This is a genomic window from [Lactobacillus] rogosae, from assembly GCA_900112995.1.
GTDB lineage: Bacteria > Bacillota > Clostridia > Lachnospirales > Lachnospiraceae > Lachnospira > Lachnospira rogosae.
The window spans coordinates 57,672-115,342 of sequence record FONU01000004.1 but is presented as its reverse complement, the minus strand read 5'-3'; the positions used below and the strand labels follow the sequence as shown (position 1 = coordinate 115,342).

At 33.5% G+C, this 57,671-nt stretch carries 49 protein-coding genes and 1 pseudogene (2 of these 50 cut by a window edge); 48 read left to right on the top strand and 2 right to left on the bottom strand.

The window, feature by feature from the left end; translation table 11 throughout:
• From BM157_RS01365 to BM157_RS01215, 30 genes are all read left to right on the top strand, one after another.
• Positions 1-890 carry the 3' portion of a P-loop NTPase family protein gene (locus BM157_RS01365; RefSeq protein WP_090139661.1) on the top strand. The gene continues 172 nt to the left of window position 1, outside the view, so only the last 890 of its 1,062 coding nucleotides appear in the window; its start codon lies beyond the left edge, outside the window; it ends in the stop codon at positions 888-890.
• A gap of 13 nt (positions 891-903) precedes the next feature.
• Positions 904-2,142 carry a CpaF family protein gene (locus BM157_RS01360; protein ID WP_090139659.1) on the top strand — a complete coding sequence of 413 codons (1,239 nt, stop codon included), beginning with the start codon at positions 904-906 and terminating at the stop codon, positions 2,140-2,142.
• An 8-nt stretch (positions 2,143-2,150) separates the two neighbouring features.
• Positions 2,151-3,008, top strand: a complete 858-nt coding sequence (locus tag BM157_RS01355) for a type II secretion system F family protein (RefSeq protein WP_090139656.1) — start codon at positions 2,151-2,153, stop codon at positions 3,006-3,008.
• A gap of 8 nt (positions 3,009-3,016) precedes the next feature.
• Complete coding sequence (locus BM157_RS01350; protein WP_090139654.1) at positions 3,017-3,892, top strand: pilus assembly protein TadC; 876 nt, start codon at positions 3,017-3,019, stop codon at positions 3,890-3,892.
• A gap of 63 nt (positions 3,893-3,955) precedes the next feature.
• Positions 3,956-4,180 (top strand): Flp1 family type IVb pilin, encoded by a 225-nt coding sequence (locus BM157_RS01345; RefSeq protein ID WP_090139653.1) that lies wholly within the window; start codon positions 3,956-3,958, stop codon positions 4,178-4,180.
• Positions 4,181-4,260: 80 nt separating this feature from the next.
• Positions 4,261-4,923, top strand: a complete 663-nt coding sequence (locus BM157_RS01340) for a TadE/TadG family type IV pilus assembly protein (RefSeq protein ID WP_090139651.1) — start codon at positions 4,261-4,263, stop codon at positions 4,921-4,923.
• A gap of 13 nt (positions 4,924-4,936) precedes the next feature.
• Complete coding sequence (locus tag BM157_RS01335) at positions 4,937-8,638, top strand: DUF5702 domain-containing protein (protein WP_090139649.1); 3,702 nt, start codon at positions 4,937-4,939, stop codon at positions 8,636-8,638.
• A gap of 31 nt (positions 8,639-8,669) precedes the next feature.
• On the top strand, positions 8,670-9,305 hold the full coding sequence (locus BM157_RS01330) for a hypothetical protein (protein ID WP_090139646.1): 636 nt from the start codon (positions 8,670-8,672) through the stop codon (positions 9,303-9,305).
• Between the two features lie 30 nt (positions 9,306-9,335).
• Entirely contained in the window at positions 9,336-10,682 is a 1,347-nt protein-coding gene (locus BM157_RS01325; RefSeq protein ID WP_318255723.1) for a hypothetical protein, read from the top strand.
• The gene (locus tag BM157_RS01320) at positions 10,682-11,350 is read left to right on the top strand and encodes a prepilin peptidase (protein ID WP_090139642.1); all 669 of its coding nucleotides are present in this window, start codon (positions 10,682-10,684) and stop codon (positions 11,348-11,350) included. Before BM157_RS01325 ends, BM157_RS01320 begins: the two co-directional genes overlap by 1 nt.
• Positions 11,351-11,363: 13 nt before the next feature.
• Positions 11,364-12,677 (top strand): WG repeat-containing protein, encoded by a 1,314-nt coding sequence (locus BM157_RS01315; RefSeq protein ID WP_090139640.1) that lies wholly within the window; start codon positions 11,364-11,366, stop codon positions 12,675-12,677.
• Between the two features lie 3 nt (positions 12,678-12,680).
• Complete coding sequence (locus BM157_RS01310; protein ID WP_090139637.1) at positions 12,681-14,474, top strand: DUF6382 domain-containing protein; 1,794 nt, start codon at positions 12,681-12,683, stop codon at positions 14,472-14,474.
• Between the two features lie 68 nt (positions 14,475-14,542).
• A complete protein-coding gene (locus BM157_RS01305; protein WP_090139635.1) occupies positions 14,543-15,316 on the top strand; it encodes a PP2C family protein-serine/threonine phosphatase in 774 nt (257 codons plus the stop codon).
• Between the two features lie 16 nt (positions 15,317-15,332).
• The gene (locus BM157_RS01300) at positions 15,333-17,015 is read left to right on the top strand and encodes a serine/threonine protein kinase (protein ID WP_090139633.1); all 1,683 of its coding nucleotides are present in this window, start codon (positions 15,333-15,335) and stop codon (positions 17,013-17,015) included.
• 3 nt (positions 17,016-17,018) lie between these two features.
• Positions 17,019-17,492, top strand: a complete 474-nt coding sequence (locus BM157_RS01295) for a hypothetical protein (RefSeq protein ID WP_090139631.1) — start codon at positions 17,019-17,021, stop codon at positions 17,490-17,492.
• Positions 17,493-17,502: 10 nt separating this feature from the next.
• Positions 17,503-24,825, top strand: coding sequence for a membrane protein insertase YidC (locus BM157_RS01290; RefSeq protein ID WP_090139629.1), 7,323 nt, complete (start codon positions 17,503-17,505; stop codon positions 24,823-24,825).
• A gap of 13 nt (positions 24,826-24,838) precedes the next feature.
• Positions 24,839-25,378, top strand: coding sequence for a DUF4234 domain-containing protein (locus BM157_RS01285; protein ID WP_318255721.1), 540 nt, complete (start codon positions 24,839-24,841; stop codon positions 25,376-25,378).
• A gap of 156 nt (positions 25,379-25,534) precedes the next feature.
• Positions 25,535-25,999 carry a hypothetical protein gene (locus BM157_RS01280; protein WP_090139627.1) on the top strand — a complete coding sequence of 155 codons (465 nt, stop codon included), beginning with the start codon at positions 25,535-25,537 and terminating at the stop codon, positions 25,997-25,999.
• A gap of 212 nt (positions 26,000-26,211) precedes the next feature.
• Complete coding sequence (locus BM157_RS12875) at positions 26,212-26,460, top strand: hypothetical protein (protein ID WP_318255720.1); 249 nt, start codon at positions 26,212-26,214, stop codon at positions 26,458-26,460.
• Positions 26,461-27,100: 640 nt separating this feature from the next.
• Positions 27,101-27,379: a hypothetical protein gene (locus BM157_RS01270; protein ID WP_318255719.1), complete on the top strand. Its 279-nt coding sequence runs from the start codon at positions 27,101-27,103 to the stop codon at positions 27,377-27,379.
• A gap of 288 nt (positions 27,380-27,667) precedes the next feature.
• Positions 27,668-27,970, top strand: a complete 303-nt coding sequence (locus BM157_RS01265) for an ArsR/SmtB family transcription factor (protein WP_082437091.1) — start codon at positions 27,668-27,670, stop codon at positions 27,968-27,970.
• Positions 27,971-28,027: 57 nt separating this feature from the next.
• On the top strand, positions 28,028-28,582 hold the full coding sequence (locus tag BM157_RS01260) for a DUF5714 domain-containing protein (protein WP_090139625.1): 555 nt from the start codon (positions 28,028-28,030) through the stop codon (positions 28,580-28,582).
• Complete coding sequence (locus tag BM157_RS01255; RefSeq protein WP_090139623.1) at positions 28,575-28,985, top strand: arsenate reductase ArsC; 411 nt, start codon at positions 28,575-28,577, stop codon at positions 28,983-28,985. The genes BM157_RS01260 and BM157_RS01255 overlap by 8 nt, the downstream gene beginning before the upstream one ends.
• A gap of 243 nt (positions 28,986-29,228) precedes the next feature.
• Entirely contained in the window at positions 29,229-29,606 is a 378-nt protein-coding gene (locus BM157_RS01250; RefSeq protein WP_090139621.1) for a PAS domain-containing protein, read from the top strand.
• 688 nt (positions 29,607-30,294) lie between these two features.
• Complete coding sequence (locus BM157_RS01240) at positions 30,295-30,864, top strand: TetR/AcrR family transcriptional regulator (protein ID WP_022503028.1); 570 nt, start codon at positions 30,295-30,297, stop codon at positions 30,862-30,864.
• Positions 30,865-30,886: 22 nt separating this feature from the next.
• Entirely contained in the window at positions 30,887-32,473 is a 1,587-nt protein-coding gene (locus BM157_RS01235; protein WP_090139619.1) for a DUF6937 domain-containing protein, read from the top strand.
• Between the two features lie 71 nt (positions 32,474-32,544).
• Entirely contained in the window at positions 32,545-33,912 is a 1,368-nt protein-coding gene (locus BM157_RS01230; RefSeq protein ID WP_090139616.1) for a glycoside-pentoside-hexuronide (GPH):cation symporter, read from the top strand.
• Positions 33,912-36,305: an alpha-galactosidase gene (locus tag BM157_RS01225; protein WP_090139614.1), complete on the top strand. Its 2,394-nt coding sequence runs from the start codon at positions 33,912-33,914 to the stop codon at positions 36,303-36,305. Before BM157_RS01230 ends, BM157_RS01225 begins: the two co-directional genes overlap by 1 nt.
• Positions 36,292-37,614: a galactokinase gene (locus BM157_RS01220; protein ID WP_090139611.1), complete on the top strand. Its 1,323-nt coding sequence runs from the start codon at positions 36,292-36,294 to the stop codon at positions 37,612-37,614. The genes BM157_RS01225 and BM157_RS01220 overlap by 14 nt, the downstream gene beginning before the upstream one ends.
• A 35-nt stretch (positions 37,615-37,649) precedes the next feature.
• Positions 37,650-39,206, top strand: coding sequence for a UDP-glucose--hexose-1-phosphate uridylyltransferase (locus tag BM157_RS01215; protein ID WP_090139714.1), 1,557 nt, complete (start codon positions 37,650-37,652; stop codon positions 39,204-39,206).
• Positions 39,207-39,378: 172 nt separating this feature from the next.
• Here BM157_RS01215 and BM157_RS01210 read toward each other — a convergent pair whose 3' ends face one another.
• Positions 39,379-40,149 carry a hypothetical protein gene (locus BM157_RS01210; protein WP_090139609.1) on the bottom strand — a complete coding sequence of 257 codons (771 nt, stop codon included), beginning with the start codon at positions 40,147-40,149 and terminating at the stop codon, positions 39,379-39,381.
• 380 nt (positions 40,150-40,529) lie between these two features.
• On the opposite strand from BM157_RS01210, the gene BM157_RS01205 reads away from it, so the two are divergent.
• The 4 genes from BM157_RS01205 (at position 40,530) to BM157_RS01190 (ending at position 44,936) form a co-directional block, all read left to right on the top strand.
• Positions 40,530-41,423: a zinc dependent phospholipase C family protein gene (locus tag BM157_RS01205; RefSeq protein ID WP_090139607.1), complete on the top strand. Its 894-nt coding sequence runs from the start codon at positions 40,530-40,532 to the stop codon at positions 41,421-41,423.
• Positions 41,413-42,741 carry an MFS transporter gene (locus BM157_RS01200; RefSeq protein WP_090139605.1) on the top strand — a complete coding sequence of 443 codons (1,329 nt, stop codon included), beginning with the start codon at positions 41,413-41,415 and terminating at the stop codon, positions 42,739-42,741. The genes BM157_RS01205 and BM157_RS01200 overlap by 11 nt, the downstream gene beginning before the upstream one ends.
• Before the next feature lie 176 nt (positions 42,742-42,917).
• Positions 42,918-43,544: a methylated-DNA--[protein]-cysteine S-methyltransferase gene (locus tag BM157_RS01195; protein WP_055175758.1), complete on the top strand. Its 627-nt coding sequence runs from the start codon at positions 42,918-42,920 to the stop codon at positions 43,542-43,544.
• Positions 43,545-43,751: 207 nt separating this feature from the next.
• Complete coding sequence (locus BM157_RS01190; protein ID WP_090139602.1) at positions 43,752-44,936, top strand: pyridoxal phosphate-dependent aminotransferase; 1,185 nt, start codon at positions 43,752-43,754, stop codon at positions 44,934-44,936.
• Here the strand turns inward: BM157_RS01190 and BM157_RS01185 are convergent, their stop codons facing one another.
• Positions 44,937-45,815, bottom strand: coding sequence for a YitT family protein (locus BM157_RS01185; RefSeq protein ID WP_022503018.1), 879 nt, complete (start codon positions 45,813-45,815; stop codon positions 44,937-44,939). It lies immediately after the preceding gene.
• Between the two features lie 265 nt (positions 45,816-46,080).
• Between BM157_RS01185 and metF the strand changes: the two genes are divergently transcribed.
• The 14 genes and pseudogenes from metF to BM157_RS01115 all read left to right on the top strand — a co-directional run.
• Positions 46,081-46,947 carry a methylenetetrahydrofolate reductase [NAD(P)H] gene (metF, locus tag BM157_RS01180; protein ID WP_022503017.1) on the top strand — a complete coding sequence of 289 codons (867 nt, stop codon included), beginning with the start codon at positions 46,081-46,083 and terminating at the stop codon, positions 46,945-46,947.
• A gap of 1 nt (position 46,948) precedes the next feature.
• Entirely contained in the window at positions 46,949-47,584 is a 636-nt protein-coding gene (locus tag BM157_RS01175; RefSeq protein ID WP_090139601.1) for an MBL fold metallo-hydrolase, read from the top strand.
• A gap of 133 nt (positions 47,585-47,717) precedes the next feature.
• Positions 47,718-48,476, top strand: a complete 759-nt coding sequence (locus tag BM157_RS01170) for an SDR family NAD(P)-dependent oxidoreductase (protein WP_090139599.1) — start codon at positions 47,718-47,720, stop codon at positions 48,474-48,476.
• Positions 48,477-48,866: 390 nt separating this feature from the next.
• Complete coding sequence (locus tag BM157_RS01165; protein WP_055306377.1) at positions 48,867-49,733, top strand: deoxyribonuclease IV; 867 nt, start codon at positions 48,867-48,869, stop codon at positions 49,731-49,733.
• A 73-nt stretch (positions 49,734-49,806) separates the two neighbouring features.
• Positions 49,807-50,022, top strand: a complete 216-nt coding sequence (locus BM157_RS01160) for a hypothetical protein (RefSeq protein ID WP_022503013.1) — start codon at positions 49,807-49,809, stop codon at positions 50,020-50,022.
• A gap of 6 nt (positions 50,023-50,028) precedes the next feature.
• The gene (locus tag BM157_RS01155; protein ID WP_022503012.1) at positions 50,029-50,442 is read left to right on the top strand and encodes a hypothetical protein; all 414 of its coding nucleotides are present in this window, start codon (positions 50,029-50,031) and stop codon (positions 50,440-50,442) included.
• A gap of 13 nt (positions 50,443-50,455) precedes the next feature.
• Positions 50,456-51,301: pseudogene (locus BM157_RS01150) on the top strand (DNA/RNA non-specific endonuclease); the annotation flags it as partial.
• A 154-nt stretch (positions 51,302-51,455) separates the two neighbouring features.
• On the top strand, positions 51,456-52,142 hold the full coding sequence (locus BM157_RS01145) for a hypothetical protein (protein ID WP_055306378.1): 687 nt from the start codon (positions 51,456-51,458) through the stop codon (positions 52,140-52,142).
• A gap of 5 nt (positions 52,143-52,147) precedes the next feature.
• Entirely contained in the window at positions 52,148-52,897 is a 750-nt protein-coding gene (locus tag BM157_RS01140) for a SipW-dependent-type signal peptide-containing protein (protein ID WP_090139597.1), read from the top strand.
• A 121-nt stretch (positions 52,898-53,018) separates the two neighbouring features.
• Complete coding sequence (locus BM157_RS01135) at positions 53,019-53,621, top strand: TasA family protein (protein WP_022503008.1); 603 nt, start codon at positions 53,019-53,021, stop codon at positions 53,619-53,621.
• 129 nt (positions 53,622-53,750) lie between these two features.
• Positions 53,751-54,344 (top strand): hypothetical protein, encoded by a 594-nt coding sequence (locus BM157_RS01130; RefSeq protein WP_055306380.1) that lies wholly within the window; start codon positions 53,751-53,753, stop codon positions 54,342-54,344.
• Between the two features lie 8 nt (positions 54,345-54,352).
• Positions 54,353-55,021, top strand: coding sequence for an LPXTG cell wall anchor domain-containing protein (locus tag BM157_RS01125; protein ID WP_055306381.1), 669 nt, complete (start codon positions 54,353-54,355; stop codon positions 55,019-55,021).
• Between the two features lie 2 nt (positions 55,022-55,023).
• On the top strand, positions 55,024-56,178 hold the full coding sequence (locus BM157_RS01120) for an AfsR/SARP family transcriptional regulator (protein ID WP_055306382.1): 1,155 nt from the start codon (positions 55,024-55,026) through the stop codon (positions 56,176-56,178).
• A gap of 25 nt (positions 56,179-56,203) precedes the next feature.
• On the top strand, positions 56,204-57,671 hold the start of the coding sequence (locus BM157_RS01115) for a SpaA isopeptide-forming pilin-related protein (RefSeq protein ID WP_055306383.1). Its footprint extends 1,508 nt past the window's final position; the window shows 1,468 of its 2,976 coding nt (coding positions 1-1,468); the start codon lies at positions 56,204-56,206; the stop codon falls past the right edge of the window.

Here is a 57,671-nt window from a genome sequence, read left to right as displayed (position 1 = left end):
AATATGAGATTGATTTTGACAAAATTCCAAAAAGATGTGGGTTTGCATATCTTACAGATTCAATGGGAGCAGATTCGATAAATAATCAGCGTGCAATATGTAAATTTCAGAGAGTAGATCTTATATATAAGCAGATTTTGAGTATTTATTCTGAAAATGCAGGTAATATTTCAGGTTTAGGTATAAGTGATGATACGTGTAGAGTTGTAGCATTTACATCACCATGTGGGGGGACTGGAAGTTCTACAATGGCGGCTTCATATGCAGTCTATTGTGCTAAAAAAGGGAAAAAGGTCTTATATTTGAATCTTGAAAAATTTGGTTCATCAGATTTGTTCTTTAGTGCGGAAGGTCAATTTGATATGAGCGATGTGATTTTTGCATTAAAAAGTAAAAAGACAAATCTATCTATTAAACTTGAAAGTTGTGTAAAACAAGATGTTACAGGAGTCTATTTTTATTCACAAACCAAAAATTCATTAGATATGCTTGAACTTCAATTAGAAGAGAAAACAAGACTTGTTTCTGAGATAAAACTATCAGGGATATATGATGTTGTAATAGTTGATACAGACTTTGGATTTGATATTGACAATTTGAAATTCTTAAAGCTTGCTGAAAATATTGTATGGACAGGAGATGGTTCAGAAATTTCAAATATGAAAATTAACCGTGCATATAGTGCATTAATGTTGAAGGAAGAAAATGAAGAAGAACCATTATCAAGCCGTATAGTTCTTATATATAACAAGTTTAGTAATAAATCAGGCAGAGCAGTAAGTGGTGTTGATATTACGAATATAGGTGGTGCACCAAGATATGAACACGCATCAACAAAGCAAGTTGTTGAACAGTTATGCAATATAAATATGTTTGAGAAGCTTGATTAAGGTGGTGAAGTAATTGGATTTTAAGCAAGAACAGCAATTTGTTACAAGTATTAAGAGATATGTATCAGAAAATCTTTCTTTAAGTCAGATTAATGATGAAGAACTTGAGGAGAAGATTGAGGAGATTGTGCTTGAAAGAATAGGAACAGAATATTGTTCAATTCAACAGAGAGTTTCAATTGTGCAACAGGTATATAGCTCAATAAGAGGATTTGGATTATTAGATTCAATAATTAGTGATGACACAATTACTGAAGTTATGATAAATGGACCTGATAATGTATTTATAGAACAGAATGGACGGCTTTTTAAAATGGATAAACATTTTGAAAGCCAGAGGAAGTTAGAAGATGTTATTCAGCGTATAGTCGGACTTGCAGGTAGAGAAGTTAATCAGGCTAATCCAATATGTGATACCAGATTACCAGATGGTTCACGTGTAAATGTTGTTCTTCCTCCTATAGCGTTATGTGGTCCAACACTTACTATACGTAAATTTTCTAAGACACCAATGACTATAGAAAAGCTTATACAGTATGGTTCAATAACGCAGGAGATTGCGGATAAGCTGGAAATATTAGTAAGAGCCAAATATAACATTTTCATAAGTGGAGGTACGGGCTCAGGAAAAACAACATTTCTAAATGCCTTATCTAATTACATTCCGAAAGATGAACGTGTTATTACAATTGAGGACTCAGCAGAACTTCAGATAACAGGAGTAGATAACCTTGTAAGTCTTGAAACAAGAAATGCCAATACATCAGGTGCAGGACAGATTACAATTCGAGATTTGATTAAGTCATCACTGCGAATGAGACCGGAAAGAATTATAGTTGGAGAGGTTCGAGGCGGAGAAGCTCTTGATATGTTACAGGCTATGAATACAGGACATGATGGTTCATTGTCAACAGGACATGCGAATTCAACACAGGATATGTTAAGCAGACTTGAAACAATGGTTCTTCAAGGAGCAGAAGGTCTTCCACTTGAGGCTATAAAACAGCAGATTGCATCAGCAGTTGATATTATAATTCATCTTTCAAGACTTCGTGATAAATCGCGAAAGACAATGGAAATCACAGAAGTTGTTGGAGTAGAGAATGGTCAGATTATTCTTAATCCATTATATAAGTTTGAAGAAGATGCAAACAGTACGCTTGAAAAAGTTTCGGGAAGCCTTAAGAGAACTGACAATAAGATGATTAATGATTTTAAGTTAAAGCTGGCTGGTATAAGAACAGAGATATGAGGTGAAGTATGATAGGAAAAAAGAAAAAGAAAGAGCAGGAACCACAGTATTATATGTCAGCAACTAATATTCCAACATATAATTATCGTGTATACAATATGAAGCTAATTGAGAAAATACTTTATTTCATTTTTGCATTTGTTGTGGGTGCGGCAGTAGGATATTTATTCTATGGAGGAATTGGCAAAGATGAATTTAATCAGCCGACCAGATTAACGTGGATATTAAATATTATGATTCCATCAATTGTAGGTGTTATTGCAGGTAAATTATTTATACCAGTAAGAACTAAAGCTTTAATTGAGAAACAACAAAAAGAAATAAGTCATCAATTTAGAGATATGCTGGATTCATTAACAACGTCTCTTGGTTCAGGAAAAAATATAAATGATTCATTTATAAGTGTATATGGTGATTTAAAAATTCAATATGATTCGGATGCATTTATTTTAAAAGAACTGGAAGTAATTATGGCTGGAATACATAACAATGTTGCTATTGAAGATGTACTTGATGATTTTGGAAACAGAAGTGATAACGAGGATATAAAAAGTTTTGCAAATGTATTCAGAATTAGTTACAGAAAAGGCGGTAATATCAAAGATATTATAAGAAATACACAGGAAATCCTATCAGATAAGATGGATATTGCAGAAGATATAGAAACGCTTGTTGCGTCTAACAAGACAGAACAAAATATTATGGTTGTAATGCCAATTATTCTGGTGGGAGCTATTAAATTAATGAGTCCGGAATTTGCAGCTAATTTTGTAACACCAGCAGGACTTGTATCAACGACAATAGGATTAATTACATTTATTGTGGCTTATTTCGTAGGCAAACAGATACTTGATATCAAGATTTAGGAGGGCAAATGTTAGAATTATCAATACTTGATTTTGTATTCATAATATTTGGAGCTGTTGCCTTGATAATATGGATGATTTTATTTATTAAAGGTAATAAATATAATTCTATGTTTGAGGTGTTATCTGAGAATGAATTTAGATTAAAGGATATATATGGTATGGGATATGCAGTTCTTGAAATGATTGGATATAATTACAAATCTAAAAAAGACAGAAAATTAAGACAGGAGCTGGATGTATTATATGGAGAAAAATATTCAGAGTATTATTTAAGAGTTATTCATTCACAACAGATAACGATAGCATTATTAATTTTTGTAATATCGTTTGCATTGTATGGACTCACATCCGAAGTACTAGCGTGCATTATTGGTTTTGCGATGGCAGGACTTATGTATTACTATTTCGGAACAATGACATCAAAGAAAATATTAAAGCGTTCTGATGAGTTATTACACGACTTTTCGGAAGTTGTTTCAAAGCTTGCATTATTAACTAATGCAGGAATGATACTTAGAGAAGCATGGGAAGATACGGCATATACGGGTTCATCTACTATATATATTGAAATGCAAAATGCTTTAGTTGAAATGAATAATGGCGTTTCAGAAGTAGATGCTCTTTATAACTTTGGTTCTAGATGTATGATACCAGAGATTAAAAAATTCACCTCGACAATTATACAGGGTGTTACAAAAGGTAACAGCGAACTTACAATGATGCTTCAACAACAGAGCAAAGAAGTGTGGTCATTAAAGAAGCAGATTGTAAGAAGAGAAGGTGAGAAAGCGGCAGCAAAGCTGCTTATTCCTATTTGCATTATGTTTATTGGAATTCTTATTATGATTATGGTTCCAATATTTGCAAATCTGGGAGTATAACAGAGGCTTTATTAAAACTTATACATAGAGCAAAAAGATAACTTTATAAAGGAGGAATTAAAAATGATGCTTAATACTATGTTAATGTATGCAAACATTGCAAGATTGAAGGTAAAAGATTTCTTTAAGGATGAAAGTGGTGCAGTAGATATTGTAGCAATTGTGGTGCTTATGGGAATTGTTGTAATTGTTGCTTTAGTATTTAAGACACAATTGAATGATCTTATTAAACACTTATTTAAAACGCTTGAAGGTACTGCGGATAATGCTATTAAGTCAGGAGAATAAAAAATAAATTTTTGTGATGAAACTGAAAGGATTTTTCTGAGTAGGTTTCATTAATTAAGTGTTTAAAGAGGGTGATAAAGATGGTAGAAAAATTAAAACAACAATTGAATAAAAGTGAAAATGGTGAAGTAATAGTCGAAGCTACAATTATATTTCCTATCATGTTTATTGTTCTTTTTTTCCTTATCTATATGGGAAATGCTTTTTATCTTAAGGCAAAAGTGGAATCACTTGTTAAGCAGGAGGCTATAATAGGGGCTAATTATTGTGCAGACCCTATGCTTGAGACAATAAAAAATACAGGAAGTGTACCAAGTCTTGATGAATTAGAAACAGAACCATATAGATATATATTTGGAGGTATGGATTCTATAGAATTAAAAGTTTCACAGAACATTCAAAAAGAACTGGGCACAAATACTATAGGATTTTTTAAAAATATGAAACCTCAGATTAATACATCGGGAGATAAGATAGCTAAGTTTAATAATTATATAGTTTATTCAACATTTTCAGTGGACGTTGATTATAAAATTAAGTTTCCAATAAGGCTTTTAGGAGAAAGTAAAGCAACTATACTTCATATAACATCAAGAGCAGAAGTGCCTGTGAATGATACGGCAGAGTTTATACGTAATACAGATATGGTTATAGATTATGCAGAAGAAACTAAAGTTGGAAATTTTATAAAATCAGCATTTAGTAAGGTTAATGATTTCATATCTTCATTTGCAAAAAAGTAGGGTGGTGAATTAAGTGATTAAATTTTTTTCAAAAACAAAAGGTGTTGTATCAGTATTTCTTGTAATAATACTTGTTCCGATGATGGTGATATCAGCATTATTTGTTGATGCGAGCAGAGTACAGCTTGCTGGCAGCGTTGCAGCATCAGCAGGAGATTTGACATTAAACACTGCTTTGACAGATTATGATTCATTGCTTAAAGATATGTATGGATTGTTTGCAACAGCGCAGGATACAGATGATTTGTATGAAAAATTAGAAGATTATTATAAGACATGTATTACTTCTGCAGGGGTCAGTTCAACTGATGCAGATTCATATGTTAATCAGATAATGTCACAATTAGGTCTTGTAGCGGATAACAAGAATACTAATGATATTCTTAATATGGAAGTTACTGATTTTACAGTAAGTAAAAGAAGCGATACATCGCTTGCTAATGCTTCTATATTAAAAGATCAAGTTGTTAACTTTATGAAATATAGAGCTCCAATTAACACAGGATTAGGATTTTTATCATCACTTAATAGTTTTACCACACTTAGCAAACAGACAGAGCTTGTTGATAAGAGAACGGAATACTATAAAGAACAGCAGACTGTTATGGAAGCGGCACAAAGTGCATGGAAATATATAAATGAATACAATAAAAGTGGATTTGTAAGTGATGGTGATTATTTTTCAAATATGAAAAATAATTTTGATGAATATGAAAATGAGTATAAAAATTTAGCTAAAAAGGTTATAAAAGATTTATATGATACACAATCATATAGTGGATTTACAAATTATTCATATTATATAGGTGAAGAAAATATAAAAATTAATGATGAAGAAAAAGAAGTTGCTGTATTTTATACCAATAGTGATAAGACATCAAAGCTTGATACATATGATAAACTGTCTGATTATTCGAATGAAAAAAAGGCAACGGCAGAAAATATAAAAGGCAGATTGGTAGATTATTATAATTCTTATAATGATTTGAAAAAAGCAGAAAATAATCTGCCAGAATATAATGGAAATACATACGGTTTACAGTTCCTTGTGCAGATAAATAGAAAAAATCTGTATGAAAATTGGGTTTTTGCTATGAAAACACTGTATGAGAAGTATAGCAAGCTAAAAAATGCTTACGAAAATGCGGCAACAAATGCTTCTGGTAAGAGTGTAACAGAAGATTATTATACAATATGTGATGAAAATAGTGCACATCAACTTTCGTACTATTATGAAAAATATATGAATCAGTTTGATGCATTATCAGGTGTATTTAATACTACAATATCACAATATAATAGTACATTACAGGGATATGCAAATAATGCAGATACTAATACTGAAGCAACAGCTAATAGGGTTACAGAACTTTATAATCAGATAAATGGCTACAGGGCAACAATACAAAATGCTAAAAATAATATAGAGTTAGCAATACCTTATTTGAATGATGTTAAAAATAAAATTAAATCAGATGGGTCTTTAAAACAAAAGGAATCAGATTGGAAATCCTCTGCAAGTTCATCTGAATTAAAAAATACAACTATGGCAAAGCAAGATTTGGCTGAAATTAATAATTTATCTTCATATTTAAAAGAAAGTGATGTTGATAATCTTATTAATAGATTAAATAATATTGGCTCACATCTTGGAGATATGTTGAATGAAATAGATAGTTATACATTTTTTAATACGCCGATTGGAGAGATAAGTGATTATTCTACATTTACATATATATTAAGTCAGAATATAGGTGATGATAATTTAAAAAATGTTTCAACAGATAGTACTGATTTGGAAAATCAAGCAAACAGCTGGTGTAATGAACGGTTTAATATTGGCTCTTCAGTTGACGTGTCATGGGAAAATCAGTCGGGAACGCAGGCAAATCTTATTAAAGATAAATTAGAATTTTATTCATATTTGTATACACACTTTAATGTTGGTGAAGTTTCAACATCTACAGAAGAAAAAGAAGAAAATACATCAAGTGATAGTGGAAAAGCCTTATATAATAGTATAAAAGATAAAGCTAAAAGTGATGCAGAATCAAAGGCCACTATACCTGATGCTAAGAGTGGCAATCAAATAAGTGAGCAATCTGATTTGCCGTCAAGTGGTTCAGGAGGAAGCGAAACAGCTTCAGCATCTGTAACAGCTGGAGATAATGCAGCTAAAGATACAAGTAAAAGTCTTAGTTCAATATTTTCAGGACTTGCAGAAAAAATAGTGGATATGGCAACAGAGTTAAGAGATAATCTTTATTTTTCTGAATATGTTATGGGAATGTTTAGTTACGACACTATAGAGAAGGAGAATGAAAAACAACATCCAGGAACTACGGTTACATCAATAACTAACACATCTATTAATAGTGATAATAATTTTGCATATGGTTCGGAAATAGAATATGTAATATATGGTGGAAGTAACAGTGAGAATTTAATAAAAGCATATGGTTCAATATATGGTATTAGGTTAGGATTTAACCTTATATATGCATTTACATCTTCTGAGATAAGAGAAACAGCATTTGCAATGGCAACTCCTATATCTGCGGCAACGTTGGGAGTTATTCCTGCTCCGCTTATACAGGCAGGAATAATAATTGGTCTTGCTTGTTGTGAATCAGGTCTTGATTTGTCAAATTTAAGAGAAGGTGAAAAAGTTCCTTTATTTAAAAATAAAGAAACATGGCAATTATCGGTTAGCGGATTAATAAATTACGCCAAAGGGAAAGTAACAGAGATTGTAAAAGAAACTGGTACAAAAATAATTGATGAGAGTCAGAAAAAATTGTCAGAATTTCTTGATATGACAGATGAGGAATTAAGTAAAGATATTAATGCAAAGCAGGAAGAAATATCAGGTTATTTGGGAAATGCTTATGATACTTTGATTGAAAGGCATGCCAATACAGCTATTCAGAAATTAACGACTCTTGCAAATAATGCAATAGAGGAATATGCGGTAAATCAATCAATAGATAAGGTTAATTATGTATCAACAGCACTTGATAATTGGATTGATGAAGAAGGAAATGGTGTAGATAAGTCAACAGATATTTCATATATAGTAAAAAAACAGGCTGTTGATTATATAAAGCAAAATTATATTGAGACAGTAATAACAGCTATAGAAGATGCTGGAAAAGATGCACAAGGAAATGTAGAAGACATAGCTGCGGAACTTAATGGCGTTTTAAGTAAGGTAAGAATACATATAACAGAAGAAATAAATAAGGCGGGTTCAAAGGTATCAGAATATAAAACACAAATGATAGAAGAGGTTAAAAATTCAATGAGTGAAGGTGCTGATAAACTTAAAGAAACTCTTAATTCAAAGATTGATGGCATATTTGGAAATTCTAACGCTGGTGTTAATCTAAGTAAAGATAATGATAATACAGGAGTTACGTCCCTTCTTTCATTTGCATATAGTGATTATCTTAGATTATTTTTGATTATTGGTCTTTATACAAATCAAGAAGGAGTTATTTTAAGAACAGCAGATGTTATTCAGGTAAATATGGCAAAGCAGCCTAATCGAAGTGGATTTAAGATGTCGAAGGCCTCAATGTATGTTGAATTATCGGCTACAATACAGGTAAAACCTACATTGTTAGCGCTTCCTTTATTTGCAGATGTACAGGGGAATCCAAAAGACAATACTAATTGGTATACAATTCAGTATAAAAACATTAAAGGATATTAAATATGTAGAAATTGTGGTTAAAGGAGAAAAAATGAAAAAATTTATAGTGATTAGTTTAAGTTTAATTGTGACAATGTCTTTGATTGCTTGTGGCTATAGTATTGAAAACAATGAACAAAATAAGGTAAGTACTACGGAATTAAGTGGTGAAAATGAAAACGACACAATAAAAAACGTAACTCAAGCAGTTGGAGAATTGACAAAAATTTATCAAGTTCCGGCAGAGAAAATATATATTAATGTTCCAGATTATCAAGAAATTGAAAGTGGATTTTCAAAGTTATATGTAATTGGACGACAAATTAATATTGCAATTACAGCCGATGATACAATAAAAGTAACAACGTTAGAGCAGGCACAAGAGGGAGTATTCAAAGATTATATAAAAAATATGCAAAATTATGCCACAATTGATGAGCTAAAAGTTGAAAAAGATTCCAAACTTACTGTCAATGGTACGGAAATGTATAAGTTTGAGGGAAAACTTGCGTGTCATGCAGAGACAGGTAATTATGAGCTTTATACAATAGGTTATTCGTTTATTATGGATGGAATTCCATGCAGTATTGAAGGAACAGTTTTAGATAAGTCACAGCCAGACGATATGATAAATCAGGTCAGGAATACTGTTAACGCAATGGCACAGACAGTAAGGAATACTAAGTAATTATTTGAATTTTAGGAAGGAGAGATGGATATGAAAATGCGGACAAGTGAAGAAAATGGTGTTGTTACTGTAGAAGCAACCATCTCTCTCACAGCGTTTATGTTTGCAATTATAACAATACTAACAATAGTTAATATAGCTTTAGTTCAGGCAAAGGTAGCTATTGCTATCAACACAACAGCCAGAGAATTATCACAGTATAGTTATCTATATTCATTAACTGGATTTAACAAGAGTGAAGCTGAGCTTGCAGAGGCAGGAAAAAATGACACACAGAGTATCAGTACAATTATGACAAATGTAGATACAGTGTTTAATGAAATTCAAAATCTTGGTAATACGGGTAAGCAGGAGTATACGAATATAGATGATATTACTAATGCTATGGACTCAGCAATGGAAAGTATTAATAATATGCAGACAGCTGGTGGAAATATAGAAGATGCTATAAAGGATATAGCAGATGATCCCAAGAAAATTATTTATGGTATGTCTAAACTTGTAGCAAGTAAGGGACTTGATTTTGCAAAGTCAAGATTAATTGCAGCTCCTTTATCAAAAGCAATGTGTAAAAAACATCTTGTAAATTCTAAAGGTGGTAATGTTGAGGACAGCTTAAAAGAATTAGGTGTAGTAAAGAAAGCAGATAAGAATACATATTTGGATAGTCTTGATTTTTCTAATTCAACAATATTTCCAAGCGGTTCCAATGAGATAACAGTTGATGTTTCATATGATGTTAAGGTTATAGCTCTTTTACCAATAAAGCAAACATTTCATTTTCATCAAAAAGCAGTAACACATGGCTGGCTTACGGGTGAATCAGCATATCAAAGCCGTAAGGATAATGTAGTTGTTAATAATACATTATGGACAGAGGCAACAGTTACAGAAAGAGCTAATTATATCCGTAATATGGCTATCAAAGATTTACAAGATGAAGGTTATAAAAAGACAGCTGGTTTAACTGATGTTCAGATGTATAGTACGGATAAAAAGGAGTTTGTAATGATTTCATCAATGAATCCATTATATTCAGAAGATGGTGAAGATGTAAAAAGTGTTGATGATTTAAGTACAGAAGCGATAAAAATGTCTATTGAGCGTTTATGTGGAAAAATGAAGAGCACAACAGATGGTTTAAAGACAGTGGAAACAAAAACAACCAAAGATGGAGTAACAACAAAGACGTCAAATGATTGTTCAGGGGCATCGAATAAAGTTATTTTAGTTATTCCTGAAGATACAGGGCTAAAAGAAAAAATGGAAGAAATTATAAAATTATCGGATACCAAAGGCGTATCTATTGAACTTGTACAAAGTTATGGAAATGGTGCAAGCAAAACCACAAATAATAATAGTCAGGAGGAAGAGTAATGAAAATAGTTATTGAATTATTTGTGACATTATTAATCCTTATAGTTGGCTATGTAGGAACATGTCAGTATTTAAAAGGTGATAGTCTTAAAAATATTAATAAAGATTGTTTAAGATTTGGACGTAATAGAATTATTTATTTGTGTGTTGGAGCAATAATTAATATTGGTGTAATAGTTTTATTTAATACTATATATGTTGATACGTTGTTTTTAGAACAAATGAAGATGCTTATACTTATAAGTTTTATATACCCAATGGCAGTTGTTGATTATAAAGAACATCGAATACCTAATCAGTTATTAATTATAGCATTATTTATAAGAATAATACTTTATGTATTTGAATTTATAAATTCAAAAGATGATGTAATTGTTACAATTAAGTCTGATTTGGCAGGAGCAATTATAATAGGGGGATTTTTTTTAATAATCTTATTAATATTCAAAAACAGTATAGGTATGGGAGATATAAAATTATTTGCATTGATGGGATTGTATCAGGGATTATTTGGAGTTTTTAATTCAGTATTTTTTTCTTTGATAGTGTCATTTTTTATATCAATAATATTATTAATACTAAAAAGAAAGAATAGAAAAGATGTAATACCATTTGGACCAAGTATATATGCTGGTACTGTTGTAGGTATATTTTTAACAGGATTATAGAAAGGCGTAAGTTATGAAGAATTATAGAAAATTAGTGCCAATAGTTATGATTGTAGTAATGGTTCTTTCTTGGTATAGGCTTATTTCAAACAAACTAAGTGTAGATAGGGAATATAATAAATATCTAACTGAAGCAAGAAATTATGCAGATATTAATGTAACTAAGTATGCGGTAGAAAATTATAGTAAGGCACTTAGTGTAAAATCTTCAGCTGACATATATGAAGAGGTGGCTGATTATTACTCAAGACAAGAAAATAGTTATGATGCATGGCTTGCATGGTGTGAAACATTTATTGAACAATATCCTAGAAATTCTAAGTCTTATGATTGTATATTACAAAATTATATGTCTGTTAATGATTATTCTAATTGTTATTCTATTTTAGATATAGCAGATAAACGTAATATATCATCAGATTATATTGATTCATTAAAAAGTGAAATTGAATACAAGTACAGACTTGATTTGAACTCCTATGATGAAGTATCGGTTTATAGTAATAATTTTTGTGCAGTGAGAGCTAATGACAACTGGGGATATGTTGATAGATATGGAAATAGCAAGATACAAAAGAAATATAAAAGTGCAGATGCTTTTTCAGGTGCTGCTTGTGCGGCTGTAATTGATAAAAATGGTGATGCATATTTTATAGATAAAACAGATGAAAAAGTTAGGGCAACGAATGAAAAATATAAGCAATTTGGAATACTTATAAATGGAATAATGACGGCACGAAATGAAAATGGGAAATATTCATATCTTGATGAAGATTTTGAAAAATTATTTGGTGATTATGATAATGCAACTGCAATAAATGGAGATATAGGGGCAGTAAAGACAGGTTCTGCATGGAAGATTATTAATAAAGATGGAAAGCAGGTTGGCTCTACAGAATATGAAGATATTATTATTGATGAAAAAAATATTGTTTGTAGAAATGACAGATTGTTTGTCAAGACGGGAAATGGCTACATAATGGTTGATACTTCCGGAAAACAAATTGGTTCAGATGTATATGAAGATGCAAAGTTATTTAGCGATGATACATATGCGGCTGTTAAGCAGAATGGTAAATGGTTTTTTATAGATAAAGAAGGAAAGAAACATTCGGATAATACATATAATGATGCACGTTCATATATGAATGGAATGGCAGCGGTTCTTATTGATGGAAAATGGGGATTTGTTGATTCAAATGAGGAGATAAAGATAGAACCACAATATTATGGTGCAAAAGATTTTAACGAAAAAGGCAGTTGTTTTGTAAAAGTTGGCGATAAATGGCAGCTGCTTAAATTATATAGATTAAACAGGGAGGACTAAGTTATGGAATTTACATACGAAAATCAAGGAGCAAGTACATATTTAGTATATGAGGTAAAAGAATCGGATGTTGTAGATTCATTAAGTCTTGGTATGCTTACGAATAACAAAATTCAAGGTTTGGCACAGACATTATTTACTCAGATGAATGAAACGAGATATATAAAATATAATGTTTCATCAAAAATATCAGTAAGACAATTTTTTAATGGACCAGTTAATAAGAAAAGACTTCTTGGAGTGTTTAGTGGAATTGTTGATGGTTTATTATCAGCAGAAGATTATATGATTGATTCTAACGCAATTGTACTTGATTTAGATTATATTTTCGCAGATGTATCTACGTGTGAAGCGATGTTAATATGTCTTCCTATAAGTAATCTTGAAAGAGAAAGAACGGATTTGGGTGTATTTTTCAAAAATATAATGGTGAATACACAATTTGATTCTACAGAAAATTCTGATCACGTTGCAAAGATTTTCAATTTCCTTAATACTTCTCCAGCATTTTCACTTACAGATTTTAAGATGCTGCTTGAAGAAATCAGAAATGATGGAAATGTAACTGAGATGTTGTCAAATGTTAAGAATGAATCTATTAATAATCAGCAGAATATGGCTCAGAATAATATTAATAACCGAAGTGTTCAGCCACAGCAGGTACCTGTACAGCAGGCACAGTCAATTCCAGTGCAACAGCAGCAAAGAACAATTCAAGTACAGTCAAAACCGCAAAGTCAGCAGGCTCAGCAGTTTCAGCAGCCTGTAAGACCTATGCCTAATAATAGACAGATGAATATACCAAATGGTAATATGCCTAATCAGCCAATTAATCGTTCGTCACAGCAGTTCCAGACAAATCAGCAGTCAGGGACACAAAAGGAAATGAGTTTATTTTATCTTTTACAGCATTATAGTGCAGAAAATGCAGCTATATATAAAGCACAAAAAGCAGCTAAAAAGGCAAATGCTCAGAATAATATGGCTTCAGGGAATATGGGGATGCCAGAGGCTGGAAATAAGCATAAAAGAGATAAAAATCCCAAAATGCCAAAAGGACAGCCACAGTCTGGTAATTTTAATGTTCCAGGAATGCCAGAAGGCAATGGAATGAGAGTTCCATCTATGCAAGGAGGAAATGTCAGATCACCTATGCCAGGTATGAATGGGCAGCAGAATTTTGCAATACCGGGACAGCAGAATATGTCAATGGTTCAAAACAGGGTTAAGCAACAGAATGTTACTCAGCCACAGCAGTCTGTTCAAAATGAATATGCAGCCACAGAAGAACAGGTTGGTAATGTAAGAGCTGATTATAATAATCCATCACAGAATAAAGCACAGGAATATAATCAATCGTTTGTACAGACACAACAGCATAATCAGGAACAGCCACCTATGCAGGGACAGCAGATGAATTTTGGAGAAACTACCAATCTTGATATGTTAAGAAATGGCGGAACAACTGTTTTAAATCCAAGTATGAGAAACCCACAGATGATTTCACCTAACTTAATAAGGATGAAAAACAATGAGAAAATTATGATCAATAAGCCTGTATTTAGAATTGGAAAAGAAAAAAGTTATGTTGATTATTTTGTAAGTGACAATACAGCAGTAAGTAGAAGTCATGCAAATATTATAACAAGAGATTCTAAATATTATGTAATGGATACTAATTCGACTAACCATACATATGTCAATGGAAAAATGATACAGAGTAATATAGAAGTTGAAATAGAAAATGGCGATAAAATTCGTTTTGGAAATGAAGACTTTGAATTTAGAATGTTTTAATTATGGTTAATAGTAATAATTATTTAGGCTATATTAACATAATTATATGCAAAGGGAGGTAATAAATAGTGGATTTTATTATTTCTGCAACAACCGATATAGGAAATACAAAAAATACTAATCAGGATAGTTATAATGCCAGAGTTATTAGAACACAGTCAGAAAAAATGGCATTTGCAGTGTTATGTGATGGTATGGGTGGATTATCTAAAGGAGAAGTTGCAAGTGCTTCAGTTGTTAAAGCATTTTGTAACTGGGTTGATATGAAACTGCCAATATTGTGTGAAAATGGTTTGGAAGATGCAGATATTCAGAAAGATTGGTGTGGCATAGCAATAGATTTTAATGAAAAAATTAAAAATTATGGAAAAAAATGCGGATTAACATCAGGTGTTGGAACAACGGTTACAGCCATTTTAATAACAGAAAAGAAGTATTACATAATAAATGTAGGTGATACCCGTGCGTATGAAATAATGGATAAAGTGTCAGTTCTTACTAAAGATCAGACAGTTGTTTCAAGAGAAGTAGAACTCGGGAATCTGACAGAAGAACAGGCAAAATATGATGCCAGAAGAAGTGTTCTTTTACAGTGTATTGGAGCATCTGATTACATATATCCAGATATATTTATTGGAAATACCAAAAAGGATGCCGTGTATATGTTATGTAGTGATGGTTTTAGGCACGAGATAAGTAATGATGAAATATATAATTATTTAAATCCGTCAGTTATGCTTGATAAAGATATTATGAAGAAGAATATGGATACGCTTGTGGAGATAAATAAGCAAAGGCAGGAACGAGATAATATTACAGTTGTATCTATAAGAACATATTAGATAAAGGAGAAAAAAGATGCTTGAAGTAGGTTCACTTGTTGATGGCAAATATAAGATCCTTAGTAAGGTTGGACAAGGCGGTATGAGTGTTGTCTGGATGGCGATTAATGAAAAAGCTAACAAAACATGGGCTGTAAAAGAAGTGCGAAAAGATGGTGTTTTGGAATTTGAAGCCGTTAAGCAGGGACTTGTCGCTGAAACAGATATTCTTAAAAAGCTTAATCATAAAAACCTTCCTAGTATTATTGACGTTATAGATAATGAAGATTCATTCATTATAATTATGGATTATATAGAAGGTAATTCTCTTAATAAGGCTTTAGAAGAGTATGGAGCACAGCCACAGGAATATGTTATTGAATGGGCAAAACAGCTTTGTGATGTACTGGGATATTTACATTCCAGACAGCCGGCAATCATATATAGGGATATGAAACCAGCAAATATAATGTTAAAGCCAGATGGAAATGTAACACTTATTGATTTTGGTACAGCAAGAGAATTTAAGGAAAAGAACCTTGCGGATACAACATGCTTAGGTACAGTGGGGTATGCGGCACCGGAACAGTTTGGTGGAATGGGACAGACTGATGCAAGAACAGATATATATTGTCTCGGAGCTACATTGTTTCATCTGGTTACAGGCTGCAATCCAAGTGAACCACCATATGAAATGAAGCCAATAAGACAGATTAATCCTGAATTATCAAGTGGCTTGGAAAGAATTATTCTTAAATGTACACAGAGAAATCCAGATGACAGATATCAGTCAGCAGCGGAGCTTATGTATGCATTAGATCATTATAAAGTTATTGATGATGAATATAAAAAGAAGCAAAAAATAAAACTTAGTGGATTTATAGCTGCATTGAGTTTAAGTGTAATATTTGCTGTAAGTGGACTAAGCTTTAATATTGTTGCACATAAAAAGGCATCCGAAGAATATCAAAGAGTATTGCAAAATGCAGAGGATACATCTAATTATAATGAAAAAATAAAATTGTATCAGGATTGTATAGCAATACCAAATCAAGGCGGAAACAAAGAAGCTTATCTTGGATTAATAAGAGCGTTTCGTGATAATGATCATAATTTTACTGATAGCGAAGCTAATACATTAGACAAGCTGATATCGAATAATAGGGATGAATTAATAAAGAATCCTAAGGATTATGCGGATATATGTTATGAAACTGGAAAGTTATATTGGTATTACTATCAGGAAAATGCTAATAAACTTACCTCAGCTATAAATGCCAAAAACTGGTTTGGAAAAGTTAAAGAATATGCTCCAGATGGATATGAGAACAGAGGGACGGCAGAAGTTTATTATGCAGTGGGAGACTTTTATTCGACAATAACAGAATTACAAAAAACAGGTGAGGATAGAGGGATATATCAAGATTTCTTCAATAATCTTTCATTGCTTATGGAATCTGTTGGTAAAAATGACAATGAAACAGAAATCGTCCGTTTAGAGATGCTTGAATTAGCAAGAAGTTCTATACAACAATATGCTACCAAATTTAAAAGAGATGGAGTTGAAAAGCAGGACATAGATGCAATGCTTTCAGATATTGAATCAATTGCAAGTAAGATGGAAACTGATTTGACTTTAAAAAATAACATTTTAAATCTTTTGAACGATACGAAATTATCAGTTGCAATTGATTATGGAACTGGAAATGGAGGTAACTGATATATGTCAATAGAAAGATTACAAAGTATGTCGACAATATTTTATATAATTGCAGTTGTTTTGCTGTTTATAGCAATTGCTTTATTTTTCCTTTTGGATATAAGAAGGATAATTGGAGATTTAACTGGAATTACAGCACGTAAAGCAATAGAAGATATTAGAAGACAAAATGAAAATACAGGAGAAAAAAATTATAAGTCAAGTCCTGTTAATGTTGCAAGAGGAAGGCTTACAGATAAAATATCACCATCTGGTAAATTAATAAAAAGCACAGGTGGAATAGGAATTTCTCCACAGACAGAAAAATTCAATACATCAGAACTTAGTCCTGATACAGGAAATACGGAAGTGCTTAATACAGGAATGAATGAAACGACAGTATTATCACATTCAACTAATGAAACAACAGTATTAAATAAAGAATTTTGTATTGAATTTGAAATTGGATATGCAGAGAGTAAAGAAATTATAGAATAGGAGAAAAATTATGAAAGGCAAAAGAAAGCTTATAGAACGTATTAATGCATGGTTTCTTGTAATATTAATGGTTATTTCAATTATTCCATTTAATGTATTTAGAATACGAGCTAAAGCAGATTCACAGACTAATGGTTATTCTATTACAGTCAAGGACGAAGCTGGTGCATTAATTGATGGCGTTAATATTGAATATTTAATAAAAGCTGGAAGTGAAAATAAGTCGGGTAATGTTGTGACAATTAATGGTATTGCGTTAATTGCAGACATAACCTCCGATTTAATTGCGAATGCAGCAACAGACGGAACGACAGTAACTATGGATATTACAGCTACGAAAGATGGATATGTTAAACATACAAGTACTAATATACAGGTAGTCAATGACGTTGATAATATTGATGTTGAAATACATAAGAAAGCAATTGATGACACATTTGCTTTTACTTTATCAACAGCTGAGATAAAATATGGTGAGGATTTTACTAACACAGCTGCGAGTTCAAAAACAGACCGTGCTGGTACTGTAACATATAGTGTTGAGTCAGGTGATGAGTGTATAAGTGTAGATAATGATGGTGCTATAACTACACTGAAAGCAGGAAGTGCAACTATTAAAGCTGTATTGCCTGAGGACGAGAACTATCAGGAATCACAGGCAACATATACTTTAACTATAAATAAAGCAGATGATTCCAATTTTGAATTTAGTGATCCTGCTCCAGGGTATATTATATATTCAGAAAATGGAACATATGTTAATAAGGTATCTGGTGGTTATGGAAAAGGTGACATAACATATGAGATTGCCAGCGGAGATGATTATGCAACTGTAGATAATGATGGAACATTACATTTATTAAAAGCAGGAAGTGTTGTTGTTGAAGCAAAAAGGGCTGCTGATGATAAATATAAAGAAGTCAAAGCACAATATACAATTGAAATCAAAAAAGCATCTCAGAAAATGCTTCAGTTTGAAATAGAGACACCAGAAGATGCAGCTATAACAGATGGAACATTTAGTAACGAAGCGTCAGGTGGTAATGGTACAGGACAAATTATATATGAGATTACAACAGGTTCAGAGTATGCTTCTATAGAAGATAATACATCACCAGTTATAACATTAAAGAAAATTGGAACGATAGTAGTAAAAGCAACAAAATTAGGAGATGAAAGATATGAAGACTCTTCTCCAATAACTTATACACTTACTATTAAGAAGGCTCAACAGGAAGCACTAGAATTTTTAACAACTAATCCAGAAATTACATATTCAGAGAATTGGACTTATACTGTTGAAGCATCAGGTGGAAGTACTAGTTCTGCAATTGCATATTATATAGTTGATAACGGAAATAGAGTTACAGAGAATGATATTGCAAGTATTGACACAGCAACAGGTATTGTTAAATCTAAGGGATATAAAACAGGAATAATTACAGTAGAAGCGGTTAAAGGGGCAGATGATATATATGAGGAAGCTTCAATAGCCTGCAGTATTACAATAAAAAAAGCAAATCAAACAGAAGTTAAGTTTAATAAAAACACTGATAAAGTTACATATGGTGAAAATAATAATGAATACAACAATGTAGCTATAGGAGGACAATCAACAAGTGATATTAAGTATAGTGTAAAAGAAGTTAGTAATACACAATCAGGGGTTCCTTGTGCAGCCGTAGATGTGGATACAGGAAAAGTAACTATTAAGGGTTCTGGTACAATTACTGTAGTGGCTGTAAGAAATGGTGATGATTGTTATCTTGATTCCAATAAGGCATATTATACATTAACAATAGATAAAGCAGAACAGAAAGGCTTTAAATTTGATAATAATATGCCACAATCAATCAAATATAATGAGAATAATAATGAATATACATTAGCAACAACGGGTGGTAATGGAGATGGAGAAGTAAAATATTCAATTGTAAGTGGTGATGCTATAACAATTGATGGTAATAAGATTAAAGTAAAAAAAGCAGGAAAAGTAACTATTCGAGCAGAAAAGGCATCTTCTGATGGTTATAAAGCTGCTATTGATGAATTAACAATTGATATAAGTCCAGCAGAACAGTCAATTAAATTTAATGATACCAATACACAAAAAGTAATATATGGTAATAATTTTTCTAATGCAGCAGTCCCAGTAGAAAATATAAGTGTACCGGACAAAAAAGGATATGCAGTGGATACTGTTATAACTTATAAAGTTATAGAGGGTGCTAATATAGCAGAAGTTGATAATAATGGTAAACTTAAATTTAAAGATAATAGTATAGGTACGGTGACTGTAGAAGCTGTTAAGGCAGGTAATAATTGTTACGCAGCTGCACAGGCAACTTATACTATACAAGTAGAATATCTTGAAACACCTTCACAGCCATATACAATATCAGGAGAAAAGTCATCTGATAATATATGGTATAGAGGTGATGTTACTATTATTCCAGCAGCAGGTTATAAAGTTAGTTATTCTAATAATTTAACTAATAATATATGGGAAGACAGCTTGAAAATAACTGAAGATGGTTCACATACTAAAAAAATTTATTTAAAGAATGAATTAGGAATAACAGGAACTATAAATATATCATCAGACGAAATCAAGATTGATAAAACAAAACCACAAAATCTTACTATAAGTTATTCAAAATCAGTACATGATATTTTGTTACAGGGAATAACATTCGGATTTTATAAAGCACCAGTAAAAGTTACGATAGAAGCAGAGGATTTGACATCAGGAATAAAGTCATTTGCATATTCTTATAAAGTAGATAATGGTGTAAGTGGTGTAAATGCCGGAAAGAGTGATGTTGTAATAGCACAGGGAGATAATGCTTTTAAGTCAGATGGTAATAAAGCTCAGGCAGTTTTTGAAATACCAGCTCAGTTTAGAGGAAAAGTCAACTTTACTGCAACGGATTGTGCTGATAATAAAAGTGACATCTGTATTGATAATGATAAAACAATAGTTGTAGATGAAATAACAAAAGGAGTTAGCGTATCTTATGATAATAATGATGTGAAAAATTCATCTTATTATAAAGCAGATAGGACAGCAACAATCAGTATAGATGAAGATAACTTTTTTGTAGAGAGCCTTGAAAAATTAACTGATGCATCAAGACCAGATGAGATTATATCAGAACATTTAAATATAACTGTTACCAGTATAAATGATGAAGGTGTAACTACTTCAAAAAAGTATCAGAATAAGGACGATTTTAAAGAGTGGTTTAACAAAGGAAGCGATGGTATATGGAGAGCATCTATTGAATTTACAGAAGAAGGCGATTATACATTAAATATTCAATACTCAGATTTTTCAGGAAATGAAGCAAAACCATATACAAATAAATTTACGATAGATAAAACTGCACCACAGGTTAGCATAGAATTAGATAAAGAAGATGCTATAAATGGAGAGTATTACTATAGAAAAGCAAAGGCGGACATAGTAATTAAAGAGCATAATTTTGACCCTTCAGATATAAATGTAAACTGTGTTACTAAAGATGCAGATGATAAATCTGTTAATGTCAAAGATTATCAGAAATTATTAAGAGAAGGTAATTGGGAGCAACAGGGCAATACTTATACACTTAGAAATGTAGAATTTGATACAGATGCTATGTATTCATTAAAGATAGATTATAAAGATATGGCAGGAAATTCACAGCAAAAAGAGGCTGAGACAGAATTTTGTATTGATAAGGAAAAACCAGAAAATCTTACAATAAGCTATTCAAAGTCAAAGAAAGATGTAATTTTGCAGTTAATTACATTTGGATATTATAAAGCACCTGTAACCGTTACAATTGCAGCAGATGATAAGACATCAGGAATAAAATCATTTAAATATTCTTATGAAGTAGAAGAAGGGGCAAGTACTGTAAATACTGGTAAAAAAGATATTGTAATATCTGAAGGTGACAAGAATTTTAAATCTGATAAAAGTAAAGCTCAGGCAGTTTTTGAAATTCCAGCCCAATTTAGAGGAAAAGTCAGCTTTACAGCAACTGATAAAGCAGAGAATGTAAGTGAAGTTTTTAAAGATACTAAAACAACAGTGGTAGATGATATTAAACCAGAGATAAATATTACGATAGATGGAAAGAATAAAAGCAACCAATATGAAGAGTATTATAAAGATTATCCTGTTACAGCCAATATTCAAATAAAAGAAGCAAATTTTGACAAGGATTCTGATGACTTGAAAATAAAAGTTACAACAGAGTTAAATGATGGAACATTAACCGAAAAGACATACAAGGATAAGGATTTAACAACAGGATTTTCATATAATGATAAAGATGATATCTGGGTAGGCAGTATAGAGTTAAATAATGAATATGAAAGTAAAGATGCCAAGTATATAGTTAGTGTTGAGTATACTGATTACTCAGGTAATGCTGCGGATAAAGTAACGAAGCAATTTATTGTGGATAAAACAGACCCAGTTGTAAAGGTAGATTACTCTAATAATGATGTACGAAATGATAAATACTTCAATGCTGATAGAACAGCTAGAATAACAATTATAGAGCACAACTTTAATTCAAATGATGTAGAGTTAAAAGTAACAAATAACAAAGCTGTTGATAATGTTGCAGATTTTGCTTCATACTTAAAGAATCCTTCAAGCTGGACAAATAATGGAGATATTCATGAGGCAGAAATTCCATTTACAGTTGAGGCATATTATACATTTGATATTTCATATACAGATATGTCAGGTAGAAAAAACACCTATGTTGATTATGGCAATTCTAAGGCTGTTAGCGAATTTGTAATCGATAAAACAGCACCAGTCAATTCTGATATTACGATAGATAGTACTTCGGTTCTGGCTATAAACGGAATAGCATTTGAAAGATTTTATCGTAACGATATTACTTTAAAATTTACAACAGATGCTGATATTAGTGGTATTAAATCAATTAAATACCAGAAAATTAATCAATTAGCAGATTATGATGTGAACGGAATATGGAATAATTATGATTCACAAAATGGTGTTTTAATAAAACCTAGTGAAAAATTTGTAATATATTTCAGAGTAGAAGATATGTCTGGTAACGTATCAATTGTCAATTCAACAGGTATAGTTGTTGATGACAAAGCACCAAGTGGTGAAAGTGCAGCACCACAGATAGATATATTGCCTGATGGAGCTAATAAGAATGGTCTTCATAATAGTAATGTAAATGTTGCAATGAAAGTTATTGATCCTAAATATTCAGGTAATAATCAAGATGTTAATGGATATTATTCAGGTATTAATAAAATAACTTATAGAATATATACCAGAGACACAGATGCGGTCGAAACAGGAACGTTGCTGGATATAGCTTCAGATAATGTTGCAGGTGCAATATATGATAATGATAAACTTATAAGTTCTTGGAATGGTAATATTGTTATTGACTCACAGAAATTTAATTCTAATAATGTAATATTAGAATTAACAGCATTTGATAATGCTGGTAATGAACGAGTTACTAATAATGAAATGATAGGTCAGTATATAAAAATAGACACAACTTCTCCAATAATAGATGTATCTTATGATAACAATATTGCAGATAACAATGTATATTTTAAAGAAAGCCGAACAGCAAGAATTCAGATAACAGAGCGTAATTTTAATGCAGATGATGTTAATATAAACATTGTAAATACAGATGGTGTAATTCCGTCAATTTCAGGATGGGAACAGAACTCAGGCAGTGGAAATATGGATGATACTACTTGGATAACATATGTTACATATGATGCTGATGGAGATTATAGTTTTGATATTAATTATAGTGATATGGCAGACAATGCAAATCAATCAGTAAATTATGCAGAAGAAACTATTGCAGCTAATGAATTCACAATAGATAAGACTTTACCGGTAATAGAAGTTAATTATGATAATAATGACGCTTCTAATGATAATTATTATAAATCGGACAGAGTAGCAACTATTACGATAACAGAACATAATTTTCAGGCAGATAGAGTTAATGTTAATATAACTGCAATGGATGATGGAAATGCGGTTTCGACGCCAGATATAAGTGGCTGGTCTTCAGATGGAGATAGAAATACAGCTACAATTAATTATAATAGTGATGCATATTATACATTTAGTGTTAGTACTAATGATATGGCGGGAAATATAAGTGAAGAATTTGCTGAACAGAACTTCTATATTGATAAGACACTTCCTGAGCTATCAATAACAGGAATTGATAATAATACAGCTAATAGTGGAACTGTAATACCAGTAGTTTCATATTCAGATACTAACTATGATGAGTCAATGGTTTCAATTACGCTTACAGGTGCTAACCGCAAGAGCGTGGAATTAGATGGAGCTTATTCAGATCAACATAATGGACGAGTATTTACATTTAACAATTTTGATAACAATAAAACCATAGATGATATTTATACACTGGATGCAAGTATAACTGATAAAGCAGGTAATACTTCTACACAGATAATAGTATTTTCTGTAAATAGATTTGGTTCAACATATGAGCTGTCTACAGAGACAGAATTTCTTAATGGAAAATATGTTAAGCAGGCGGAAGACATTATTATATCGGAAGTTAACGTTGATAGGTTAAATAATATTAGACTTATATTATATAAGAATGATGAGACAATTAATCTTAAGGAAAATGTTGATTATCAGATAAATATAACAGGTGGAAATGGTGAATGGTATCATTATACATACGTTATTTTTGCAAAGAATTTTACAGACAATGGAGTATATAGATTAACTATTCAGTCAGATGATGAAACTGGCCGTACACAGAAAACTGACCAGGATACCAAGAATGTGGAGATTCAATTTGGTATTGACGATGAAGCTCCAATAATTAATGTAAAAAATCTTGATAGCAGATCAACATATGCAGTTGAGGATAAGGATGTTGAGTTAACAGTAAGAGATAATTTAAAACTTAGTAAAGTTATTGTTGAATTGGATGGTAATGAATATAGAGTATGGTCAGATGATGAACTTGATCAAATTGTCAAAGATGGAGGTAACTTTACATTTAATATTAATGGAGATTCAACATCAGCCCATAATCTGCTTGTATATGCTGTAGATGCAGCTGGCAATGGTGAAAAAGCAATGGGTTCAGATGCACCATCGAATATTGTTAATATATCAGATTTTTATGTTACTACTAATAAATGGGTACAATATTTTAATAATAAGCCATTATTCTATGGAAGTATTATTGGAGTAGTGGTACTTGCTGGATTGGCAGTAACATCAATAACTTTGAAGAAAAGAAAATTAACAAAAGAGTCATAAGATGGAGGAAAATATGATTGAGTGTCTTAATTGCCATACAGTATGTGATGATAATGCTGAAATATGTAATGTATGTGGTATGAAATTAAATACAAGCATACAGTATGAGCAGAATAATAGTGAAGCTGGACAGGGGTATGATAACCAGTATGCACCTAAATTACAGCTTCCAAGTAATAGAAATATTGTAAAATACATAATTTTCAGTATTCTTACATTAGGAATTTATTCTATTGTAATAGAAAGCCAGATATCGGGTGAAATGAATATAGTAGCCAGTCGTGCCGATGGAAAGAGGACAATACCATTTTTAGGAATGCTGCAGATTTCGGCAATTACTTTAGGAATATATGGATTGGTTTGGAATCATTCATTTGCTAATAGAATAGGTGCTGAATTGAAAAGAAGAGGATACGATTATCAATTTGGTGCTAAGGATTTTTGGCTTTGGAATGTTTTAGGAGCTTTTATAATTGTGGGTCCATTCATATATTGTTATAAGAAATTGAATGCAATGAATATGATAAATGCAAGTTATAATATATATGGATAATAAATTATAAAGTATTAAGATAAGTAAGGGGTTATCGTGTAAAACGTTGTTGATATAATATGTAAATTATAATATTTATATATTATAGAGATTAAACTTAGCACGACAGCCCCTTTACTTTTTCGTATTTGATTATAAAATCAGACAGGGGGATTTATGATTGTATCTGTAGACAAGAAAACTTTAAAATTAATATTAGTAATATGTATATTAGCAGTAAGTGTATGTGCAGTAACAGGTATAAATGAGTTGATTAAAACTGCCGATTATATGCAGGCAGATGGAATACTTTTATCAATTGACAGATATGTTGATACGGGATTAAATAATTATTCTGGTACACAAGTTATAAGATATAAAAAATATAGTTATATAGTGAATGATAAAGAATATATATGCCAATATAGAACATATCTTTTATTTAAATCTAAAATAGGTAGTCATAAAAAAATCTATTATTTAAGTTCAGACCCTCGAAAAGTAAGAGATGAATTTAAAATAAAAACATCAATAGCAGGAGGCATATTTTTTACTTTTTTTGGTGTTATGATGTTGTTATTTATACGAAAATCTAATGAAGAAACAATGGATTATCAAAAACAACCCAAAATAAAAATATAAAGTAAGAGGATATTAATAATGAGAGAAAAAGAATGAGAAAAGCTCTTAAGGATAAAGACAACTGGACGTGATGACACAAGGTCAGATACATTCAGGTATCCATATGAACCAACCTCATACGATGTATTGGAAAGACTGGCTAATACAGGATTTATAGGCAAAAATAATACGTTGTTAGATTATGGCTGTGGAAAAGGCAGAGTAAGCATTTTATGGCATATCAGACAAAATATCATTCTATTGAGATATTCAAGAGCGTGCTGGCAAATATTATAGACAGCTATTATGAGGCTCAAAGGGAAATGCTTATTATGTGTTATTATCCGTCAGATGAGTATCTTATGTGCCTGTCACAGGAATATAATGTGACATTTGTTGAAGAGATTGATTGCAGTGATGTATCGGACGGAGAGGCTGCGAGGGAGAAGATAGTTGTATATAGAGTTGGGGAGGGAGAATAAGAGATAAATATTATTTTGAGTTTTTAGAAATAGTTTTAGAAATAGTTGTTTTATTCAATATATTATTAGGAATAGTTATAAATTGATTTAATTTAAGTTAAATCTGAATTTTAACAACTGAAATATTTAAGTTGTTGGAGTTTGAATTTAAGTTATTTTGATAAAAATTTAAGTTAGTTGGTTGGAATTTAAGTTTATTTGCTTATATTTAAGTTGCTTAATTAATTAGCTTGGCTATGAAGATAAAATTGTATTAAATTAATGAATACAATTTAAGTTTTTTGCATATAAATGAAATGAATGTTAAGATTTATATAAAGAATTGTAAGCGTTAACATATAGTTACAAAAGCTAGTAATTATCTATGTTTCACGCACATTAAAATTTTATAACATAATAACAATTGAATATTAAGTGTGAAGATACTAGAGGTAATTATAGCCTTTAGTATCTTTTTTTATTTGGAAGAAGAAATGATTATGACAGCTAATGATGTAATGAAGCAACATAAGAAGTATGTGTGTCTTAATTATGAAATGAGATGCCAGCTCGAAAAATGCTAAAAGCAGGAATTTCTAAAACTGAAATTTCTCAAGAATTAGATATATCTGTACATACAATTAATTATGAGGTATGACCTATGACAGCAATTAGAAGAGAAGATATTGAATTATTGGAAAGAGTACCAGAAGATAAGCTGGCTTATGTTGTTCAGATTTTAAGTAGTATTGATGGTTTGATAAGTATATCAGACAGACGAACAAAGAAAATAAATTTAGACCAGTTTGTTATGCCTACAACAGAGCGTAGCAGAAATGCAGATGAATATAAGAGATTTTTTATAATGTGTATAGAAAAGAATATACACGTTGTTACTTCTGCTATAACAGTAGAAGAATATCTGGTATATTCTGAATAATGGAGAATAATATATCTTCTGATTTATTGTAAATCTTATGTAATAAGTCTTTGAAGCGATTCGGCTTCTGAATCTCAATATCTATATGTATCAACGCCTCTTTATAATATTGTAAGCTAATAATCTCATATGCACAATAAATAAAGTGAAAGATACCTCGATTATTTTTGTCACATAAGGACAATTATGTATTGAAAAGGTAGAGCTTTATTTCACGAAATACATTGACATCCATCTATGTATATGCTAATTTTATACATAGATAATTATCAATACGAGGTGAATGAAATGAGATTAGCGGATGTTTCTTTAATATGCAAGGCACTTGGAGATTCAAACAGGCTGGAAATAGTGCAGATGTTGTCAAATGGAGAAAAATGCGGATGCAGGCTTTTGGAAAGATTTAGTATTACTCAGCCTACATTATCTCATCATATGAAAATACTGGTGGAGTGTGGGTTGGTTAATGACCGGAAAGAAGGCAAATGGCACCATTATTCCTTGAATTGTGAAACTTTAATAGAATTCAAAGATTCTATTGGCAGTTTGACGTGTGAGTCATGCTGTGACAAAAAAGATAGCTGTTGTTAGAGGGGGAATCCTGTTAATACTTGTAAAGATTGTAAATAAGACGAAAGGAAGTTTTCTATGACAGTAAGAGAAAAAGCAGAACTGATTGTAAAAGATATAAAGAAAGAACAGGGAACAAATCCGGTTGTCATTTTTAAACAGATAGCAAAGAAGGAATATGTCAGTATTCATGGACCGGAACACCATATATTAGATGGTGCAAGTTTGCTTGTAGCCTACAAAAACGCAGGAGGAGAGATAGACTTAGAACAGGCATTGGACAGGCTGATGGCAGAGGGACTTCGGATGCCGGGGGCAATGTGCGGTTTATGGGGAATATGCGGAGCAATCACATCTATAGGTGCTGCACTTGCAATCATCGACGGAACAGGTCCGCTTTCAATGGATGGAACATGGGGAAATCATATGCAGTTTACCTCGAAAGCAATTGGAGAATTAGGAACCATAAACGGACCAAGATGCTGCAAGAGAGATGCAATGATAGCATTTAAGAATGGTATTGATTATGTGAATACTCATTATGGAGTAACATTGCAATACGAACAAATGCAATGTGGATTCACAGATTTTAATGAGCAATGTATAAAGGAGAGGTGTCCATTTTATGAGTAATGTAAAAGTAGCTTTTATTTGTGTTCATAATTCATGTAGAAGTCAGATTGCTGAGGCTTTTGGAAGACATCTGGCATCAGATGTGTTTCAAAGTTATTCGGCGGGTACAGAAACAAAACTACAGATTAATCAGGATGCTGTCCGTATTATGAAGGAATTATATAATATAGATATGGAAGCAGAAGAACAGTTCAGTAAGCTGGTTAGTGATATTCCAGATCCGGATATTGCAATATCAATGGGATGTAATGTAGGGTGTCCATTTATAGGCAGACCATTTGATGATAATTGGGGACTTGAAGATCCAACTGGAAAAAGTGATGAGGAATTTAAGATAGTCATTGAACAAATAAAGCATGATATTTTGGAGTTAAAAAGTAGATTGAAACATAATGGAATTTAATAAACTTTTGTTTGTCTGATTGAGAAAATTAATAACAAATTTACTCATCACTTTAACCATAACAGGTTATCAGTAACCAGATTATTAAATAAAATGATATGAGATAAAATTAAGTAATGGAAATAGATAATAATTATTGATTACTATATATGAATATGCATATTATGTACGCACACAATTGTACTGCTTGATTAATATCACTTACGATATCAGAAAAATTATATTTTATAAGGAGGATTATTTATGTCAGAGATTAATATAAGTTATTTTAAAAGTATCATAGATCAGGATAGAGCCGCAGTCGTTATATGCAATCTTAATCATGAAATAATATATATGAATCCTGCTGCGGTTGTTAATTATGGAAAGCGTGGCGGAGACAAGCTGATTGGCAGAAGCCTGCTGGAATGTCATAATAAGGAATCACAGGAAAAAATAAGACAGGTGACAGAATGGTTTGCACAGGACGAAAGCCATAATATTGTGTATACATTTCATAATGAGAAGCAGAATAAAGATGTATATATGGTGGCGCTTAGAGATAGTGGCAAGCTGATTGGATACTATGAGAAGCATGAATATCGAGATAGAGAAACAATGAAAATATACGATTTATGGTGAGTTCCAACTAATGAGGAAGTAATAAAAAATATTGTAGACTGCTTTCTGTGCAAAACCAATGTTCATGTCAGATATCAGAGATACCTTGATGACTGCTATTGGCCAGATGCAGGCAGATACGTGCTCTGAATGATCCGGTACTGGCTGGAATCAACATTTTTGCCATGACTGCAAATGCATTTGATGAGGACAGAAAAAAGCACTGGAATGCGGTATGGATGGATTCTTAACCAAACCAATTGTTATTGAGGAATTGATCAGTACATTACAGAAAAAAACTGGATTAGTTAAGAAAAAATAAAGTGATGCTAAGAAAACGTACGGTGATAATTGGCAGAATAATGCGGGTGAGGCAGATCATATTGATCCGTTAGCTAATTTTGTTAAATGTCATAAGCGTAATCCATTTATATCAAAAGAAGATTTAAAAGATATAGGAAATAGAGATGATAATATTCAGATATTTTCAATTATATGCGTTATTGTGTTAAAAATATATCGGCCTATATTGCAAAATATACAATAAATTGTACAAAACTACTAAAAATATTCGAAATAATTATATGGAAATAGCAATTGTACCCAATAAATTAATGTGATACAATCAAGGAAACTAAAACAGAAGAAATAGTTTCCTTGATTTTTTGTTTTATAAGCGTCACTGATACACAACATTAAAAGGAGCATTATGAATAATAAAGAGAAGATTTTACAGGCAACGATACAGGCATTTAATCAAAAAGGCCTTAAATTTACAATGGACGATATTGCATCTATTCTTGCAATGAGTAAGAAGACAATATATACAATTTTTAAAGATAAGAACACTCTGTTTATGGAGATGGTAGATTATCTGTTTGACACGATTAAAGAGAGCGAATCAGAGATAATTGAAGATAATACATTATCAACAATTGAGAAGATAAGACGTATTCTTGGAGTTATGCCTGAGAGTTATAAAGATATTGATTTAAGACAGTTATATATGTTAAAGGACAAATTCCCGGAGATATACAGACACGTTGAAGAACGTCTGGAGAATGGATGGGAGACAACGATTAAGCTTTTGGAACAGGGGATTGAGGAAGAAGTGATAAGACCGGTTAATGTATTGATGTTTAAGATGATGATGGAGGCATCAATAGAACAATTTTTCCAAAGAGACATTCTTATAAGGGCAGGAATGACATATACACAGGGACTTGATGAGATTGTGGGAATATTATTAGATGGCGTGGCAGTTAAGGAAAGTCATTGAAAATAAAAAGGAGGAATATATAATGCAGGACAAATCAAAGGTTATATTTAACAATGAAATTGATAGAAAGGCATATAGAAAAGCTATTAATTCCAAAAAAAAATACGCAAGAAAATATGGTGATGACAGCAATGCCGACTATAAGGTGACAATAAAGAAGAACAAATACATAGGTGATATGCTTGGCGTGTATGATGTGAGGGTTGCAGATAAGCCTGCAAGCGTATCTAACGGTAATAAAGAAGAATTTGATACTGATAAAGGTATTATAGTTGGCAATATAAGAATGGGTTTTGGACATTACAGAATATCAATGGCGATTGCTTCAGCAGCTAATGCACTTGGATATGTTCCTTACTGGATGGATCTTAATTCTTACGATAATACAACCTGTACTAAAGTTATAAGGGCACAGAACGACCTGTATTCGCTTGGTTCAAGGTTATCACAAAAGAGCAGGCTGTTTAACAGACTGGTGTGGGAACCAATGAATTACGAGGGTTTCAGGAAGCTTTCCTATAACGCTTCAGACCAGAAGAATGCAGAGCTTATGGCACCTGTATATAAGAATGTTCCTAAGAATATTCCGGTTATTGCAACTCATGTATGGCCGGCACAGGCGGCAGTACACGCAGGTATGAAAAATGTTGTTAATGCAATACCGGATAACTGGCCAATGGCATTGCATTTGTCAGAAGGAAGTATTCATACAGTCCAGACACATTATGCTTATCAGGGTTACAGGATACTTAATGGAATGTCCGGCATTAAGGTGTTAAATGAAATGCCAGCAGATAGTCTTGTATACACAGGACATTATATCGACCACGAGCTTGTAACTAATATTGAGGCTGACTGCAATGCAAGAATAGCAAGAAAACAGAACGGAAAGCCTATGAGATTTCTGCTTACAATTGGTGGTGCAGGTGCACAGAAAGAGATATTTGCCCATATAATTAAATACCTTATTCCTTATATTAAGAAGAATAAGGCAGTGTTATACGTTAATGTTGGTGATTATAAAAATGTATGGGACGAACTTATAAGAGATATCCCACAGATGAGAGAACTGGCAACTGAGCATTTTGACAACTGGAAAGATACGAAGGCATTTGCCACGAAGGCATTATCAGCCAGCCAGATAAACAATTCTGATGTAGTGACAGATAACAATAGAGATGATAATTCTAAGAATATTACAGCAGATAATTCAAGTGAAGACACATCTGATAATATAACAGGTATCCACGGCTTTTATCATAAGAATATATTTGAGGCAGTGTATTGTACTAACCTTTTGATGAGAAGTGCAGATGTGCTTGTTACCAAACCAAGTGAATTAGCATTCTATCCAGTGCCAAAGTTATTTATAAAGCGAGTTGGCGGACACGAACAGTGGGGTGCAGTCCATTCAGCAGAGATAGGTGACGGAACACTTGAGTGCAGGGATATACCTCATACTTTACAGATGATAAAGCTGTTTATGGAAGATGATACATACATTATAGATATGTGTAAGAACATAAAGAAGAATAAACAGATGGGTATATATAATGGTGCATATGAGGCTGTCAAATTAGCAGTGAATATGAAGAAATCAGACATTTAATACGGCGTGCAGTAATCAGACACTTAAAAAATATGAAGAAATCGGACATATAGAAAGAAAAGAGGTAGCGTATGGGGCTTAATAAGAAAGAAATGGCATCTTATGGCATAGGTGCAGTTGGCAAAGATATGGTTTATATGTTTTGTGCAAGTTATATTCTGTATTATTATCAGGATATACTTGGGGTTAGTGCGATAGCAACGGGGATTATACTTCTTGCGGCACGAGTATTTGACGCATTTAACGACCCTATAATGGGTGTAGTTGTTGCAAAGACAAGAACCAGATGGGGAAAGTTCAGACCATGGCTGTTTATTGGAACATTGCTTAATGCTGTTGTATTGTTTCTGATGTTTTCTGCACCACCAACACTTGATGGCGGCGGACTTGTTGCTTATGCCGCAGTAACTTACGTTTTGTGGGGCGTTACTTACACAATGATGGATATTCCTTATTGGTCAATGATACCAGCATTTACAGAGGGCGGCAAGGAAAGAGAGAATATGTCAACTATGGCACGTTCCTGTGCAGGTGTAGGTTCAGCACTTGTTACAATTATTACAATGCAGTGTGTATATATGCTTGGAAAGGGCAATGAATATGCAGGTTTTAAATGGTTTGCACTTATAATATCAATACTGTTCTTTGCTGCAATACTTATTACCTGCCTTAATATTAGGGAAAAATCAACAGTTGATGTTGAAACAGTATCAGTAAAGCAGATGTTCAAGGCACTTTTCCAGAATGATCAGGCTGTTACAGTAGTTATAACAATTGTTCTTATTAATACATCTGTGTACATAACTTCTAACCTTGTCATATATTTCTTTAAATATGATTTTGGCGGTGCAGACTGGTACAACGGCTATACACTATTTAATACATTTGGTGGTGCAATACAGATATTATCAATGATGGTATTGTTTCCGCTTCTTAGAAAGTTTTTGAACACAATAAAGATATTTTATGTAAGCTTTGTTATGGCTATTGCTGGTTATATAGTTTTATTTATTCTTATATTCACATCAATGTCGAGTGTGTTTATTTTATTTATTCCAGCATTTTTCATATTTGCAGCAAATGGAATGTTATTAGTCTTAACGACTATATTTCTGGCGAATACGGTTGACTATGGCGAATTTAAGAATAAGCGAAGAGATGAGAGCGTTATATTTTCAATGCAGACATTTGTTGTAAAGCTTGCTTCAGGTATAGCCGCATTAGTTGTGTCAATATGCCTTTCAGTATGCAGGTTAAGCAGTAATACAGATGTGGTGACAGATGCTGTGGCTGGTGGTTCGGTAGTAGGACTTAGAATGACAATGACAGTAATTCCGGTAATAGGTCTGCTTATTGCAGTATTTTACTTCCACAGAAAGTACATTTTAACAGAGCAGAAAATGGAAGAGATATCGGAAAGAATTAAGGAGAGCCATTAATGATAACGATTAATAATAATATGTATGTGCTTGATACTGACAATACATCTTATGCGTTTGCCGTGCTTGGAAGCGGGCAGTTGGAGCATTTGTATTATGGAAGAAAGTTACACGCCAATGAGGCTGTGATGACAGAGAAGCATACATTTATTCCGGGTAATACTAATGTATACAATAAAGATTATTCGTCTTATTCGCTGGAAGATGTGTGCCTTGAAATGTCATCATTGGGAAAAGGCGATATAAGAGAGCCTTTTATCGAAGTCACATATCCTAATGGAAGCAGTACAACGGATATGGTGTTTGACAGGGCAGAGATTATACAGGGCAAGGAAGAATACGATACGCTTCCGGGGTCTTATGATGATAATGGAGAGGTTGAACAGCTCGTCATCTATCTTAAGGACAGGAATTATAATCTCACATTGGAGCTTCATTATTATGTATATGAAAAATGTGACATTATAACAAGAAGTGCCAAGCTTGTTAATTCAGGAAATGAGAGCGTAAGGCTTGAAAGATTAATGAGTATGCAGCTTGATTTAAACGAGAGTGATTATGAATTGTCTTTTTTTAATGGTGCGTGGGCAAGGGAGATGAATAGAAGCAGAATACCCATTCGTGCCGGTAAGTATGTAAATGAGTCGGTCACAGGAACATCATCAAACAGAGCTAATCCTTTTTTTATGATAGGAAGAAGTTCAACGACAGAAGATTATGGTGAATGTTATGGATTTAATCTTATATACAGCGGCAATCATTATGAAGCGGCACAGGTTAATTCATATGGTAAATTAAGGCTTGTATCGGGAATTAATCCAGCTACATTTTCTTATATTATTGAAGCAGGAAAATGCTTTGAAGCTCCAGAGGCAGTGCTTACCTATTCATACAAAGGCTATAACAGGATGAGTCATAATATGCACGAGTTTGTAAGAAAGCATATTGTGCGTGGAAGCTGGCGTGACAAGGAAAGACCAGTTCTTATTAATAGCTGGGAAGCGGCATATTTTAATATTAATGAAAGAAAGCTTGTGAAGCTTGCAAAGGCGGCTAAGGATACAGGTGTTGAACTGTTCGTTATGGATGATGGCTGGTTTGGCGAGAGAAATGACGACACAAGTTCATTAGGCGACTGGACACCGAATAGCAGAAAGCTTCCAAATGGAATAGCTGGCATTGCGGATAAGATAAAAGAATCCGGGCTTAAATTTGGAATATGGGTTGAGCCTGAGATGGTGAGTGTGAACAGCAGATTATATGAGGCACACCCTGAATGGGTAATTGAAATACCAGATGTAGAACATTCAGAGGGACGTAACCAGAGAATTCTTGATTTAACCTATGAAGCTGTTCAGGACTATATAATTGAGGAGATGAGTGAGGTGTTCTCATCAGCAGATATATCTTATGTAAAATGGGATATGAACAGAATATTCAGCGATTATTATTCTAAAAATCTGCCACCTGACAGGCAGAAGGAAGTATCGCATAGATATGTGAGCGGCTTGTACAGATGTATGAAGGAACTTACTAATAGATTTCCTGATATATTATTTGAGGGCTGTGCGGCAGGCGGCAACAGATTTGATCTGGGAATATTATGCTATTTTCCGCAGATATGGGCAAGTGATAACACAGATGCGCTTTGCAGGGCACAGATTCAGTATAATTACAGCTACGGTTATCCATTATCGTGTATTTCAGCCCATGTATCGGCAAGTCCTAATCATCAGACATTAAGAAATATGCCGTTAGAGAGCAGATTTGCAGTTGCAGCATTTGGGCTTCTTGGCTATGAATGTAATATGTGTGATATGAATAAAGAGGAATTAAATGCTGTGAAATGTCAGATTGAACTGTACAAGAAGTTAAGAAATGTATTCTTTACTGGTACATTTTACAGAACAGAAAGCTTTGAAGAAGAAAATGCAGGTAATGCCAGTGTATTAAATAATGGTAAAGGCAATATGGCAGAATGGACAGTAGTATCAACGGATAAGAAGAAAGCTGTCGGATTAATTATGCAAAAACACGTTATACCTAACACACAGTATGCCTGTTACAGGGCTAAAGGTCTTGATGAAGCTAAGAAATACCATTTTTACAACAGAAAGCTTCAATATGACATTAAAGAATTCGGTGAGCTTGTTAATATGGTATCGCCAATACATATCAAGCAGGGTTCTATGTTACAGGATATACTGTCAAAGCTTAAGAAAATGGATGGTGAAACAGAAGATTACATAGCTTATGGAGATACACTTATGTATTCGGGTGTCAAGTTAAAGCAGGCATTCAGTGCAACAGGCTATAATGAGAATGTCCGATTTTTTCAAGATTTTGCAGCAAGATTATACTTTATGGAAGAGGTAGAAGATGATAAGCAGTGACATAATTAGTTCGGGCGGTATTGATAATATATTAAAGGATCTATATATTGATGAAAGCCAGCTTGAATACCAGAGGAAAAGATATATTAATGCTCTGAACCGCTTCACACAGTTATATGGTGAAGGAGATGTGCTTATATTCAGTGCACCGGGAAGAAGTGAGATTGGCGGTAACCACACAGACCACCAGAATGGAAAAGTTCTTGCGGCTTCTATTAATCTGGATATTATCGCAGTGGTAAGACCAGTGAATTCCAAGGAGAGTGTGTCAGAGGAAGGCAGTTTATCTGGGCATAGTGGTGTTAATGCCGGAATTATAAGAATTGTGTCGGACGATTATCCAATGCTAGAAGTGTCATTATCAGATACGGATATTAATAAGGATGAATATTCAACCACTAAGGCACTTGTTAAAGGTGTGATTGCCGGCTTTAAGAAAAAAGGTTTCAAGACAGGAGCATTTGATGCGTTTATAACAAGTGATGTGCCTATGGGAGCAGGACTTTCATCATCTGCGGCATTTGAAACACTTATAGGAACAATACAGTCACATATATATAATGCTGGAAAAATATCAGCAGAAGATATTGCAGTTATCGGACAGATGGCAGAGAATGAGTATTTTGGCAAGCCTTGTGGACTTATGGATCAGATGGCATGTTCGGTTGGCAATATGGTCTATATTGATTTTAATAATAAGGAAAATCCAGTTGTTAATAAGCTTGATGTGGATATTAAAAAATTCGGATACAGCCTGTGCATAACTGACACTAAAGGTTCACATAAGGATTTGACAGATGATTATGCAGATATCCGCCGTGAGATGAATGCAGTTGCAAGTTACTTCGGACAGGAGGTTCTTCGTGGCATTACATTAAAGGATATACTTGATAATTTTAAAGAGCTACAGGAGAAGTTCGGTGACAGGAGCATACTAAGAGCAGTTCATTTTATAGAGGAAAATGAGAGAGTAGAAAATGAAGTAAATGCTCTTATATCTGGAAATATTGATGAATTCTTAAGGCTGGTATCAAAGTCTGGTGATTCATCTTACAAATATCTTCAAAATATATATTCAACCAAAGATACTGCCAATCAGGGCGTTTCACTTGGACTTATGATGAGTGAAATATTCTTAGGTGATAATGGTGCATGCAGAGTTCACGGAGGTGGCTTCGCAGGAACAATACTTGCAATTGTCAAGGATACTGCTATAGATGAATACAGAAGAAATATGGATAAAATATTTGGTGATGGTGCAAGTATGATATTACAAATCAGACATTGCGGAGGTGTCAGAATAATATGAGAAATTTAGAAGATATGAAGAAATCAGACAATATAATGAGTAGTGATGCCAAGGAAGGTACGGAAAATATTCCAGATATAGACAAGGTTATATCAGAGCTTGTCAATTATGCTTCAGAGAATGAACTGATAGAAGCTGATGATAAGATATTTATAGTAAACAGGTTGCTGGATATTTTTGAAAAAAACGGACTTGCAGAAGATAGTGAGATAATTAAGAATTCAGGTGTGCAGGAGCTGAATAACACAAGACCAATAGCAGATATCCTGTCGGACTGCCTTAAAATAGCAGTTGATAATGGACTTATAGAAGATACGCAGCTTAACAGGGATTTGTTTGATACAAAGGTAATGGGTGCTGTCACACCAATGCCTTCAGTTGTAAGAAAGCATTTTAAGGAGCTTTATAATAATAATCCAAAGCTTGCGACAGACTATTTCTATGAACTTAATAAAGCCTGCAATTATATAAGGTGTGACAGGATTGAGAAAGACCAGAAATGGAAGTACAATTCAGAATATGGAATTATAGATATAACGATTAATCTGTCAAAGCCAGAGAAAGACCCTAAGGATATAATAAAACAAGGAAAGTTTGCAGCAAGCGGATATCCTAAATGCCTTTTGTGTAAGGAAAATGAGGGATATGCGGGAAATCTATCACATCCTGCAAGGCAGAATCTAAGAGTTATACCGCTTGAATTAAGTGGTGAGAAATACTATATGCAATATTCACCCTATGTATATTATAACGAGCATTGCATAGTGTTTAATGATAAGCATATTCCTATGAAGATTAATAAAAGCACATTTAAAAAGCTTATTGAATTCACAGATATGTTTCCGCATTATACATTAGGTTCTAATGCGGATTTACCAATTGTAGGAGGTTCTATATTAAGTCACGACCATTTTCAGGGCGGTGCTTATGAATTTCCTATGGCAAGAGCAGAATATGTGTATACATTCAAGCTGGATAGATTCAGTGATGTTAATGCAGGAATTCTTAACTGGCCTATGTCAGTAATAAGGCTTAGCAGTAATAATAAAGACAGCCTTGTTAATGCCTGTGATTATATATTAGATAAATGGAAGAATTACACTGATGAAAAAGCATTTATATATTGCAATACAGATGGTGAACAGCATAATACGATAACTCCGATATGCAGGCAGAAAGGTGATAATTATGAGATGGATCTGGTATTAAGAAACAATATTACTACAAATGAGTGTCCATGGGGAGTGTATCATCCATCAGCAAATCTTCATCATATAAAGAAAGAGAATATTGGTCTTATTGAGGTTATGGGAATGGCTATACTTCCAGCAAGACTTGATAAGGAAATGGGCATTTTAAAAAACGCTCTGTTAAATAATGAAGATGTCCGCTTAATCAGTGAAATTGAAAAGCACGCACAATGGGTTGATAGCTGGAAAGACAATTATAATATAACTAAAGATAATATTGATGAGATAATCAGATTGGAAATTGGCAAGGTATTTGTGCAGGTGCTTGAATGTGCCGGTGTATACAAGACAGACGATAATGGAAGAGAGGCATTTGTAAGATTTATAAAATATTGTCAATAATATTTACTTTCTTTGATTGATTAATGTAATGGGTAGATTTTAAAAATTCTGAATCAGAATTCATAGATAGTAAATTTATATTTTAATGATTTTATAAAAGTGGTGGTCAATAATAACCCGACCACCACAGATAATCAAAATTAACATAAGTTACCAGACAAATTCTAAAATGTTATGAATTATTCTTGATAGCATTAACAGCTTCTTCTTTAGAAAGTTTATAGTTTTTCATAAGCTTATAAATTGTATCTTCATCGGAAAGATTAACTTCTTTACATAATTTAATAAAAACTTTAATGCCATTGGAGCGTTCCTTGATTTTGCCCTCTGCAAGTCCTAACTGTCGTCCTTCTTCTTTGACTACTTCAAGATGACCTTCCTCATCATACTCATAAATACTCACAGTAATCACTTCCTCTCTGTGATTTCTAAAAAATTCCGACAATACATTCTCAGCGATACATTCATCTACAGCCTCTGTAACAGCAGTGCGGATATCAATTTTTTCAATATCGGTCTTTATACGCACCTTATTAACAAATGTCATATAGTCCTTAAGTGTCTCACATTTAGAAAGAAATTCAGAGCTATATGTATACATATTTGTCCTGTTGAAATTATTATTATCCTTTGAATTCCTGCCAGAACCATTACTATACTTTGAATTAATAGTACGAGCCTTATTACCAGCATAATTATCAGTATTGATATTGATAACTCTTACAGTAAGTTCAAGCTCAGGATTGTCGACATTTTTCTCATACATATCTGATAGTCGGAGAGTGCTTTCCGCCTCAAGTGGCTGTTGTCCTGAATTAATATCATCAATAGTATGCTGACTTGTATTCGTTGTTGATGACTTTATGTCGGTTCCTGCATTTATAGTGCTGTCTGCTGAATGTCCAGCCTGCCTTGTATTGTCTGTAATATTAGTATTTTCCATAAGTTCTCCAATCTGTGGTAATGATGCCTGACAGCATAGCAGTTATATAAAATAATGACATAGCATTTAAACAGATGTTTGTTGTGATACTGTCATATACATTATCTGACAATATTGGAGAAATAAAAAATATATATCTTTATTACATTCTATCATTGGGAAAATGTTATGACAAGAAGAAAAATGCTGTTAATCCACCGTAATTATATTTTGTGCAAATATTTTATGGGCTTTTATTATACCTGAAATATATATTAATTTACATCAATTTTATCAATTTATACTACAATATTTACAGTCCTGTAATAAACTTCAATGACATAAAGAACAGATATAAAAATGTTCTATAACATATTTTAATTGAAAAATGGGAGGAAAATATGCCATCAACATATGCACATTATAGAATGGGGCAGCAGGTACGTTCTATGCTTGACGGTAATGAGAAAAAGATAGTTGAGAAATATCCTCAATTATATCTTATTGGATTACATGGACCAGATATTTTGTTTTATTATAAGCCATTAAAGTCTAATTCAATTAACAGTATTGGGTATGAATTGCACAAACATTCAGGTAAGGAATTTTTTGAAAGAGCAAGAAAAGTAATATCAGAAAAGAAAGACAGAGAGCCATATCTGGCTTACACATACGGTGTTCTTAATCATTTTGCACTTGATGTAAGCAGTCATGGTTATATTGAACAAAAAATAAATGAAAGCGGAATATCGCATGCAGAGATAGAAGTTGAGTTTGACAGGGAACTTATGGTTATGGATAAGAAAAATCCAATTACACAGTCATTAGTAAGACACATTATTCCATCAGAGGAGAATGCAAAGGTAATAAGTGAATTTTATCCAGGTACAACTATGCAGGACGTGAAAAAGGCACTTGAGGGAATGATTTCATATAATAATCTGCTTGTTGCACCATTGCGCATAAAACGCTGGTTTATATATCTTTTACTTAAGGTATCTGGTAATTATAAGGAAATGCACGGCTTGATTGTGAATTATCATAAGAATAAGGAGTGTAATGACAGCACAGTAAAATTGTTATCATTATACAGGCACGCTAAGAATACAGCATATCAGTCAATTATTAAATTTGACGGATTTTTAAATAATAATGATGAACTAGATACTGCATTTAATTATAGCTTTGGTTCAGTGCTTATAGAAGGCTGTGAAGATAATAAGAAGCAATTCATATCAGATAATAATCAGAATATGGAAAGCTTCATAAAGAAAGAGGTGCAGTATGAGGGGTAAAAGCAATAACAGATTTAAGCTTACAGCTAAAGAAAAAGGCTGGATATTATATGACGTTGGTAATTCGGCATTTGTACTTATGGTATCAACTATATTACCAATATATTTTAATTATCTTGCTGAAAATGCTGGGATATCTGATGTTGATTATCTGGCATATTGGGGATATGCAGCATCTATAGTTACACTTATTGTAGCTGTATTAGGTCCTGTGCTTGGAACATTGGCAGATACCAAAGGCTTTAAAAAACCTATCTTTACAGGCTGTGTTGTAGCTGGCTGCCTGTCATGTATTGCAATGGGAGTGACTAGCTGGTGGATATCATTTCTTGTTGTATTTATTATTGCTAAGGTATGTTTTTCATCAAGTCTTGTATTTTATGATTCGATGTTGTCAGATGTTACAACTGATGAAAGAATGGATATTGTATCATCAAATGGATACGCTTATGGATATGCAGGAAGCTGTATTCCGTTTCTTATAAGTCTTATATTAGTGCTGGGATATAATAAACTGGGTATTTCATTAAATGCAGCAATGTTGATATCATTTGTCATTGTAGCAGTATGGTGGTTCTTAATGACAGTTCCGCTTATAAAACATTATAAGCAGATTAACTATGTTGAAAGAAAGCCACACGCAGTAAAGGAAAGCTTTGTAAGAATAAAAGATACACTCTGTGGAGTTGTAAAGCAGAAGAAAATATTCTTGTTCCTTGTAGCATTTTTCTTCTATATTGACGGCGTGTATACAATAATAGATATGGCGACAGCTTATGGTTCAGCACTTGGACTTAATTCAACGGGGCTGCTTCTGGCACTTCTTGTTACACAGCTTGTAGCATTTCCATTTGCTATTATATTTGGAAGGCTTGCCTCAAAATACAGCACAGGACGTCTTATAACTGCCTGCATAATAGCGTACATAGGAATTACAGTATTTGCAGTATTTATGAAAAGCCAGTGGCAGTTCTGGGTATTAGCTATATTTGTTGGTATGTTTCAGGGCGGCATACAGGCGTTGTCACGTTCTTATTTTGCAAAGATAATACCGGCTGAAAGGTCAGGAGAATATTTCGGACTTATGGATATATGCGGAAAAGGAGCTTCATTTTTGGGAACACTAGTTGTAGGTGCGGCTTCTCAGATATTTGGAAGCATTAATATCGGTGTGTCTATGATAGTGTTATTGTTTACGGCAGGGCTTGTGTTATTTATAATGACAGATAAGCTTGACAGCAAAGAGGCAGATTTGGATACAGAAAAGGGTATGATTGCCAATAACAGCTTTGCAGAAGGTAAGGCAGTTAATAATTAACAGTTAAATATATCAAATAATGCATTACTGTTTACAGTGAGTATGTTAAAAGTTATACTGTGGTTATAGGGTTAAATATTTAATCTGATAGCACAGATACTATTAATAATATGAACTGTAAACAGTTTTTTTAATTAACAACAGATACATTGATTAAATAAAGAGGGAGGAAAGTTATGCAGAGCAGAAAAGAAGCACTGGACTATGGCTTGGCATTTCCTGATACATATGTAGAAACACCTTTTCGCGATACTAACTGGCAGTTAGTGAGGGTTAAATGCAGCAAGAAGGCTTTTTTATGGATATATGAGAAAGACGGATACGTTAATCTGAATGTGAAGGCAGATAAAGAATGGAGAGATTACTGGAGAAGTGCTTTCAAATCGGTAATTCCCGGATGGCACCAGAACAAGGAGAACTGGAACACAATAATTCTCGATGGTTCAGTGCCAGATGATGCTATTAAGACAATGATTAAGGAAAGCTACGAGCTTGTTACTGATAATCCAACAAAAAGGATATATGAAGCGGTAAAGAAAATACCTAAGGGCTGTGTTGCGACCTATGGACAGATAGCGGAGCTTGCTGGTAATAAAGGAATGGCAAGAGCAGTAGGTAATGCACTTCATAGAAATCCTGACCCAGATAATATACCATGTTACAGGGTTGTTAATTCCAAGGGAGAACTGTCGGGTGCATTTGCATTTGGCGGTGCAGGACAACAGGAGGAGCTGCTTAAGGCAGACGGGATTGAAGTAGTTAATGGGAAAGTTGACCTTAAAGTGTATAGTATGAAATTCTAAACAATATGTCAGATTATATGCAGAAGCACAGAAGTAATTATACATTATTGATATAAAAAATAGTGTATAACTGCACAATAATGCACACAATCTAGGTAATATACTATTAACATATGATAAAAGTATGTTATACTGATAAGGCAGTACAATATATGTTTGTTACTGTGGAAAGATTAAATATCCGGTAATTGGAAGAAAGAGCAGATTATGAAAGAATTAAGCGAGAGAACGAAAGATTTTACAGATTCTGTTATAAGAAGAATGACAAGAATAGCCAATAAATATGGTGCAGTGAATTTATCACAGGGCTTTCCAGATTTTAACCCACCTAAGCAGATAACAGACAGACTGTCAGAGGTTGCAAGTGAAGGACCTCATCAGTATGCTTTGACTTGGGGAGCTAAGAATTTCAGAGATGCAATAGCTGCCAAATATGAACATTTTTCAGGAATTAAGGTTGACCCTGAATCAGAGATTGTAGTTACATGTGGAAGTACAGAGGCTATGATGGCGACAATGTTAAGCATTACCAATCCTAAGGATAAGGTAGTAATCTTCTCACCATTTTACGAGAATTATGGTGCAGATACTATTCTTTCAGGAGCAGAACCGATATATGTTCCACTTGTTCCACCAGATTTTACATTTAGCATTGAGCAGTTAGAAAATGCTTTTAAACAGGGAGCGAAAGCACTTATCCTGTGCAATCCGTCAAATCCTTGTGGAAAGGTATTTACATTCGAGGAATTAACTGCAATAGCAGATGTCGTAAAGAAATATGATGCCTATGTTGTGACAGATGAAGTGTATGAGCATATTGTGTACGCACCTAACAAACATATATATATGCAGGCACTTGACGGAATGAGAGAAAGAACTATCGTATGTAATTCATTGTCAAAGACATATTCTATTACAGGCTGGAGACTTGGATATGTAATTGCTAATCCTGAAATAATCGACAGGGTTAAGAAGGTACACGATTTTCTTACAGTAGGTGCGGCCGCACCACTTATGGAAGCCGCAACAGTTGGATTGAAATTCGATGACAAGTATTATGATGAACTTGCGGCACATTATGCACATATGAAAGAGGTATTTGTCGGCGGGTTAGAAAAGCTTGGTTTAAAATATACAGACCCACAGGGTGCTTATTATGTGCTTGTTGATGTGAGTGAATTTGGAGTAAAAGATGATGTGAAGTTCTGTGAATGGCTGGCACAGTATGTAGGGGTTGCGGCAGTACCGGGTTCAAGCTTCTTTAGGGAAGATGTACATAATCTTATAAGATTTCATTTTGCCAAGCAGGACGATACACTTAATGAAGCGATTAATCGTCTTGCTGGCTTAAGAAAGGCTGTAGCTGAAGCTGGAGATGTTGAGTGGAGATAATCAATCGTGAGGGATATCGTGAAAACGTCCATCTAGTTCTTCGGTTTTAACTATATTTATAAAGGCGTGAGGATCAGCACTTCGTATAAGTGGTATAAGCTGTCTTGTTGCCTCTGAATGAATTACAGAGTAAAGAAGTGTCTTTTCCCTGCCTTCATAACAGCCAACTCCCTTGAATAGAGTAGCATCGTGATGAGTAGTTTCTTTAATAATCTGGTATATTTCATCAGACTTGTCTGAGATAATAAAAAGAGTTTCCTTCTTGTAACGCTTATATAACCACTGGATAACCTGAGTACTACAGAACTGGTATATGATTGAGTAAAGAGCGATTGACCAGCCAAACATAGCACCGGCAATAGCAAGCATTACAACATTTCCAAGCAGAATATAGTTCCAGGCATCTATTCCTTTTTCGTGTGATAAGAATATGCTTATAAAATCTGTACCACCGGTTGTTGCACCAGCGTTAAGGCATAAGCTTATTGCAAATCCATTGATAATTCCACCAAACACGCTTATCAAAAGCACGTCATTAGTGAATACATAAGGTGGAAGAATATCCACAAATATACTTGATAAAAATATAACTATAATTGAGTAAATGGTAAATTTCTTTCCGATGTATTTGAATGCAATATAAGTAGGAAAAAGATTAAGTGCAATATTAAATATACTGAAAGGTATAGTTATATGTAAGAACTTAATGATTATTTCCTGTAAAAGCAGGGAAAGTCCTGAAAATCCTCCAGGGAAAAGTCCTGCGGTCTTAGCAAAACAGCGCAAATTCCACGCATATAATATTGATGCAAATGTAATAATAAAAAGCCTGAACACCTGATAGAACTTAGGGTGTTTAGCTTCGAATGACTGAAACATAGAACCTCCTTATAAATAATTAGTATTATGAAAAACAGGCTATATAATAGCACATTATAATTAAAGCTTCCATAGTAATTATTAATCTTTTAGCGCATTTTATTGAATTATATAAATAATAGAGTTATCATAATTATATTAATCAAAATAATTGTAATGGTTAAAATAATTTAATTGATTAATATAGTTAAAATAATTGTATTGATTAAAGTAATTATATTAATCAGATAGTAAGTAAAGATACAGACGAGGCAGGTAAAAGATATTGAAGATAAGAGATATTATAGACAGGGAACAGGAAACATTATCAATGGAGGTATTCCCACCAAAGAAAGACACGGATTTTGAGATGGTTAAGGAGGCAGCTTTACATATAGCCTCATTGAAACCAAGCTTTATGAGCGTTACATATGGAGCGGGAGGAAGCACTAAGGGCAATACAATTAAACTTGCAAGTGAAATCCAGAAGCAGTATCAGGTTCCAGCAATGGCACATCTTACTTGTGTATGTGCAACTAAAGAAAGCATTAATACAGCTTTAACAGAGATGAAGCAGGCTGGAATTGAAAATATTCTTGCACTCCGCGGAGATATTCCTAAAGATTATGACGGAGAAGTATTTACAGAATTTCAACACGCTTCACAGCTTGTAGAACTGATTAAAAAGACAGGTGATTTCTGTGTTGGTGGTGCGTGTTATCCAGAAGTACACCCAGATTCCAAGAATAAGTTTGATGATATTAATGGTCTTAAGGAAAAGGTTAAGGCAGGCTGTGAATTTCTTACAACACAGATGTTCTTTGATAATAACATTTTCTTTAACTTTATGTACAGGGTAAGGGAAGCTGGCATACATATTCCAATAATACCGGGAATTATGCCTATTACCAAGAGAGCACAGGTTAAGAATGCTGTTAAATTATCAGGCTGCAATGTGCCGGAAAGATTTAAGAATATTATTGATAAATATGGTGATACAGAAAATGCTATGAAACAGGCAGGGGTTATATATGCCTCAGACCAGATTATAGACCTACTGGCTAATGGTGTTAAGAATATTCATATATATTCAATGAATAAGCCTGAGATTGCAAAAGGAATTCAAGATAATCTTAAAGGAATAATTCTGTAATATGAATTCACAAGTTGTTGAAAAAGTATCATTAGTCAGGGAAGATGAGAATATAAGTTATATTACGCCGACAATAAATCCGTTGTCGTGTACAGTTGTAATTGTAGAAACCGGACATAATATATGGCTTTATGATACAGGAAGTCATTCTGATATACCGGCAATGATTAATTCTTATAATCAGGCCGAAAAAAATATTAATATAGTTTTGTCTCATTTTCACCTGGATCATATAAAAAATGTGTCTGATATACATTTTAAGAATATGTATCAGGGAAAGAATACATTAAGATATACAGGAGCAGGTGAGATTGTTACAGATGATATGTATATTGATGATGATATAAATCTTCATATATTTCCAATAGCTTCAAGCCACGCAAAGGGGTGTCTTGCGTTGGAGGTTAAAGACATATGTTATGTTGGTGATGCACTTTATCCGGCAACAGGTCCGCAATTCAGAAGATACAACGCAGGACTTCTGCTTGAGCAGTTAAGGAAGATAGAAAGCTGTAATGCTAAGTATATTTCACTCAGTCATAGAACACATTTTAAATATTCCAAAAGAGCGGTTGTAAGATGGTTGAAAGCAATATATAAGCTTCGGGGAGCGAATGAGGCTTATATATATCTGTAAAAAGTTGTCAGATAATGTTTACAAATAGATAATATAATTGTACAATATTATACATAACGAGCATATATATGCAAAATGATATGTGCAAATTGTATATATAGTAGAATATTCGTGAACAGAATGGAGGATTATTATGGGACGTTTAGACGGTAAAGTTGCAGTTATTACAGGTGGTAACTCTGGTGTTGGAGCAGCTACAGCGAAGTTATTTGCAAAAGAGGGAGCTACAGTTGTTATCACAGCAAGAAGAGAGGCGGCATTAAAGGAAGTTGCTGATGAGATTACAGCGGCAGGTGGTGAAGTATATGCTATATCAACAGATATATCAAAGCCTGAAGACCCAGAGGCACTTATGCAGAAGGTAATGGATAAGTATGGAAAGATAGATATACTTGTTAATAATGCAGGTATTCTTGAGCAGGGACTTAAGCCAATCGACAGATTTCTTGATGAAGATATGGATAGAATTATTGAAACTAATGAAAAAGGAACTATGCGTTGTATGAAAGCTGCTTCTAAGAGAATGAAGAGCGGTGCATCAATTGTAAATGTAGCTTCTGTAGCAGGTGAGAAGGGCTGTGGAGGAGCTGCATATGTAGCTTCTAAGGCGGCAGTTATAGGACTTACCAAGCATACAGCATTAAGATTTCAGAAAGACGGAATTCGTTGTAATGCCATATGTCCAGGCAATATAATTACACCTATGACTATGGGAACAGACCCAGCGGCACTTGACCCGGATATGATAGGTGCTATGATGAACCATAGTGATATTAAAGCACCATCTTGTACAGCAGAGGATGTTGCTAATGTTATTATATTCTTTGCAAGCGATGAAGCCAAAGCAATAACAGGCCAGATTATAGTAACAGATTATGGTGCAATGCTTTAATTATTAAGAACAGGATTTTTAAGCCTGATAAGAGAAATTAATTAAAATAATATTTTATATGCATAATAAGAGATATTGATTAGCGTATCAATATCTCTTTTTTAATGAAATATTATAAAATATCCCAACTGGATAATTTGGTTTTGACATATTATCCGTCATAATTTATGCTATAATGTGCGTAAGCAATGAGCCGTGCAGGATAAAAGAATAAAAAAAGAACTGTGCTTGCACAAAGTACTTTTTTATTTTTTTATCCTATAGGGCGAACGCCCGACAGTGTAAGAAAGCATAGATTTCTTACACTTGCACGGTGGAGTATATAATTTATAATATTATATGCTTAAAAAATAAGAAATTAAGAAATATTAGAAACAGGAGTCTCACAGAATGAGTAAAATAAAATTAGGCTGTCACGTTGGAATGGCAGGAAAAGAAATGTTCTTAGCATCAGCTAAGGAAGCCGCTTCATATGGAGCTAATGTATTTATGTTATACACAGGTGCACCACAGAACACCAGACGTAAAGATATATCAGAGCTTAACATAGAAGCTGGCTGGGAATATGCAAGACAGCACGGAATTGAGGAAATCGTGGTACACGCTCCTTATATAATTAACCTTGCGAATACTGTTAAGCCAGAGACATATGAGCTCGCAGTTGAATTCCTTGAAAAAGAGATAATCCGTACAGCGGCAATGAGAAGCCGCATTATGGTGCTCCATCCGGGAAGTCACGTTAATGCAGGGGTGGAAGCAGGAATTGCACAGGTTATAAAAGGTCTTAATACAGTGCTTAACCAGAATGATGACGACGTTTATATTGCCCTTGAAACTATGGCAGGAAAAGGCAGCGAAGTTGGGCGTACATTTGAAGAACTAAAAGCAATATATGATGGTGTTGATAAGAAAGACAGATTAAGAGTATGCTTTGATACTTGTCACGTTAATGATGCAGGATATGATATTGTCAATCATTATGATGAAGTATTTGAAGAATTTGATAAGGTAATCGGTCTTGACCAGATAGCGGTATTTCATATTAATGACAGTATGAATCCATTGGGAGCACACAAGGACAGACATGCCAATATTGATAAAGGAAGTATCGGGTATGAAACACTTCACAGACTTGTACACGATGAAAGATTTATTGATGTGCCAAAGATATTAGAGACACCTTGGCTTGCCGAGGAAGGTTCAGACAAGAAGACAAAGCCACCATATAAAGAAGAAATAGAGTGGCTTCTTAAATAGTACCTCTTATAATAATTGTAGGGATAATGTAGAAAATAGTATTTGAAATAATAATATAGAAATGAGGCACAGTATGTTTATACAGGATGATAATACATATAATAACCTGAGAGAAAAGTCATTCTTGCAGTGGCTTGATGATTGCAGTAAGCACGAGGATATAGCTGTAAGAGGCGGCGTTAAGCTTGCTTATGAGTATGTAGAGATGCTTAACAATGAGATTAAAAGGCTCAAGGAACAGAATGAGTTAAAGAATGAATATTTAAAGAAAATATCAGGAAAGAAATAAAGAATTATGATAGCAATTGTAACAATTGATGATAATAACGGAATGATGTTTAATAAACGCAGACAGAGCAAGGATATCAGGCTTATTGAGAGGATTCTTGATATTGCAGGAACTAATAGAATATGGGTGTCTGAGTACAGCAGTCAGTTATTTGATACTTCTAAAGATAATATTATCGTAGATAATTCATATACAGAGGCACAGGCACAAGATTACTGTTTTGTGGAAAATGTTGATATAAATGAGTTACAGGATAACATAAGTAAGATTTATGTGTATAAGTGGAATAGAAAATATCCGTCAGACGTTACATTTCCGGCAGCAATGCTTGATAATTACCAATTGGAAAATGTATCGGAATTTGAGGGTAATTCCCACGATAAAATAACAGAAGAAATATATATAAGGAGTAAGGTGTAATTATTGTGAAGTTATGTTAAATAGAATATTGTCAAGTAAAGAAAAAATTAATACGTCAAATAAACGTCTATGTAAGGTACTGTCTGCATTAATTCTTGTCTTATCATTAGTATTAAGCTTAGCAGGCTGTTCAGGTGCTGATATTGCAGAAAGCATTAACCCGTCACAGAATGAGAGTACAACTGTACAGACTGATAAGGCAGGTGGCAGTAATTCCTCCAATAAGAATAATTCCGCAGATAAGAATGATACATTAGCGGCGGGAACGGATAGTGCGGACTGGCGTGCTACATTACCAGAATACAGTGACAGTCCATATGTTATAGTTAATAATAATGAACCATTTTTTACAGAAAATGATATGACAGTGGACTCTTTTGAGTATTATGGTGAGTTAGACGAGCTTGGAAGATGTACAGTAGCTTATGCAAGCATAGGAAAAGACTTAATGCCAACAGAGAAACGTGGCTCAATAGGTTCTGTAAAACCTACAGGCTGGCATACAGTAAAATATGATATAGTAGACGGAAAATATCTTTATAACAGATGTCATCTTATAGGTTACCAGCTTACAGCAGAGAATGCCAACAAGAATAATCTTATAACAGGAACGAGATATCTTAATGTTGATGGTATGCTTTTATTTGAAAATATGGTAGCAGACTATATTAAAGAAACTAATAATCACGTTCTGTACAGGGTTACACCGATATTTACAGGAGATAACCTGCTTGCAGATGGAGTACTTATGGAGGCTGAGTCTGTTGAGGATAATGGAGAGGGAATTTCATATAATGTATTCTGCTATAATGTCCAGCCTGGTGTAAAGATTGATTACGTTACAGGTGACAGTTCACTTGAATAAATTAGTATAAGAAATCAGTGGTAAGAAAAATCAGTGGTAAGAGAAATCTTATCACTGATTTTTTTGTAAATATTTTCCTGTGTGACTTTCGTGTGACCAGAATGGGTAATAATACCGCAGTAAAGTAAATAAAGAAAGGAAGCACTGTATGAAAGGTAAGCAAAAGATACTGTTGTTAGTGTGTTCTGTTATTGCAGTTGTGTCAGTCAGTTGTATGGCTGCATACGCTTTGTTAAAGACGGTAACAGAAACTAAGACCAATGTATTTGCGTCGGATAAATCCATAAGTATTGACCTGACAGAACCGCAATGGGAGAGATATGGAAAAGAAGCAGCTAAGGTATATGTGCCGGGGCAGACAATTGATAAAGACCCAACCGTAAGCCTTAATGATGAAAGTATCAGTGCATATGTGGCATTAAAGGTTCAGTTCTTTGATGAGAAGAATAACGAACTCACATTCAGGGAATTTGCTGACAGATATCTTTATGGAGGTTCAGAGCTTGCTAATGCAGGAATTGACTGGTCTAAAGATTGGACATTTATTGGAAATGCCAATTCAGATTTAGAAAATGATGAATATGCAAGCCGGCTTATGTATATGTATAATAAGCCGCTTGATAAAGATAATGCCAACACAGATATTAAAGAAAATATTTCAAAGCCTTTATTTACTAAAGTGCATTTAAGCAATGAAATTACTGCAGATAACACAACTAAGAGATTACCTGAGTTCAATATCAAGGTTACGGCATATGCAGTTCAGGCAGAGGGCGTATCAGTAGAGGAAGCGAAGAATTCGTTATTGGAAATGAGTATTGTTAGGGAGGATTAATTATTATGACAACTTGTAAGAAGATTACATTAACAGCAGCAGCTATGGTACTTTCAGCAGGTCTTGCAGTAGGAGGTACATTAGCATATCTTAATGCAGTAACAGAAACTAAGACCAATACATTTACTTCAAGCCGTAATATTACAACAACACTTACAGAAACAGAATGGACCAGTGATTCAGGAAAGAATTATCTTCCAGGAGATGTAATAAAGAAAAATCCTGTTATGAATAACGAATCAGATCAGCCTGTCTATATGGCAGTTAAGGTTGATTATTTAGATGATAAGGGCAATCTTATGAGTGCAGAAGAATTTAAAAAATATGCCTCAATTACAGATTACGACAATGATAACTGGAAAATGGCGACAGTCAATTCAGACGGAAGTGAAGTGTGGATATATATGACAGCCGTTGAAGCAGGAGAGTCAACAGAAGCATTATTTAACAATGTTACAGTTAATGCTGGAATAACAGAAGAATGGTCAAGTGCAGCTAAGACAACAACTATCTATAAGTGTGATGCAGACGGCAATAAGTTATCAATAATTGATACAACTAAGGAACAGTACGACCCAACTGTTATATACAAGGATGCAGATGGTAACATTGTAAGTGCAGGTACACTTCCTACATTCAATATCAAGGTTACAGGTTTTGCAGTTCAGGCATCAACATTTGCTGATTACAACGAGGCACAGCCAGAACTTATCAAGCTTGTAAACAGCAAGACATCTGCTGATGCACAGTTCTAATAAAATGTATTATATTGAATAAATCGGACAGTGCTTTTTGCGTTATATTATTGAAATTGTATTATATCATTGGAATTGAACAATAACAGTATAATATTTATTTATTCAGGAAAGAGATTATATGGTTAATAAGAAGAAATTAACTGCCGGTGTAGCAGCTTTGATACTTTGCATTACAGGGGTGACTTACGGAACACTTGCATATTTTACAGATAAGGATACAAGAGCAAATGTAATAACTATAGGACACGTTACAGGAACTTTGACAGAAACAGATGAGCATATGCGAGATGATAATACGACAGGTAAAGATTATACGAATGTAAAGCCGGGTGATGTGCTTGATAAAGATCCGACAGTGACACTTGATAAAGAGTCAGAAGATGCTTATGTAAGAGTGAGCATTAATTATGAGGGACTTACTAAGGAGCAGGCATTAGCTATTGAGAATAATCTTGATATTAGTGCTGGCTGGACTAAGTCAGAGGATGGTTATTATTACTATAATGAGATACTTTCTAATAAAACAGGAGCAATCAATTCATCAAAAGTATTCTCTAAAGTTACTATTCCAACAGAATGGGGCAATGAGATTGCAGGAATAACATTTAATATTAACGTTAAGGCAGAATTTATCCAGTCTGATAATTTTACACCTGTAACTGATGAAGCTGGTAATATTACAGGATGGGGCAATGTGGCTATTGAAAAAAGCTTAAAGTAATTCAAGCGTTATTAATATGCAGCAAAAGTTGTCATATATATTACACTAGCCCAATATAATAATAAATGTAATGATGTCAGGGGCAGATTAATAATTTGCCCCTTAATTAAATGAAATGAGAGGAAGTATATGAAAAGATTCATATTAGTTGGTACGGCAATACTTGTTATTGCTGGTTTATACACGGGAAAGACAATGGCAAAAAATCGTGTGTCAGCATACGTTGATAAGACAGTTACGACATCTTCGTTAGACTTAAGCTTGTGTGTAAGTGGTGCGGGAATTGATGATAAGGGCAATATGCAGACTAACGGAATTAACACAATAGATGACACTATTGAACAGAGAGTATCTGTGCTTAATAGTGGAGAGAAGGCACAATATGTCCGTGTAAAGATTAGCAAGGATAACTGGGTTAATATCAATATGATTAATAAAGATGATTGGATAGTACCCGATAATCATACAGATAGTGAAAATGTATATGTATATTATAATAAGGTATTAAATCCAGGTGAGAGAACACCAGAGCTTATGGATTCAATAATACTCTTTGATTCGAAATCTGAGAACACTAATAAATACAGCGGAAAGACTATTAATATTAATTGGGATGCAGAAGCAGTCCAGACAGTTGCGGCCGGTGATGCTATGCTGACAGAATGGGGAGTTGAAGCTGAATTAGGTGATGATGGCAGCCTTAAAGCTGTATCTGACAGGTAGGAGGAGATATGCTTTTAAAGAAATTAGTGGCGGTAGTATCTGCCGTAGTTGTTATTGCAGTGCCATATGTTAAAGTCTTGGCAGATGATACGGTTATAACACTTGATGAAACAGCTAAGAAATTCGTAGTGATTGATAAAAATCTTGAGTACAGGGATATGCTTCCAGGAGAGGAGAGAAGTTCAGTTATTAAGATATCCAACAGTTCAGCAGAGAATATGGAATTCTATATTAATGGAAAAGTTCTTGATAACCTTGCAGATAAAGGAACTGGAGATCAGACGGCAGTATATGGAATTAAGCTTTATAAAAATGCAGATACAGAGCCTTTTTATAATGAACTTATAGGTAACAGCAGTAAGACACAGTCTGACAAGTCGTTTTTTGATGAAGATGTCAGGATTGCACAATTAAGTAAGGGTGAGAGCTGTGATATAAAGCTTGTATTGTATATAGATGGTCGTTCTATGGACAATTCTTATATGAATAAGCAGGGACAGTTGGAGATTACGGTTAATGCAGAACAGCCAGATTTGCAGGATACAGTAAGCAATAATGTGATTACAGCGGTAAAGACAGGTGATAGTAATAATATATTATTATATATAATTGTGGCACTTGCAGGCATAGCAGGAATAGCTGGTGTTGTTGTAATGAGGCAGAGGAACAGGCAGTAATAATGTATAAATCAGAAACTGATACGCAGGAGTTGAAAGTTACGTTTTTAGATGATTTTAAAATCACTTATAAAGATAAAGAGTTTTCACAAAAGAGTATCAATTCTGATAAGGTGACAAGACTTCTGGCATATCTTATATGTCATAAGGAAAATGTTGTGAGTGTCGGGGAGTTATCTGATGTCCTTTGGACAGAGGGTGAATGTGACGACCCTGCCAATGCACTTAAAAATCTTGTATACAGGGCAAGAAGCGTATTAAAAAGCCAGCTTGGAATCAACCCTATAAAGACATTAATGGGAAGCTACTGCTGGAATGATAATGTTAATACAGTTATAGATACTGAGCAGTTCGAGAAGCTGTGCAACAGGGCAGAATGTGAGCCGGATATTAAAGAGCGTATATCATACAGTGCTTATGCAATAGACATTTATAAAAAGAAATTCTTTAATAAATATTCATATGAATACTGGGTTGTCACATTCAGCGTGTATTATCATTCAAGGTATCTAGAGGTTGTTAAAAATGTATTGCAGGATTTATATGGTGAGGGTGATTATGACAGGATTGAACAAATCGGACATAGAGCCATAATGATAGATGGATTAGATGAAGATATACAATTCTATTATATTAAGTCACTGATTGCTAAGAATAAAATAGCAGAAGCGGCAGGGCATTATGAGAAGGTGAAGGATTTGTTAAAAGAACAGCTTAATGTAAGCCCTGGAAGAAAGTTAATGGAACTATATAACCAGCTTCTTATAATGACACATTCAGCCAGATCGGATATAAGGACTGTAAGAAGAGAGCTTTATGCAGGCAGGACAGCTTTAAAGGGGGCTTTATTCTGCGATTATAATAGTTTTAAGAAAAGCTTTGAATTGGAACTTAGAAGAAGACAGAGAAGTAATTGTTTTTTTACAATTGTGCTTGTCACTGTAAATGGCAGGAACAGCGCACATATAAAGAATACATTGCTGGCTTCATTAAGGGAAGGAGATCTGATTTCACAGTACAATAAATGGCAGTATGTGATTATGCTTACGCAGTGTGATTATAACAATGCGTTAGTTGTTGTCAGAAGGATTAAAGGAAATCTTAGAGTAAAAAAGCTTGATGAGAGTATAGAGTACGCAATAGAAAGAATACAGTAGTAATGGAAAGGTGAAAGGAGCTGACATGGGAATTAACTGGAAGCACAGGAAGGTTATTGTTTCTATTGTGATGTGTGTGTTATTGTGTGTGACAGCTATAACAGCAATGATGTATACAGCATTTGGAGCAGGCAGCAGTAATATAAAAAATGTTAATGCAATACAGGTGTATTCTAATGATAAGGCAGGAAGTGCAGATACATCAGAAGGTACAGACACTACAGGAAATATGGATAAGGCAGGTAGTACAGATACTACGGGAAATGCGGATACACCAGGTGTTAGTAAATTGGCGGCATCAGATAACGTGCTTGAGGGATATTGCACATTTTATGATTATGTAGTTGCACCATATAAAGGAAATGTGTATGGCTGGGGTTATAAGGAATATCCAAAGAGAAGTATTAATACTTCATCTAATTACGCTGACAATGGAAAGCCAAAGCTTACTGTTGGAACCATAGACCAGAACTTCAGGGCTAACCAGCACAATTGTTACGTTAATGGACTTAATGTCAACACCTGTATATATTACAATGGTGGAATTAAGACAACAGGCTCATTCAGCGGAGTAAAAAAAGATTATATGAATGCTTCGCAGGGAATTATTTATGGGCTTGATAAGGAAAATTATAAAAATGTATTGTTCAATGTTGATGAGCCGGGATTATTTTCTGATGCTAAGAAGACAGGAAAGACAATATATAACAATTATAAATTGACATTTGATAAACAGGATAATGGTAATGACAGCAGCACTTACACATTAAAAAGCGTAACTTCGCCATCAGGCGATGTGACATTGGCGGGAGATAATTTCTTCCCATTAAATAATGCGGACTCCAATGTGTTAGACTGCGGTTATAATGCGGCTGATGGACAGAAGGGTACTAACTATTATTTTGGAATGAGATATGATATTTCATTCTCGCTTAATGGTTATACAGGCGACCTTTTATATAAGTTCACAGGTGATGATGATTTGTGGGTATTTGTCGATGGTGAGCTTGTTCTTGATCTTGGTGGAATACATCCTGAATGTGGCGGTGATGTAGACCTCTGGCAGACAGGGCCTATAGCGAGGGAATTACAGACTGTTGCAAGCAGGGATAAAGTAAATATGTCAACTAACCACACAATAACAGTTCTTTATATGGAGAGAGGTGGTAATGCCTCTAACTGTAATATGAAGTTTATTGTTCCTAATTCAGCAAGAATTGATATTGCGGATAGTGGCAATCTTAATTTTAAAAAGATTGATGATAGGGGTAATGGGCTTGCTAATGCAGTGTTTGGAATTACAAGTAAAGATAATAAGGAAAATGCTTTAACTAAAACAAGTGTATCTGATAAGAATGGTATAGTAAGCTTTGATAATCTTCCAGTTGGAAAATACATTTTAAAAGAAATAACAGCACCAGACGGCTACACAGGTTCAGGTGAGGAATACAATGTCGAGGTTGTACTTGATGAGAATGACAGTTCAACAGCTA

Bases quoted from the DNA above. Each gene is read 5' to 3' on its own strand.
- BM157_RS01355 (WP_090139656.1), top strand. From the start codon at position 2,151: ATGATAGGAAAAAAGAAAAAGAAAGAGCAGGAACCACAGTATTATATG.
- BM157_RS01350 (WP_090139654.1), top strand. From the start codon at position 3,017: ATGTTAGAATTATCAATACTTGATTTTGTATTCATAATATTTGGAGCT.
- BM157_RS01345 (WP_090139653.1), top strand. From the start codon at position 3,956: ATGATGCTTAATACTATGTTAATGTATGCAAACATTGCAAGATTGAAG.
- BM157_RS01340 (WP_090139651.1), top strand. From the start codon at position 4,261: ATGGTAGAAAAATTAAAACAACAATTGAATAAAAGTGAAAATGGTGAA.
- BM157_RS01330 (WP_090139646.1), top strand. From the start codon at position 8,670: ATGAAAAAATTTATAGTGATTAGTTTAAGTTTAATTGTGACAATGTCT.
- BM157_RS01325 (WP_318255723.1), top strand. From the start codon at position 9,336: ATGAAAATGCGGACAAGTGAAGAAAATGGTGTTGTTACTGTAGAAGCA.
- BM157_RS01320 (WP_090139642.1), top strand. From the start codon at position 10,682: ATGAAAATAGTTATTGAATTATTTGTGACATTATTAATCCTTATAGTT.
- BM157_RS01315 (WP_090139640.1), top strand. From the start codon at position 11,364: ATGAAGAATTATAGAAAATTAGTGCCAATAGTTATGATTGTAGTAATG.
- BM157_RS01310 (WP_090139637.1), top strand. From the start codon at position 12,681: ATGGAATTTACATACGAAAATCAAGGAGCAAGTACATATTTAGTATAT.
- BM157_RS01300 (WP_090139633.1), top strand. From the start codon at position 15,333: ATGCTTGAAGTAGGTTCACTTGTTGATGGCAAATATAAGATCCTTAGT.
- BM157_RS01295 (WP_090139631.1), top strand. From the start codon at position 17,019: ATGTCAATAGAAAGATTACAAAGTATGTCGACAATATTTTATATAATT.
- BM157_RS01290 (WP_090139629.1), top strand. From the start codon at position 17,503: ATGAAAGGCAAAAGAAAGCTTATAGAACGTATTAATGCATGGTTTCTT.
- BM157_RS01285 (WP_318255721.1), top strand. From the start codon at position 24,839: ATGATTGAGTGTCTTAATTGCCATACAGTATGTGATGATAATGCTGAA.
- BM157_RS01280 (WP_090139627.1), top strand. From the start codon at position 25,535: ATGATTGTATCTGTAGACAAGAAAACTTTAAAATTAATATTAGTAATA.
- BM157_RS12875 (WP_318255720.1), top strand. From the start codon at position 26,212: ATGGCATATCAGACAAAATATCATTCTATTGAGATATTCAAGAGCGTG.
- BM157_RS01270 (WP_318255719.1), top strand. From the start codon at position 27,101: ATGACAGCAATTAGAAGAGAAGATATTGAATTATTGGAAAGAGTACCA.
- BM157_RS01265 (WP_082437091.1), top strand. From the start codon at position 27,668: ATGAGATTAGCGGATGTTTCTTTAATATGCAAGGCACTTGGAGATTCA.
- BM157_RS01260 (WP_090139625.1), top strand. From the start codon at position 28,028: ATGACAGTAAGAGAAAAAGCAGAACTGATTGTAAAAGATATAAAGAAA.
- BM157_RS01255 (WP_090139623.1), top strand. From the start codon at position 28,575: ATGAGTAATGTAAAAGTAGCTTTTATTTGTGTTCATAATTCATGTAGA.
- BM157_RS01250 (WP_090139621.1), top strand. From the start codon at position 29,229: ATGTCAGAGATTAATATAAGTTATTTTAAAAGTATCATAGATCAGGAT.
- BM157_RS01240 (WP_022503028.1), top strand. From the start codon at position 30,295: ATGAATAATAAAGAGAAGATTTTACAGGCAACGATACAGGCATTTAAT.
- BM157_RS01235 (WP_090139619.1), top strand. From the start codon at position 30,887: ATGCAGGACAAATCAAAGGTTATATTTAACAATGAAATTGATAGAAAG.
- BM157_RS01230 (WP_090139616.1), top strand. From the start codon at position 32,545: ATGGGGCTTAATAAGAAAGAAATGGCATCTTATGGCATAGGTGCAGTT.
- BM157_RS01225 (WP_090139614.1), top strand. From the start codon at position 33,912: ATGATAACGATTAATAATAATATGTATGTGCTTGATACTGACAATACA.
- BM157_RS01220 (WP_090139611.1), top strand. From the start codon at position 36,292: ATGATAAGCAGTGACATAATTAGTTCGGGCGGTATTGATAATATATTA.
- BM157_RS01215 (WP_090139714.1), top strand. From the start codon at position 37,650: ATGAGTAGTGATGCCAAGGAAGGTACGGAAAATATTCCAGATATAGAC.
- BM157_RS01210 (WP_090139609.1), bottom strand. From the start codon at position 40,149: ATGGAAAATACTAATATTACAGACAATACAAGGCAGGCTGGACATTCA.
- BM157_RS01205 (WP_090139607.1), top strand. From the start codon at position 40,530: ATGCCATCAACATATGCACATTATAGAATGGGGCAGCAGGTACGTTCT.
- BM157_RS01200 (WP_090139605.1), top strand. From the start codon at position 41,413: ATGAGGGGTAAAAGCAATAACAGATTTAAGCTTACAGCTAAAGAAAAA.
- BM157_RS01195 (WP_055175758.1), top strand. From the start codon at position 42,918: ATGCAGAGCAGAAAAGAAGCACTGGACTATGGCTTGGCATTTCCTGAT.
- BM157_RS01190 (WP_090139602.1), top strand. From the start codon at position 43,752: ATGAAAGAATTAAGCGAGAGAACGAAAGATTTTACAGATTCTGTTATA.
- BM157_RS01185 (WP_022503018.1), bottom strand. From the start codon at position 45,815: ATGTTTCAGTCATTCGAAGCTAAACACCCTAAGTTCTATCAGGTGTTC.
- BM157_RS01175 (WP_090139601.1), top strand. From the start codon at position 46,949: ATGAATTCACAAGTTGTTGAAAAAGTATCATTAGTCAGGGAAGATGAG.
- BM157_RS01170 (WP_090139599.1), top strand. From the start codon at position 47,718: ATGGGACGTTTAGACGGTAAAGTTGCAGTTATTACAGGTGGTAACTCT.
- BM157_RS01165 (WP_055306377.1), top strand. From the start codon at position 48,867: ATGAGTAAAATAAAATTAGGCTGTCACGTTGGAATGGCAGGAAAAGAA.
- BM157_RS01160 (WP_022503013.1), top strand. From the start codon at position 49,807: ATGTTTATACAGGATGATAATACATATAATAACCTGAGAGAAAAGTCA.
- BM157_RS01155 (WP_022503012.1), top strand. From the start codon at position 50,029: ATGATAGCAATTGTAACAATTGATGATAATAACGGAATGATGTTTAAT.
- BM157_RS01145 (WP_055306378.1), top strand. From the start codon at position 51,456: ATGAAAGGTAAGCAAAAGATACTGTTGTTAGTGTGTTCTGTTATTGCA.
- BM157_RS01140 (WP_090139597.1), top strand. From the start codon at position 52,148: ATGACAACTTGTAAGAAGATTACATTAACAGCAGCAGCTATGGTACTT.
- BM157_RS01135 (WP_022503008.1), top strand. From the start codon at position 53,019: ATGGTTAATAAGAAGAAATTAACTGCCGGTGTAGCAGCTTTGATACTT.
- BM157_RS01130 (WP_055306380.1), top strand. From the start codon at position 53,751: ATGAAAAGATTCATATTAGTTGGTACGGCAATACTTGTTATTGCTGGT.
- BM157_RS01125 (WP_055306381.1), top strand. From the start codon at position 54,353: ATGCTTTTAAAGAAATTAGTGGCGGTAGTATCTGCCGTAGTTGTTATT.
- BM157_RS01120 (WP_055306382.1), top strand. From the start codon at position 55,024: ATGTATAAATCAGAAACTGATACGCAGGAGTTGAAAGTTACGTTTTTA.